Below are 57,671 nucleotides of genomic sequence, written 5' to 3'. Positions count from 1 at the left end.
CAAAGCAGGATTTGCCGCCCAAACCAAAGAAGCCGCCCCCGCAACTTTTGCAGTAGCTACCGAAGTCCCCGCCATCGTGCCCAAATCATTTCCCACAGTCGATAAACCGGGGTGTTCAGTCGTGCCGCCATCCGCCACAATATCCAAACCGCGGCCATAACTAGAATAGATCGATCGCCCGTTAATATCCCCAGCCCCAACCGTAAAAATATTATCAAATTCCTGAGAAGCCTGACCCAAAACCGACATCACACTGCCGTCGTTACCCGCCGCCACTACCAGCATTACCCCATTTTGCCGCGCATATTCGATCGCACTTCTTTCTGCTGGAGTCAACTCATAGCGCGTTTCCACACTCCCGTCAGCATTCTTCTGAGTCAAATCCAAACTGAGATTGGCGATCGCATTTTTCTGTCCAGAAGCCTTCGCAGCATCCACAAACTCTACCAAAGAATCCGCCCATCTCCCAGAATCGATCGCCCTTCCCACCCATTTCGGCGCTGTCTTATTAATCGCATCAATAATCCCCAACATAAAAGTACCGTGCTCGCTACCTTCCCCAGGCTTCAGCAACGGATTGTCATCCCCGCCCACATAATCGCGGCCCTTCTTAATATTCGCGTAATTCAAATAAGGACTATCCGCACTCACACCAGTATCAATCGACCCCAACAACGGCTGATCAGCAAAAGGAGAATCTAGCAATTGACGGATTGCATTCGGATTGTTAGGATTCGGCGAATGCGGATCGACAGGAATTACAGCAACCGGCAAAGTCTCAAACGCACCGCCCGGATTGTAAGGAGTTTGAGTGGCAATCCCATCATGGTACAGACCCAGCGGGTCAAAATCAATCAGCGGCGGTAAATTGTTAGTTGGTGCTCCATTCGGGTCGATCGGGCAAACACCGCTATCAGCCAAGAAATTAGGTAAATCTAAATCAGACAGCGACCAAGAACCCAATAACTGATGCAGCGCGTCGAAATCTTGCAGCCAACCCCCAACACCCGCACTCGGAGTCACAATTGTTTCTAATCTAAAACTTTTCGGTCGTTTCCGACTCTTTGTTTTACTTGAATCCCCAAAACCTTGAGCCTCTTTGCGTTTTTTGCCACCAAAATTTAGCCAGCCCATAACTTTTGCACCCTGATTAATATGAATTCGATCGCAAGAACTTAATTAAATGCCTTCAGACATTCAACCAAAATCCTTTGTTGACAAGGATTTTTCAATAATCGTCAAAAATTTCTGTTTATTTGAGAATTTACGCAAAATTAACAAAATTTCTGAATTGGCGATCGCTTTACATCTGCCGCGCTTTGCTAACGGTCAGGCGGGCGATCGGACCAACACTTTGTTAATGCGTAATTTATATGATTTTTTGCTTCTTCACACGGTTATCATACACCCAAGTTCTATGTGCGATCGTAAAGTTTCGGTAAAGTTTTTGGGATAGCAATCCCCGCCTGAACCCGAAACATCCGCTACACTAGGTTTGCCACGCAATGACAGATAAAAAATGCGTAACTCCTAAAATAATTAGAATTTACACTTGCTTTTTTTCTAATTTATGATAATATGAACACCAAGGTGAAATTTGGATTAAAGTCTAAAGCCCAAACAAATATCACTAAAGCTTCTTCACAAAATACTTCAATACTTCCATGCTTCCTTAAAACAGGGGCAAATTTCGCCTTGAAACTTTCCGTTTCCAGAAAAACTTAGGGCGGCTCGAAAATCTCAAAAACCCAGCGGAGAAAACATACAAACACAATTGGGCGATCGATTCTAAACAACTCAATAAAAACACCCACTTTAAGTTAAAACTCTTGTCCCCCCCTTAAGAAGGGGGGCTAGGGGGGATCGAGTTTCGGCCTAAAATGCGTAATTCCTAAATTAGTGAAAACTCTTGTCCCCCCCTTAAGAAGGGGGCTAGGGGGGATCGAGTTTCGGCCTAAAACCCACTGTCTCTCTGCTTGATCCGAAAGTCTAGATCCCCCTAAATCCCCCTTAAGAAGGGGAGTAGGGGTTGACTTTGAGTTGATTCTCTTGTCCCCCCCTTATTAAGGGGGGCTAGGGGGGATCAGAATCTCCGCCTAAAAACGAGTAACTCCTATTCAATTAAATCGAAACTTTGTCAGCCAAAGTGACAATCTACCATGCAACTCAAATCAGCGGTGCAATGGATACCTCATCCCGACGGTCATTGGATACTTCGCAATCCCGAAGACATTACCTGTATTCAAGTTGACGACTTTGACAAACAGGTAATTGTGCAATTAAGCCAACAGCCAATAACTAATATTCTCGCTGAATACAACCTCGATTTAGAAGACGTGCAAAATCTCTTGAAAGACTTAGCACAAGCAGGAATGCTAGAAGGAACCAAGCCGCCGAAAGCTAAATTCAACCTGCTATCCTTCACAATTCCCCTAGTCAATCCCGATGTTTGGCTATCGCGGCACATCGACAAATTCCGCTGGATTTGGACGTGGGAATTTGGCTTTTTTCTGTGCGCTTTCATCGCTTCCTCTGTAGCTGTGTGGTTGGCTTCCTCTGCCGAAGTCGCAGCCTCACATCAGCAGTTGTGGATAGCGGGAAAAAATGAGAATATTTTCAAATTTGTATTGCTGACAATGCTGGTAATAGCTTTGCACGAACTCGGCCACGCTTTCACGCTAAAACACTACGGCGGTATTGTTAAAGAAATTGGATTATTGTTTATGTGTTTCATCCCTGGATGTTACACAGATACAACCGACCAATACAGTTTAGTCCGGCGGAAACAGCGAGTTTTAGTAGTAGCCGCAGGAGTATTTATCCAAGTAACAATTTGGGCATTGGCTGTTTGGATGTGGCTGTTTTCTCAGTCAAATCCGGTTTGGCATCAAATTAGTTATTTGTTGATGGTGGCGGCCTTGCTGACAGTTGCAATTAATTTGAATCCGTTGAATAGATTTGACGGTTATTATTTATTAGTTGCTGGAACTGGCATTAACAATCTGCGACAAAGGTCGTTTGATTTTTATGTGGACTTGTTGCGGAGGGAGGAGATTGAGGAAGCAGCAGAAACGCAATGGGTTTTGGCAGCTTACGCGCCTTTGAGTATACTTTATACTGTTTGGGTTTTGAGTTATTTAGCATCCTTGCTGGGTAATTTGGTTTTGCGGGTTTGGAGTTTTTAACCGCAGATTAATCACAGGCGGGACGCCCGTGCCACGATTAACCTAACGGGCGAGACGCCCGTGCCACAAAATGCAACTTTATTATTGTAGGAGTTTATCGAAATGAATGTTTTTCAAAAGTGGGGAATTGTTAGCGGAAGTTTGAGTTTTGCAGTTGTCAGTCAATGTTTTTCTGCACAAGCGGCAACTCTTACTCAAACTTACACTGTGAATTTGGGTTCGCAGCCGTTAAATAGCAGCACGAATGTAGTTTTGCCCAAGTTTAATTCGCTGTTAGGAACGCTATTAAGGGCTTATGTTACGGTTAAATCTACTGTTAACAATACTGTTAGCATTACTCCTTTAACGGGAGATTTTATGGGGACGGCGGCGACTAATGCAAGTATTGCTGTGAATATTCCGCTGTTGAAAGTTGACCCTAATTTGACTTTGAGTGTGTTAGCAAGTCCGCCGGAAACGAAGATTGCTAGTGGCGGTACGGGAAGTGTTAGCGGTTCGGCTTCTGGTACTGTGTCGAAGAGTTATGATTTGCCGCAGTTTTTAAGTGCTTTAACTGGCTGCGATGGTGATACTTTTACGGCTGGCGTGGCGACAACTGGTTTGACTCAAATTCTGGGGAGTCCGGCTAGAGGTAGTTTTGGGGGTAAGGTTGTGGCTAACACTACAGTTAGTGCAATTTATGAGTATGAACCTGTACCGGAACCGATGACTGCTGTTGGTACGTTTGTGGCTGCGGGAATGGGTTTGTGGTGGAAGAGAAGGGCGGCAAAAAAGGTGTAATACTAATTAGGAGATTAACTGGTTCCTAGGCTCTGCCTGGGAACCGATATCCAGAGGCTCTGCCTCGTCGATTGGGGAGAAAAAGAGGAGGCAGAGCCTCCGGGAATGCGTCCCCAGGCAGAGCCTGGGAACGAGCAACTTAAAACTTGCTTAAAGCGATCGATAAACGCGATAGTTAATTTCAGGGAAAATATTATCAATCTCCTCAACCTTCTCCAACCAACCCGAATCAACTTTCCCTTCTTTCACTTCATCGTAAAGCTTGTGAAAGCGCATTAAGTGCGATCGAGTGCGCCGCACTGCATAGGGAACCATCGTCCCTGTACGCATGATAAACGCCCAGTCAGAAGATTGAGCTAGCAGCACTTCCCGCGCCGCTTGGTTCAAAGCCCGCCACTGCAACTCATCTGCAGGTTCCATGCTTCCCAACTCAATCATCCGTTCCGCTGCTTTGTGCAAGTGCGGGTAAATCCAAGCATTGGTATCGTTGAGCCAATATTCGTGGAAACCCCGGAAACCCCAGCTAGACTGAGACGGGCGGCACACTTGCTGAGTCGGATTTCCCCGCAAATAATCGGCTAAGTGCGTCATATCGTAGGTATTTTGGTCGTACCAACTCTTGCGGAACAGGTAATCTAAGAACCAAGGCCCTTCGTACCACCAGTGACCGAAAAGTTCGGCGTCGTAAGGCGAAACAATAATCGGCGGACGCTGCATAATGCCGTTGAGGTGTTCGACTTGGCGTTCGCGGTTAAAAGCAAAATTGCTGGCGTGTTCCGCTGCTTTTTCCCTTGCCCAGTAAGGATCGTACAACTGTTTATCGCCTAAACCCAATCCGCGACCGGTGATTTTGTGATATTTAATCCCGGTATTTTTCCGCTGGCCGTTGGGCATGATGTAGGGCTTAATGTAATCGTAGTCAGCTTCCCAGCCCAAATCTTTGTAGAATTCGCGGTATTCGGCGGCGCCGGGATAGCCGACTTCGGAAGACCAAACCTGCTGCGAGGATTCGTGATCCCGGCCGAAGGCTGCGACTCCGCATTCGGTGAAAATTGGGGCGTAGCTGCCGTAGCGGGGACGCGGGCGGGCGTAGAGGATGCCGTGACCGTCTGTGAGAAAGTAGCGGAGGCCTGCGTCGGCTAACATCCGCTCTAAGCCTTCATAGTAGGCGCATTCGGGCAGCCAAATGCCTTTTGGTCGGCGGCCGAAGTTTGCTTCGTAGTTGTCGCAAGCTACTTGAATTTGTGCCCAAACTGCTTCGGGGTACATTTTCATCAACGGTAGGTAGCCGTGGGTGGCACCGCAGGTGATGATTTCGAGGTTGTTGGTATCTTGGTGTTCTTTGAAGGCTTTGACTAAATCTCGATCGTACTTTTCCCAAAAGTTGCGGACTTGAGAGAAGTGAGCGGCGTAATGTTCTGCTAAATACCGGAGGTGACCGTTGCCGCTATTGTGTTCGATTTCGAGATCCGCTAATTCTTCGAGTTTAGCCAAGTGGTCGTCGAAGCGGTCTTGCAGCAAGGGGTCGCGCAGCATTGCCACCAAGGGCGGCGTCATGCTCATGGTAATTTTAAAGTCGATGCCGTCGCGCTTGAGCCCTTCAAAGACTTGCAGCAGGGGAATATAGGTTTCCGCGATCGCCTCAAACAGCCATTCTTCTTCTAAAACGTAGTCGCTTTCGGGGTGGCGAACAAAGGGCAAGTGGGCGTGGAGAACGAGGGCGAGGTAGCCAATAGTCATAATGATTTGGATGCCGTAGTTATTAACTGACGCCTGTTAGGGACAGCTTTAAAATATTTTAAGATTTTATGCTGAAACGGGACTCACAAAATGCCGTGTTTTTTTAATGACCTTTCTCTAACAAACTAAATGTCAGCAAATTCTGATTTTCTGCTTGCTGTCGGATTAAGGCTGCTGCTGTTTGAGAGTCTACTGCCTTTGAGAAAAAGAATCCCTGGGCGTACTCACATTTTAACCCTTTTAGTATAGATAGTTGCGATGCTTCTTCGACTCCTTCGGCTACTACATCCATGCCTAAATTGTGGGACAAAGTAACGATCGACCGCACAATTTCTGTCGGGTCAATCCCTCCTTTACTGAAATCGAACTCACCTCCCATCCTGCTAACAAAAGAGCGGTCTATTTTTAAGGTATTGGTGGGGAAGCGGTGCAGGTAGGAGAGCGAGGAATAGCCGGTGCCGAAGTCGTCAATGCACAAGTCTATGTTTCGGGTTCTGAGCTGCACCAGCATTGCTGTTACTGATTCGGAATTTTCTATAAGTACGCTTTCGGTAATTTCTAGTTTTAAACTGCTGCCGTCGAGGTGAGTTTCTGCGAGGACTCGATCGATGTATTCGATTAAATCTGGCTGAGAAAACTGTTTGACAGAAATGTTGACGCTAACGCTCAACGGGGGGTGGCTGGGAAATAGCTGCTGCCACTGGCGGATTTGGTGGCAAGCTGTGCGAAGTACCCAGCGGCCCAGGGGTACGATCAAGCCGGTTTCTTCGGCGATGGTGATAAATTCGCCGGGGGAAACTAAGCCTCGTTCTGGATGCTGCCAGCGCACTAGGGCCTCAAAACTGGTAATTGTGTTAGTGGCGATCGACACGATCGGCTGGTAGTGAATAATAAACTGGGGCGCTGCGGATAAGGGAGGTAAGGCTGATTCGGGGGATGGGGGAAAGTCTTCTTCTGTGGCGGGTTCTCTAATTGATTCGATCGCCCGCCGCAGGTCGTTTTCGAGCTGCAACAGTCGCAAAGCGTGGGCGTGCATGGAACTGTTGAAAACTTCGTGTCGGGCTCTGCCAAGTTCTTTGGCGCGGTACATTGCTGTGTCGGCGTCGCGCAGCAGGGTTGTCGGTTCCAGGTATTCGCCAGAGCTCAAAGCTATGCCGATGCTGGCGGTGATAAATACTTCGTGTCCGTCTAGAAGGAGAGGGGAGGTGATTTTCTTTTGCAGTCGGTTGACAATGCTGCTAGCTTCATTGATGCCCTCGATGTCTTCTAGCAACAGCACAAACTCGTCTCCTCCGATGCGGGCTACTGTATCTCCGGGCCTCAGACAAGCTTCCAGACGCCGCGCGATCGATACTAGCAATTGATCGCCGATGGCGTGGCCGAGGGAATCGTTGACTACTTTAAATCTATCTAAATCGAGAAACAGCACGGCAAACGAGTAGTCTTTGCGCCGTTTTGCCAGCCTCAGAGCGTGTTCGAGCCGATCGGTAAATAGCGATCTGTTGGGCAATCCGGTGAGGGCGTCGTGAAAAGCATCGTGCAGCAGTTGTTCTTCGGCGAGTTTGCGCTGAGTGATGTCGTGACAGTTAATCACGATTCCCTCGACTGCGGGATCGTAGAGCAAGTTGGTGGCTACAGCTTCTACATAACACCAGGAACCGTTGCGGTGGCGGACTCGGTACTCAACTGGGCACTGGCTTCTTTTGGGGTTTTCAATGGCTTTGTGGAGGGTTTCGGTGATCGTAGCGCTGTCGTCGGGGTGAACTATTTCTAAGGCGCTGCGGCCGATCGCCTGGTGGGGCGCGTACCCTAAAATTCGCTTAACCGAAGGGCTGATGTAGCGGAAGATTCCTTCGGCGTCGAGAATGATCGTGATGTCTGTGGCGTTTTCAATCAGCGAGCGAAATCGCTGTTCGCTTTGGCGCAGGGCTGATTCTGCTTGTTTGCGATCGCTGATGTCGAGGGCTACTCCGTCTATAATTACGTCGCCGTTTTCGTTTTTGGAAAATTTAGCGCTGTCTTGCACCCACTTGACCTCCCCGGATCTCAGAACGATGCGGTACTGGCGATCGCACGGCAAAAGACTCGCTCTCGATGCTGCTACGCGGCTGTCAGACGAGCTTTTGTCCTCTGGATGGATGATTTCGGTCAAGAGTTCTGGGTGCGAAATCACTTCTTCGGCCCCGAACCCAGTAACTTCGCGCACGCCCGGACTGATGTAGGGCAGGGAGATTGTGCCATCTGGATGCAGCACAGTGCGGTAGACTGAGCCGGGAATGTTGGCTGCCATTGTGGCTAGCTGCTGCTGGATGCCACAGACTGCTGCTTCGGCGCGCTTGCGTTCTGCGAGTTCGGTTTGGGCTTGTTGGTAGAGTTCGGCTTGGTGGATCGCGATCGCGCACTGATCGGATATGGCTTTGACTAGCGATAGTTCTTCTGTAGTCCAAGAGCGGGCCCGATCGCACTGGTAGAGGCAAATTCCTCCCAAAAATGATTGCTGGTATAGCAGCGGTGCGATCGCGATCGAGTGAAACCCTAAAAATTGCGCTGATGCTTGCAGTTCCGGGTTCAGAGTGGATAACTCGGCGAGGGCGATCGTTTCTCCGCGGGCGAGGGAGAAGCGATAGTGTTGGGCAAAGTCGCAATTTAGACCGATCGCCCGTTCTCTGTCGGCTGCCTTTAAGCTCATGTAGCGAATCCCGATCTTGCCCTCAGCATCTGGCTGCAATATCGCGCAGCCGCTGATTTCGAGAGCTTCGTGCAGTTGATCTGCGGTGGTTTGCAGCACTTCGTCGAGTACAAGGGTGAAGCGCATGGCTTGAACGATGCGGTTGACTATCGCTTCACGAGTCGCTTGCCGCTGAATTTGGGCGATCGCTTCTTGTTGCTGGCGTCGCATTTTGTATTCTTGGAGCGATCGTTCTAAGACTGTTGGCAACCTAAACAGCCGCCCTTTTAAGACGTAATCTGTCATTCCCGCTTTGATGCACTCAACTGCCGCTTCTTCTCCCAAACTTCCCGTTACTAAAATCAAGGGTATGTCTTGCCCTAATTCCTGCATTAATTTCAACACTTCTAAACCGTTGAAGCCGGGGAGGCGATAATCTGAGAGTACAGCATCGTACTGGCAATTTTCGAGCAGTTTTCTGCACTCTGTTGCTGTTTCTGCCGTGTCGCACTTAAAATTTACCCCTCCCGATTCTAAGGCGAGCACTATTAATTCCATATCTTCTGCCATGTCTTCGATAATCAACAAGTTTAATGTTGATTCCGCTACCATTTTTAGTAGATAGTTGGTTTCATTTATATCTAACATAAGGTATTGGGGATGTTTTCAATTGGTTATTTGTGTTTTTGCTAGTAATTTTTTAGACTTAGTTTTGTTATTAATTTTATCTCGATATTTTTAGCAAAATTAATTATATACTCTACTCGCAAGACCTTTATTTAGCACCTGCAGTCGAGGGCTGACGAACCGATTGGGGAGCACCCCAATTTTTAAAAGAGCATTTTTTAGGAGTACGAGCATCTTGCACAGCCCCGCCTATATCTTTCGCTTCCATCCCTAACAGTGAACACTCCTGTCACACCAAAATTCGGATGCTCTCACCGATTGTGACTTATTTAAGTCTATAAGAGTTTTAAATTTTTCATTTAAAACTCTTATAGACTTAACTTATGAATCTATATTACCGTTTGAGATTGTTTGCCCTAGTTTAAAGTAAAAGGTGGCTCCTTGACTAGGTAGGCTTTCGGCCCAAACCGTACCGCCGTGGCGGTGAATAATCCGCTGGACGATCGCCAAACCGATGCCCGTACCTTCAAATTCTCTCTGGGAGTGCAGCCTCTGAAAGGCTCCAAACAGGCGATCGGCATATTCCATCGGAAAACCCACCCCGTTATCCTTGACAAAAATCGTCCCATCCGGTAAACCCTCAATAACTATTGTAGCCGGAGTGCGTCCGCGGCTGAACTTGACGGCGTTGCTAATCAAGTTGCTGAACACCTGTTGCAGCAAGGTTGAATCTCCCATTACTGTCGGCAAATCTCCGACGGCAAATTCAACACTGTGGGGAGTTTGGGCCGGATCTGCGACTGTTGGTGGTTTAGTCAATTTAATCGCATTTTGTACCAAACGGCTCAGATCGATCGGAATTTGCCTCAACTCGGTGCGAGTCACCCGCGACAGGGCGAGCAAACCGTCAATCAACAGGCTCATTTTTTGGCTGCTGTCTTCAATTACTTCCATATAGTGAACTATTTTGCGATCGCTCAAAGCCTCAGTTAATTCTAGCCGCTGTTTCAACGCTTCTACAAAACCTGAAATGTGTCGCAAAGGTGCGCGCAAGTCGTGGGAAACTGAGTAAGAAAAAGATTCTAATTCCTGATTGGCAGCTTCTAATTGCTCTGTGCGTTCTGACAAAGCTTGTTTTGTCTCTACCAACTCAGTGATATCGCGAGAAGTGCCAATTAAAGCATAAACCTCGCCGTCGAGATTTCTGAGGGGAATTTTAAAAGTATCGTAGTAACTGGTCTCGCCAGCAATTACAAATTTATCCTGCAAGTGCAGAGTTTCCCCTGTTTCAAATACCTGCGAATTTTCCCTAGAAAATTTTGCGGCTATTTCTGGGGAGAAACATTCAAAAATAGTTTTGCCCTGCATCTCTTTTCTGCTATTTAATCCAGCAGTTTTGGCAACAGATTGGTTGACAAAAGACAGTCGCATATTATCGCTATCTACCACAAAAATGTGATCGGGCAAAGCATCAAAAAAAATCTCTAATTCTGCAGTACGTTGCGCGACTTGAGCTTCTAAAGTTTCGTTGAGTTCTTTGAGCTCAAATTCTACTCGTTTGCGTTCGGTGATATCTTGACCAATGCCGATACAACTGCCGTCTGAAAGACGAACATTTGCCCAAGAAGTGTCGATAATTCGCCCGTCTTTAACTTTTGTTTTGAAGTCGCTCCACTTCTCATTTGCTGCTTTTATTTCATCCAAAACATATTGACGGTATTCTGGCTGCGGATAAAATTCTGCCAAGATATCACGGTTTTTGATTTCTGCCAAACTCCAGCCTAGCACTTGTTCCCAGTGGCGGTTCACCCAGTTTATTTGACCATTTTTGTCTAATAATGCGAGCATAATCGGCACGTTGTCGAAGATTGTTTGCAGCAGTTCTTTTTGCTGTTTTAATGATTCTTCGGCTTGTTTGCGATCGCTGATGTCGAGTACGGAACCGATAATTTGCCTCATTTGTCCGTCTGGCGTTCTTTTGAAAACTTTAGAGCGAGCGTGCACCCAGCGCCATTCCCCATTTTTGTGTTTGATTCTGTAGTCTCTGTCATCGGTTTCATAGGGATTCCTACTGTGTTTTAGTCGCTCCATACCTGTAATTAGCTTTAACAGATCATCGGGATGAACTAAGTTGGCTACAGCGTCTGTACCCAAATCTTGCAATTCTTGGGGAGTGTATCCCAGCATAGCTGTGACAGATTCATTTGCATAAATATTTTGGTTTTTTACTGCATCGTAAATGTAGAGAAAATTAGGTATAGTTGTAACAATACTCTCTAAAAGTTGCTGATGTTTTTGCAGTTCCAATTCTGCCTGCTTGCGCTCGCTCAAGTCCAGCACAAAACTGACGCCTAATTGCTTCGTTCCTTCTAAAAATGTGCTGCCCAGCAGCACCGGAACGCGGCTACCATCGGAGCATATAAATTCTTTTTCAAAGGGAACAACCGTATTTCTAGCCTTCAGTTCGGCAACTTTTTCTGTATCTAAACCCACGTATTCAGGTGGTGTCATTTCTTGCCAGTTAACTTTTCCGGCAAGCAGCTCGTCCCGTGTATAATTTACCGTGTTTAAAAAAGCCGCGTTCGCATCTGTAATGTGGCCGTCAAGATCCCAAAAAATTAAGCCGATAATATTAGAATCTACTATGGCTTTAAATTTGGATTCGCTTTGTCGCAACTGATCTTCGACTTGTTTGAGTTCTGTGATGTCGCGGGAGATGGATAAAACTGTTTCTACTGAATTGTCTTCAGCAAACTCGGGAATGACTCGACAGTGGTAATATTTTATGCCTTCGGAAGTGGGCAAGTCAAATTCTATGGTTTCTTGTTTGCCGCTACCAAAAACTTTCATAAAAGCCTCATCCCACAGGCTGCACAGGTGCGGAGGCATTCCTGATTCTTGGTTGGTTTTGCCAATCAATTTTTCGGCGTGTTTTCCAATTGTTGATTCTACTGCTGGGTTGATGTAAAGGAGGCAGAGTTTGCGATCGAACCGGGCGATAATATCGGTCGCATTTTCGGCGATGGCGCTGAAAGCTTGTTCGCGCCTATGCAGTTCTTCTTGAGCGCGGTGGAAATCGGTTATGTCTCTGGCAAAAGAGAGAATTGAAACTACTCTTCCCGATTCATCGATTAGTGCGGAATTGTACCATTCACAGTAAATTACTGAGCCATCTTTTGTATAGTTGCGGTTGCGGCAAATGTTGCGGGGTTCTCTGCTGTGTAATAGTTGATTTGTGACGGCACACACTTCCTCGAAGTCTTCTTGATGAACTATTGACCATTCGTGCCAGTATTTGCCGATTACTTCTGCTGCACTCCAGCCAAATATTTTTTCTGCCATTGGCGACCACTGCACTACCCGAAATTCTTTGTCCCACTCTACAACGGCCATTGGTGAGTTTTCTAGGTGAAATTCCCGCCGCGAGTTGGCTTTTTTTATTTGAGTTTGAAGTTGCTGCCGGAGTTGCTTCGCCCTGGCGAAGCGATCGCTAATTTCCTGTGTGTTTGCTGAGCCAGTGTTGGCAATGTGAGCAATGGTTTCTGCTGTTTGTTTTTCGAGTTCGTTCCAAGCGAGTTCGAGGGCTAATTCCGCCTGCTCTAGCTCAGTGATGCTGTTCTGAAACAGTCTGGCACTTTTAACTGGAATTTCACGCATAGTTTTGACACTTAGGCAAGTGTTACTTTGAGAATTCAAAATTAAAGCTTAAAAATTCAAAATATGTAATTTCCTGTTAAATTATACATTTTAAATTTTTAGTCGGTGCGTGGAGCCGATCGTTGGAGACGAGCGGCGTTATTCAAGACCAATAGGCTTGGGTTAATCCCGATCGCCTTGGCGCCCCCCTGGTTGTTGGGGGGACAAAAACTTACTCTTGCGTCGCCCAACAACCAGGGGGATGCTGCAAGGGATCTCGCCGGGAATAAAGCGTTTTAACCCAAGCGTATTGTATTAAATACTGCCAGTAAAAGGATTTGGGGTGTAGATCGATCGGCAATTGTAGTCGATCGATCTAAAACTCTCCTGGGTAAGGGAATGGTGCGGGCAGGAGCAGGCGCTAAGTATATTTTTGCACAGAGTTGTTGTTTGGGGGGCGATCCAAAGGAGATCGACGTGGCTGCAGCCTTGGGTCGATCGCCAATCTGTAGCAGGGCGTTGCGTATGCAGAGCCCCATTTGTCTCAACTAAACACGCTTGCTCAAAGTCCGTCAGGGGTTTAAACCTGCCGAAATCAGGGTTTGACACGCTTGTTGACACCAATGAAACCGCCCCTACCTACAAATACTCTCCCATCAGTTTGGTCAATAAAAAGCTAAAATAAAATCTAAAGTTATTCAGTCTTTTAAATTGCTTATGACTGCTGCTGCACCCTCTTCGATAAAAAACCAAACTCAGTACGAAGCCATTATCGGCCTCGAAACTCATTGTCAATTAAGTACGAATACTAAAATTTTCTCCAGTTCTTCTACAGAATTTGGCAATGCCCCAAATACTAACATTGACCCAATTTGTATGGGAATGCCGGGAGTTTTGCCCGTATTAAATCAAAAAGTGCTGGAGTATGCGGTGAAAGCAGGGCTGGCTCTCAACTGCGAAATCGCACCTTACAGTAAGTTTGACCGCAAGCAATATTTCTATCCCGATTTACCGAAAAATTATCAAATTTCTCAGTTCGATTTGCCGATCGCTACTAACGGTTGGCTAGAAATTGAACTCGTGGATGAGACGGGAAATTCTACTAGAAAAAAAATCGGGATCACTCGCTTGCACATGGAGGAAGATGCCGGAAAATTGGTTCACGGCGGTAGCGATCGGCTCAGCGGTTCAACTTATTCAATGGTGGATTACAACCGCGCCGGTGTGCCTCTAATCGAAATTGTTTCGGAACCAGATTTGCGATCGGGCGCGGAAGCTGCCGAATACGGTCAAGAATTGCGCCGGATCGTGCGCTACATCGGTGTTGGCGACGGGAATATGCAAGAAGGTTCACTCCGGTGCGACGTGAATATTTCGGTGCGCCCCGTTGGCCAAAAAGAGTTCGGCACGAAGGTGGAAATTAAAAATATGAACTCTTTTAATGCGATCGAACGGGCGATCGATTATGAGATCGAGCGGCAAATTCAAGCTGTGGAAAATGGCGAAACCATCATCCAAGAAACCAGGCTGTGGGATGAAAACAAGCAGTGTACTTTCAGTATGCGGGTGAAGGAAGGTGCGAGCGATTATCGGTATTTCCCGGAACCGGATTTGCCTCCGATCAAAGTTTCGACTGAGCAATTGCAGGATTGGCAAGCTCAACTGCCAGAATTGCCGGCAATGAAGCGCCATCGCTACGAAACTGAGCTTGGTCTTTCTCCCTACGACGCGCGGGTGCTGACTGACGACAAAGCGGTGGCGGAGTATTTTGAAAAATCGATCGCCGCCGGTGCTGTGGCTAAACAAGCTGCCAATTGGGTGATGGGCGATATTACTGCTTATCTGAAAAATGAAAAACTGGCGATCGCAGAAATTCCTTTCCAACCGCAGGATTTAGCCGAACTGCTGGGGCTAATTGAGGCCGGTACGATCAGTGGCAAAATCGCTAAGGATATTTTGCCGGAGTTGCTGGCAAATGGTGGTTCGCCTCAAAAGTTTGTTGAAAGCAAGGGTTTGATTCAAATTTCGGATACTGGGGCGATCGATCGAGCGATCGATGCGGTGTTAGCCGCCAATCCCAAGGAGCTCGAACAGTACCGAGCCGGTAAAACTAAGCTGCTGGGCTTTTTTGTCGGCAAGGTGATGAAGGAAACGGGCGGCCGGGCCGATCCCAAACTGACCAATGAGCTGCTGGCGGCGAAGCTTAACGCCCCAGGTTAAGCATTCGTTAAGGGGGTCGTGTAGCGGATACAGTGGCGGGCGATCGGTTTTTCCTGAGCTCGCCCTTCTGGCGGGATCGTAACTTTATAATTAATCTACATTTCTTTACAACATCTTCACGTTTGGGGGTGACACCCCTCATCCCGATAGTGTTATATTGTGTTATGTAGATGCACCCTGATGGCAGAGAGAGTTACTTAGGTAGCTCTCTCTTTTTTTTGTCTTTTTTTTGTACGGACGTGAAAATACGGATGGGGGGAGAGGGGGATGGGCCATACTGAAATCTTGCACCATTCTCAATCAGCTTTTTATGAACAGGCAAGATGCCTGTTCCACAAAGAGTGAATTTTCTCGTGGAACAGGCATCTTGCCTGTTAAGCGCAAGATGCCTGTTCCACAAAGAGTGAATTTTCTCGTGGAACAGGCATCTTGCCTGTTAAGCGAGAATGGTGCAATATCTCAGTTAATATCAGCTTTAGTTATTAACTAATTTGGACAGTATGAGCGAACAAGCTAGCGAGCTAATCAAGCAGGGGATTTCGCAATATCAGGCGCGTCAATTTGAGGCGGCGCTGGATTCTTGGCAGGAAGCGCTGGGGCTGTATCGCTCAATGGACGATAAGCGCCGATCGGGTGCGGCGCTGGGTAATATGGGTGTAGCTTACGAAGCGCTCTTGAATTATGCTCAGGCGATCGACTGCTACCAGCAACATTTGATGTTAGCGCGGGAAATTGGCGATCGCCGGGGCGAGGCAAATGCTTTGGGAAATTTGGGCAATGCTTGCTGTGCTCTTGAGGATTTTTCTGGTGCTATTGATTACCAGCAGCAGCGTTTGGCGATCGCGCGGGATACTGGCGACGGGCGCTCTGAATTGGAAACTTTGGGCAATTTGGCGCTAGCTTACGATGCTAAGGGAGATTTGCCTGGTGCGATCGAATGCTATCACCAGCAGTTGTCGATCGCGCGCACCAGCAAGGACGATCGCATTGAGCGCAATGCTCTCAAGTATTTGAAGATCGGCTACAAGTATTTAGCAGATTATGACAAGGCTAACCAGTACCGACAGGAGCAATTGGCGATCGTCCGGGAACTGTTTTTAACTGATAAAAATAAGAGTTTTGTACAACTTGCAGAAACAGTTGGTTTGAATCCGATTGAGGATTTTGCTGGGGCTAATTTAAGCGGTTTTGACTTGCACTACGCTGATTTTAACGGTGCAGATTTGCGCGAAACCAACCTCCGAGGCGCAGACTTGACTTTGGCCGATCTCAGCGGTGCTTTGCTGAGCGCTGCTATTTTAATTGATGCTAATTTGTGCAATGCTAATTTGCGGGATGCTGAACTCAGCAGCGCCAATTTGAGCGGTGCTGATTTGCGGACAAAGCTGCCCAGGGCGAATTTGAGCGGTGCAAATTTAACAAACGCTAATTTGAGCAGTGCTTATTTACCAAATGCGATTTTAGTAAATGCAAATTTGACAAATACTGATTTCAAGAATGCTGATTTAAGTGGTGTTAATTTGAGTGGTGCGAATTTAAACGGTGCTGATTTGAGCCGCGCTGATTTGAAAAATACGGTGGTTGAAAATGCGAACTTTTCTGGTTGTCTGGGAATTTCGGAAGCCCTGAAGGTTGAATTGAGGGCACGGGGCGGGATTTTTGAGTAGAATGGGAAATGTTGGTAATTGTAAAGGGTAAGAAAAGCTATGACTGCCGTAACTGCAAAACGATTCTCGATCGCCGAATATCACCGTTTGGGAGAACTGGGATTTTTCGCCCCCGATGAGCGAGTTGAATTGATTCGCGGAGAAATTATCAAAATGGCTGCAAAAGGTACGTTTCACTCTGTTTGTAATTCGCTATTGCTTAAAAAATTGTACCCACTGCTGGAAGAACGAGCGATCGTGCGCGGTCAAGAGCCGATTATTTTGTCGGCTGATAGCGAACCAGAGCCTGATGTTGTTATTGCTCGCAATCGTTCTGATAATTATTTATCTTCTCACCCGGAGCCTGCTGATATTTTGCTGGTAATTGAGGTTTCCGATTCTACTTTGAAATACGACAGGAGAACCAAGTTATCTCTCTATGCTGAATCGGAAATTTCTGATTATTGGATATTTAATTTGGTAGATATTCAACTGGAAATGCACAGCGAACCTTATCAAAAACAAAGAGGTGGTTTCGATTATCGAGTCAAACGAGTGGTTTTGCCGAATGAGGTTGTGGTAATTCCAGGTTTCCCAGATTTGTCTCTCGATTTATCTGCGGTATTTCCCGCGCAGAGTGGTGACTAAATATTCTGGCTCGATAGCACATATTTTAACTCAGTAATTAAAGAGCGATCGAGCTTTTTTCGATGATATAATCTAAAAGTGCAAAGAAATGATATTATGTCCGGTCGATTACCCCTAATAGGGTAGGGGCGGGTTCACGAAAAATATCTGCCAATAATTGACAATCTCAAAAACCCGCCCTTTTAATCGCTATCATCCAAAACAATTTGGTTTCTGACCCCCGATTTATTCGCGGGAGAAATCTAAAATCTAAAATCTAAAATCTAAAATCAGATGACTGCTCAAACTCTCTCCCCGCCGGAACAAATTGTCGAGCTATCGGGTATCAGTTGGCAAACCTACGAAAATTTGCTTGCCGAAATCGGCGATCGGCAAATTCGACTGACATATAATCGTGGCAATCTGGAAATTATGGTACCTTCTCCAGAACACGAACGCTTCAAACAAGTATTGGGTCGATTTGTTGAAACCTTAGCGGAAGAATTAGAGGTGAGAATTGAACCTCTTGGATCTACCACATTTAAACGTCCTGAACTTAGCGGTGTAGAACCGGATGAATGTTTTTACATTCAGAATATTAGTGCAGTTAAAGGCAAAAAAAGAATCGATCTGACTCAAGATCCGCCGCCGGATTTAGTGGTGGAAATTGATATTACCAGCCGTTCGGAAAATACCTTGCAGGTTTATGCGGATCTGGGAGTGGCGGAAGTTTGGATTTATAATGGTTCGCGACTCAGAATCAACAGATTAGAAAATGGAGAATACGTTGAGGGCGATATCAGTTTAGCATTTCCCAGCTTACCGATATTAGAGATTGTCAGATTTTTGGAACAAGCAGAAACAATGGATTATTTGGAATTAGTAAAAGCATTTCGGAATTGGGTAAAAAGCCAAATTCAGCAAAACCAATGACTTGAAGATAAAATTAAAGAAAATTTACAATTTTAACAAAAAAAAAGCTGTGTTGTGATAAAATAGAGATGATAAACTAATTTAAATATCAATTACCGGCTGGTAGTGCCAGCAATTCTACCCGATATGCGATCGCTAGAGTCTCACAACAAATACCCAGATTGCTTGTGGATGCAATTTGAAGCAATTCCAGTTCCATCGGTTGCACCCCAAACCCAGCAGCTCGACATTCACTTGAGCCTGAATTTTAACGAGCATTGGGAACCCCTGCTAGGTGGTCGCGTCAAATTTGGTCTGCAAGGCGGGACGCTCAAACTCTATCTAGAAAACTGCGAAATACCCGTAGCCTCACGTCAGTTAGTCGGTTCTTTCAAGCTTTTGCCAATAGAAGAAACCCTGCCAATTCCAAGCAGTACAGAAAATTTAGTAACCGAAAGTCAGCGGGAAGTTCCGGGGGGCGAGGATTTGGAAAAAATTAAGGAGACAGAGAGCATATTTTGTCACGTTTCCACAATCAGCGATGATACAACCCCAGCTTGGATTTTTGCAGTGGAACAGGGCAAATCAGTATTAAAAGGTTTGCTAAAAAGCGCTAAGCTGGGAGAAATTACTGCCAAAGAATTTCGGATGGCAGCGGCTTTTGAAGTGGCTAAAGAAGATATTAATCTCACAGATGCGGAGGGTTTGTGGCCGCACGAGATCACGCCAAATCAACATTCGGTTTTAGAAAGAATCCTGACTATATACCTGCAAGCAAATAAACTCCAACCTGCCCTCAGTTGGGCGCTATTGTCCTACAATTTGCCTCCGGTTGAACCGCGCGAAGGGGAAATTGTGCCGGAAGCTGAATCCCAATTGCAGGAAATGGTCGATCGCATTATTTCCGCTGAAACCGACAACTTTGTAGAGTTGGCAAAAATCGCCAATCTCAATCCAGCACTAGATTTCGCGGGTAGCAGCTTGCGCGGAACTACTTTAAGTGCAGTGGATTTTAGCAGCGCAAATCTCGATCGGGCAAATTTCCGGGGTGCAACCTTAAACGATGCCGATTTCAGCGACGCCAACCTGCAAAATGCCAAATTCGGCGGTGCAGATTTGAGTGGGGCTTTCTTAGGAAATGCTGATTTAAGCGGTGCAGATTTGCACAAAGCAAGTCTAGCTTTAGCTAACCTCAGCGGTGCTAATTTGAGCGGCGCAAATCTGCTGGAAGTGAACTTAACAAATACTAATTTCAGCGGTGCGAATGTCGAGTCAGCCAGATTCGGGAACAATTCAGGAATCGATGAGGAGATACAGGTGAATCTACAGCAGCGAGGCGCGATTTTTGAGGAGGTTGAGGCACAGTAAAGTATTTGCTTACTTTTGCTCATGTATGCTACTATTGGCTACAGGGCTTATGTACCACTCAGAAAAGCAGTCGAATTTCTGGGCTTGCATCCACACACCCTAAGAAGATATGCAGACTCCGGGAAAATCAAAAGCATCAAAAATGAAGCAGGGCAAAGACTCTACGATGTCGAGTCCTACCAGCGCGGTGCAGCTAGAACTACCGTTGTTTGCTACTGTCGCGTCAGTTCACCCAAGCAGCGAGACGACCTCGCTCGACAAGTTGACGACCTGCGACAGCAATACCCCGACGCCGAAATCATCCAAGATATCGGGTCGGGACTCAACTTTAAGCGAAAAGGACTGCAAGCCTTACTGGTCAGATTTATGCGCGGCGAACAGCTCACGGTTGTTGTTGCCTGTCGCGACAGATTGTGCAGGTTCGGATTTGAACTATTCGAGTTCATGGCACAGCAAAACGGTGGACAAATCGTGGTTCTTGACCGAACTGTTCACTGCCTTTGAACCGAACTCACAAGCGATCTTCTCGCCATCCTTCACGTCTTCAGTTGCAGAATGCACTCCCGGCGAAGTTACAGCAAGAATATCAAGGAAGATCCGTCTATTCCTAAATCCTGAACAAAAAGCTTTAATCAAGCAGTGGTTTGGAGTGAGTCGTTTTGTCTACAACACGACCATCAAATACCTCCAAGAACCAGGCACAAAAGCTAACTGGATGACGCTCAAAACGGGAATACTTAACAGTTTGCCAGAATGGGCAAAACCTGTACCTTTCCAGATCAAATCGATTGCTATCAAAGATGCTTGCTCAGCAGTTAAGGCGGCTAAGCAGGGTTTCAAAAAAGATGGCCAACTCCGCAAATGCAAATTTCGCAGTAGAAAAGACACAAAACAGTCTATCTATGTGCCAAAAGCATCTATAAAAGACTGCGGTGTCTACCATTCCATTTTAGGTAAGTGTCAGTTAACAGAATCTTTGCCTGAAAATTTTAGTGATGGAAGGTTGACTCTCGCTTACGGGGAATACTACCTAGTTGTTTCTGAAGAAGTGCAACAAACCAAGACCGATAAACAAGGTCGGCTAGTTGCCTTAGACCCCGGTGTCCGCACGTTCATGACGTTTTTCTCTGAAGATTCCTATGGCTGGCTCGGCAATGATTCTAATTTGTACATCCAGAAATTGTGTTTTCGGTTAGACAAGTTGGTATCGAAAATATCTAAAGCCCCCAGTCGGCAAAAAAGAAGATTCAAAAAAGCAGCCAGCAGGCTTCGTTGCAAAATTAAGAATTTGGTCAGAGAGTTGCATCACAAAGTAGCTAAGTTTTTAGTTGATCGTTTTGATGTAATCTTGCTGCCTAGGTTCGAGACTTCTCAAATGGTGTCCAAGTCGCGCCGTAAGTTGAGAAACAAAACGGTGAGACAAATGTTGACTCTCAGCCATTACGAATTTAAAAATTTTCTCAAGTGGATAGCTTGGGAAAATTCAAAACTCGTGATTGACTGCAACGAAGCTTACACTTCTAAAACGGTGTCGTGGACGGGTGAAATTGTCAAGAATTTAGGTGGAGCTAGAACTATTAAGTCCGCAGCCACCGGATTGAAGATGGATAGGGATCTAAATGGTGCTCGCGGGATTTTTCTGCGGGCATTGGTTGACACGCCTTTGTTGAGAGATTCTCTCAACTTATATGTTTGTTAGCATTTGTTAGCAAAAAAGTGTCGGTTTAGTCGGTAAGTGCGAAAGCCTTTTTATTCATCCGCCTCCATTGTGGCACGGGCGTTACGCCTGTGCGATGGAATTTCACCTTTAAACTATCGATTGAAGCAGCAACTCTATGAATTTAGAGGTAAACTCTTAAAAATCCTGCATCTGCCACACCAGGGAGTTTCAATCATGCCATCCCAAAATCTCTGCCACTTTTCCCGGCAGGGTGGTGACTTCAAATGGTTTGCGAATTACCCCAGCAACGTCCATTTTGGCAAATTCAGCCATATCGCTTGACATAACTCTTGCTGTCAGCAGAATCACTGGAATCGATCGAGTAATCGGATCGGATTGGAGGATCTCGTACACAGCAAACCCATCCATTCCAGGCATTGATATATCCAGCAAAATAGCATTAGGTCGTTCTGTTTGTAGGATTTGTAAACATTCTTGTCCTGATTCGGCCACCAGCGTGTTCCATCCCGCGAGGTCTTCCAGGCACAACTGTATCAGTTCGCGGAGGTGTTCTTGGTCGTCAACGATGAGAATTTGCTTCCCTTTCATCTTGTTTTCGGGCAGGAGACTGCCATCATAATTAGCTAATTGCAAAGTGTTCATTTTATTTGGGTTGATTAAAAATCAATCTTTCGGTTGTCAATTGGGTGTCAAATACCCATCTTTAAGCAATCGCTCAAAGATGTGTATTTGAGAGTTGAATCCGAACTTCGGATTGCTCAACTCTCAACTCTTTAGCAATCTGAAGTATTAAACCATCCTGGTCTATTTCAGCCGCATAGATTTCAGGATGTACGCGGTGGGGCAACGGAATGAGACTTTGAAATCCACTAGGAAGGAAATAACCTTCTACTACAGCCGATTCGGTAGGTTGACCTTGGATTAAAACAGTTTCTGGAGTGATTTGGAGATTCAATTTGACAAGATGAATGTCAGAGATGTGAACTTTAACGATAAGTGTCGCATCCTTTTCTTGAACTTTAATGCCTGCGATCGGTGTTTCCTCTGTATGAGCAATCCCAAGTGTGGATTGCTGACAACCAGTGGGCAAACCGGAAAATGAATCTGCGAGATCCTGATTTATATCATTCAAAACCTGAAAAGCATTCATCGAGTCTCCTCCTAATGCAAAGAACTGTTAGCTGAATAACAGGAGACTAAATAGCAACGGTAAGGAATTGGTAAAGATTCCGTTCTTGTTACAAAAATTTACAAAACTGGTAAAATTTATTCATTCCATCCCAAAATCTCTGCTACTTCTTCCGTCAAAGTGATGGGTTGGATGGGTTTGGCAATTACCCCAGCTACCGCCATTTGGGCAAATTTAGCCCGATCGCTGGGCAAAACTTTCGCTGTCAGCAGAATCACTGGAATCGATCGGGTAATCGGATCGGATTGGAGAATCTCGTACACAGCAAACCCATCCATTCCCGGCATAGATACATCCAGCAAAATAGCATTGGGTTGTTCTGTTTGCAGTATTTGTAAACATTCCTCTCCCGATCGTGCCCCCACTGTTTTCCATCCGCCTAAATCTTCTAAGCAGGCTTGCACAAGTTCCCGAAGGTGTTCTTCATCGTCAACAACTAGAATTTGTCTGTGTGTCATCGGATTTGGGATTGCAGATTTTGGATTTGGGATGGATGCTACAGATGAATCTAAGCGTTATTCAACTGTGGCTAAGGGTAGGGTGAAGCAAAATGTGCTGCCTTCACCTAAGATACTTTCGGCCCAGATTTTGCCACCATGCCGCTCCACTATACTGCGACAGATTGCTAAACCTAAACCTGTGCCTCCTTTTTCGCGGGAGTCGGAGGCATCGACTTGCTGAAATCGCCCAAAAATTAGTTCTAGTTTATCTGCAGGAATGCCTCGCCCGCGATCGCTAACTTGGAACAGCACAAAGTCTGTCTGGTTTTCGGCACTCAGATGAATTGTGGAATCGGCAGGTGAGAATTTAATCGCATTACTGAGCAAATTTGTTAAGGTTTGGACGATCGCATCTCCTGTTGCCCAGACTTCTGCATCCGTGGGGGTAACGATTAATGATATCTGCTGTTGAGTAGCGATCGCCTGAGTGCTATCTACCGCTTGCTGCATCAAATCGGCAGCTTTGCAAACGGTTTTTTCCACAATTGCCCGCCCGGAGTCTAGGCGCTCCAAATCTAAAATATCATTAACCAGGTTCACTAAACGATTGGTATCGAGGAGGGCGATTTCAATCATGCGTCTAGATTTTTCCGGCTTTTTATCATAAACCCCACTTTTTATTAGTCCCAAGGACATTTGAATTCCTGTCAAAGGAGTGCGAAGTTCATGGCTGACAATGCCAATGAACTCATTTTTAATGTGTTCGAGCTTTTGTCGTTCGGTAATATCTTCCCCAATGCTGATAGTTCCAATGATGTTTCCCTCTGAATCTTGCAGCATGGTATTGTTCCAAGCAATGAACCGTTCTTCACCAGATTTGGTCAAGATAAAATTTTGATAATAAGGATGAAATTTATGGGCTAAAACTTCCGAAAAAACAATTTTAACTGATTCTTGAAGAGAACCGGGTAAGAAGTTTTCAAACCAATTTTTTCCGATAACTTCTAGGTTAGTATATCCCGTAATTTTTAAGAAGAAAGGATTGACATAATTGACATTTGCCTCTATATCAAGTCCGACAACAATCAACTGCACGTTATCCAAGAGCGATCGCCAGCGTCGTTCGGCTTCTCGGATCGTGGCTTCGGCTTGCTGACGTTCTTGCAGTTCGACCTGAAGTTGTCGGTAGAGTTTAGATTGCTGAATGGCGATCGACAATTGGCTGGCAATCTGTTCAAGTAATTCTATTTCCCACGATTGCCATTGACGAGGTGCCGTATTTTGGTAAATAGCTAACAAACCCCAGAGATTTTCTCTCAAAAATATCGGAAAAACTGCATAACTTTTTGCTTGCAATTGTTCCACTAGCTCGATATGACATGGTTGAATTTCAGCGCAGTAAATATTATTAACCACAAAACTTTCATTATTTCGGAATCGACCGCCGTGAGTTTCTTGCAGATAGGTATCTGCACAATTTTTTTGAAGATCGCTTCCTATCAGTTGTACCCAATCCTCACCAACTGACTCCACAACAAAATCACCACTCCAATCAGGATTAAAGCGGTAAATGGCAGTGCGATCGGTTTGTAATGTCTGCCTGATTTCAGTAACAGCAGTATTTAGAACCGCATTCAGATCCAAAGATTGGCGAATCCCTTGAGTAATCCTCCAGAGCAAATTTTCCTTTCGGGATTTCTGTAGTAAGGCTGCTTCCGCCTCTTGTCGAACTTCTTCGAGGTGCTTCGCTACGGTAATATCTTGATGAACGGCCACCAGAACATCGCCATAGTCGGAATGATTGAATGCAGAGCAAGTTGCACTACACCAAAATGGAGTCCCATCTTTCTTGACATTCTGAACTTCATAACTAAATTCACCCCTTTGTAAAACAGCAGATCGAATGGCTTGATTTACATCTTCAGGGCTGACCGATTCGGTGGCATAGTTGAGAATCGAAACGTGGTGACCGTTGAGTTCGCCAGAGTCATAGCCAAACATCTGCTCAAATTTAGGATTGGCATAGACAATAACTGCATTATCTGTTCTTACTAAACAAATTCCTTCCGCCATGTTGCGGGTAATGACAGCCTGAAGCTCCAGCATTTGTTCGGCTTGTTTAAGTTTAGTCAGATCGCGCAGAATAACGATTATCCCGACAATATTTTCGCCTGTATCACGTAAAGGTGTATAAGTAACGCTCAAAAATTGCCTGACTAAATTGGGAGAAGTAAACCAGTTTTCATACTGAATTGTTTCGCCATCCAAACATCTGTCTAACCGAGGTTTTATCATATTATCGAACACATCTGCATCCAGGATATTCCTAACATAATTTCCGATAACTTCGCTTTCAGATTTGTTGCACCAAGTCAAATAAGCTTGATTGACTATTTGATAAATATAGTTGCGATCCATCAACACAATCCCATCTGTTGTATTGAAGACGATGCGTTCATATTGGCGGAATGCTTCTTCAGTCCGTTTGCGATCGGTGATATCAAATACGCTAGAACGACTCATCATGAAGTTACCTGCTTCATCATAAATTGCTGTAGCATTTAAGTTGAACCACATGGGTGTTCCGTTTTTCTTCAACATCTGAAACTCTACATTCTCGATCCAGCCTTGTTTTTTAAATAAGGGAAAGTTTTGATGAAAAATATTTTTACTTTCAAGTGTCATTAAATCAACATATTTAGTTTTGTATACAATTTCATCGCTGGTATAGCCTAACCACTTCAGTTCCGTATCATTAATCATAATTATTGTTCCTGCAGCATCTAGGGAATGATAGCCACAGGGAGCATTATTATAGAGGTCTTCAACTTGATTGATATATTGTTGGCAGCTATGGTTGACTTCAGTGAGTTCTGCCGTCCGTTCTATGACTCGTTGTTCGAGTTCAGTATGGAGTTGTTGTAGGGCAATTTCTGCTTGTTGGCGCTCTCTCACTTCCGTTTGTACTTGCTCAAATAAATCAGCTTGCTGAATGGCAATTCCAGCTTGAGTTGCTAGCTGTCCCATGAGTTCAATTTCTGATGCTTGCCATTCGCGAGGTGCTGCACAGTGATGGGCAATCAATAATCCCCAAAGTTCTTCTCCCTTAAGGATAGGAATAACCAGGTTAGCTCTAACTTGAAAATTGGCCAGGAAGTCCGGGTGACAAGTATCAATTCCGGCAGTATAAATATCTGATTTAGATGTGAATAAGCCTTGTTTGAAGGATTCGATATAGCTTTCAACCAAGCAAGGCTCCTGTATCTGAGTGGATAAGATTGGTGTCCATTCTGAACCAACTGACTCTACGACCACTTTTGGGCTCCAGTCGGGAGCAAATTGGAAGATAATTACGCGATCGCATTGCAGAATGTTTCTGAGATCCGTTACCGTAGTGTTGAGAATATCTTCTAGTTTGAGGGATTCGGAGAGAGAAAGTGCTGTTTTAGCCAGGATTTGCTGTGGCTGTTCTTGCCCTTTCCCATAATTTTCATCAGTATGTTCTATCATCGATCTACTTAATTAATTAAATTTTTTAGATTGAGGCAGAAACTGGGTTTTTAGCCCTCGTGCGTAAGTTCTATTTAAGTATTTGAGGACTTACGCAATCATCCCAGGTATGGGGGCAACCACGGGGGGTTTGCCCCTACAAAACACTATATATTCAGGCTATGCGTAAGTCCTATATTTCTCGGTTTAAGTAAAGGACGACTGCGCCTGATTCGGCTGAGTACCCGCGTGACTAATTCAGGCCCTAGTACCGGCTTGGTAATAAAATCATCGGCTCCCGCTGCAAAGGCTTGTTGCAGAGATTCTGGCTCGGTATGGGCTGTCACCACCAAAATCGGTAAATTTTCCCATTGGATATCTTGTCGAACGACTTGACACAATTCTAAGCCGGTGACGATCGGCATTTCTAGATCCAGCACTATTAAATCGGGCTCTGTGCTAATTAACACATCCCAAAATTGCTGTGGTTCTTTGAGGGTTGTCACCTCAATTCCCCAAGGAGTCAGTAACGCTGATAATGTAACCAGGATCACAGGGTCATCATCTACGATTAAGACTTTGGCTTCAGAAGTTTTGGGACTGGGTAAAACACGGGAAATCGCTCGAAAAATTTGCTCGGTGGTTGCAGGTTTGTGGAGAAATTGCTTAGCACCTAAGCGCGATACAGCTAAGCGATCGGGAAGACTATCTCGTCCGGTAAAGACAATTATAGGCAGGTTAGGCGATCGCTCGGTCAGTTCTCGCAGTAGCGTCAATCCATCTTCCTCTGTCTCTGCAAAACTTAAATCTAGTAACATCACATCGGGCATTGACAGAGCAAGATGCGATCGGGCTGCAGTAATATTCGGCGCAATTTTCATCCGAAATCCCCAAGCTTCGGATTCTACTTTCAATCGCTCCGTTAATGCAGCATCATCATCAACTACCAAAACCCGATAGTTAAAAATTGCAATATTAGAAACTGGTACAGCCGTTGATCTAATAGGTGTTTTGGTTAATTCCTGCTGTAATCCTGTCACCAATTCCGAGAAGCGAGTAATTTCCTCAGCAGTCAAAGAGCGATCGTTTATGAGCAAATTTTCTGCATAGCGTGCAAATTTCGAGCCTTCGGGATAACCAAAAGACCCCAGAGAGCCGACCAATTTATGAGCTTCATGTTTTGCCACTTGCTGTAATTCAGTTTCTAACTTTCCTGCTAATAAATCAGTTTTTGCCTGCTCCAATACAGAAATTTGTTGGTTGAAGCTTCCCCGAAACCGCTCTAAAACTTTGTCGCTCTCAGACTTATCTACCCCACGAGATTGATGTTTGTGAGTGCGATCGCTCCCAGGATTATTTGAACAAGACGACGCAGATTGGGGGTAAGGTTTCAGTCGATAGCCCATGCCATAAACTGTTTCGATGATTTCTTCAGTTAAGCCACCTGCCTTCAGTTTCTTTCTGAGATCCTTAATATGAGTGATAATGGCGCGATCTGTTGGTGCGTCATCAAATCCCCACAGACGATCCAAAATAGCATTGCGACTAAAGATGCGATCGGGATTCCGCAGTAATAATTCCAGCAGATTATATTCTGTGGGTGTCAGTGAAATTATTTCTTCGCAAAATGTCACTCTACCAGACTCTAAATCTAAACAAAGTTCTCCCCAAGTCAATGTATTAGCCGCTGAATTCGGAGTATAACCTCCTGGGGAAAGTGCTTTACTGCGTCGCAACAAAGTTCGGATTCTTGCCAGTAATACTTCCGTAGCAAAAGGCTTGCTGATGTAATCATCGGCTCCCGCATCGAAAAGAGCCACCACCTCCGCATCTGAATCCTTTGCCGTCATTAACAGGATCGGTTTGCAGTAGCCTTGCGATCGCAATTGCCGACATAGACTAATTCCATCGAGTTTGGGAACCTGCACGTCTAACACAATTAGATCGTACTCAATTGCTGCTGCCAACTCTAGGCCAACTTGTCCGTCATTTGCCCGATCAAAGCCGTAATGATTTGCTTCCAACACATTTGCCAGTGTTGCACTCAGCCCTCCATCGTCCTCTACGAGCAGAATTTTTATCGGAGACTTCTTCATTTTGGCTGTGCGGTTAAATTGCCATGCGATCGACGCGCTTTAATGTCAGGCCGAAGCGTGGCTTTTCACTAAATAACTGCTACTTATTACTACTCCTTTTATCTTACCATTTTTGCAGTCCCATCGCCTCAAAATTGCTGTCACTTCTGCAGTTTATACCAATTTAATGTGAAGTTGCACATATCTCGATCCCCCTCGCATACCCCCTACTCCCCCTGATTGTTGGGGAGTAGGGGTTGACTTTGAGAAGAATCTTGTCCCACCCTATGTAGGGGCGGGCACGGGGAGTAGGGGTCGCACCGCCCCTACAAAGGGGGGATCGAGATATGTGCAGCCTCATACAAAATTGGTATTAGATAAAACCGATCGCCCCTTCCTTCATCTGCGTCCATCCGCGTTTATCCGCCTGCATCTGCAGTTCAAAAAAAGCGTGAAGCGAAGCTATCCCGAAGGGAATCGCCCCAAAAAGAGCGATCGCCCTCCCAAACAAATTATCCTTCATCCTCCGACTTTACAGCAGGAGGACGCCCAGAAATCACAATAAATCCCACAGACTCAAGAGTCATGTGCGGGCGGCGAATACCAGCTAAAACCGCTTGACTCAACAAACTTTCGGTATTGATTTCATCAGCCAAAACCGATTCTAAAAGTTGTTCGGATTTAGAAAGTCGATTCAAGCGCAATTGCAATTGATTTACCCGGTTTTCGAGTTGGATAGCAGCAGTGACAGCAGATCGATCGCACATTTCCACAAAAGCCGATCGCCCGCGCAGCAATTCCTCCGATACCACCCGTCCCTTTTGACAAAAATCATCCCATTCTAGCGGATCGACAAAACTGTCAATCAGCGACGTGCGATTTTTCGACAAATTATAATCCCGATTCGGCCCGCCTTTCCCCTTATAAGCCCGCTGCAAAATCGCTAGAATTTCTGCATCTTCCACCAGAGACATTTGCTCACTGCGAGCATCTACAAACACAGTTTCAAAAATTGGGAGAAACAGAGCATCAGCGCGGCGCTGCAAAGCTTTTAAGTTGTAATTTTCGATATTTTGTGCTTGCAAAACTTGCTGGGCCGGCTGCACATCAGTCTGGATTGAATAATTAAACTGAAAGCCGAACCACTCCTTCCCAGGCGCAGCATCCCAACTTTCATCATGCCGCCACATGGCAAAAGCTTGACCGCGATCGTCCCAGCGAATATAAGAGCTAATTGCATCGATCAATCCCTCACCAATGCGGTAAAGAGCCACATCCGCATTCTGATAAGCAATACGGCGATTGTAACTACCATATTGCTGGCAATAAGGAACCAATCTGGTCATCAAATCCTTCGAGGGAATTAACGTTTTTTGAGTAGGTTTATAGCGCATCAACCCCGATACACTCGGATGTTCAATTTGTTTGAAGTGAAGAGCTTGACACAACCAACCTTCAGTAGCCCGCTGCATTTCTTTATGCTTAGCATCGCAGTTATCGAGAGATTCAAAATACTGAGATGCGCTGTCATCAAGAGTATCAATTTCATCGAGAACGTACTGTTCGTCAATTTTGATTTTCTCTTGTTCGATTTCAGTTTTAATCGCTTCAATTTCGCTGGATAAGCCCTTGCCTCCCTCAGCAAACAACTTTTCTTCTAGTTTGAGAAGTTTTTCCTCAGCATAAAACTGAAGGCTGGCAATAGATTTGTTGAAGATATCAAACCCATCTTTTAAAACTTGAAACCAAGCTTCGTGGGGACTCTCCGGCAAATCCGGGCCTGCAAACAAACAAAATTGCACTCCCATTTTGCTGCCAATGCGATCGACTCTGCCAAGTCTTTGTTCTAACTGGTTGGGAAACCACGGCAAATCGAAGTGAACTAACCAATCTGTCAATTGCAGATTTACCCCTGCTTCTGCCGATCGATCGCACACTAAGATAAAACAATGGGGTTCAGTCTTAAACCGCTTGAGACTAGCCTCAACATCATCAGCCGATTTGCTGGTGTCATGGCTGGCGATCGCATTTTTACCAAAGATTTTAGCTAAATTTTCCGCAATCTCTTGACAAGTTGCAGTAAAACTGGTAAAAATCACAATTTTGGGGAAACGTTCGCCGGGAATCGGCCGTTTAATTTGCTGTTGAATTCTCGACAGCAAATCGCGAGGCTTGCTGTGATACTCGCGCGGAACCTTCAAAGCAACTGCGAGAAATCGGAGAACCGCGATTCGTAACAAACTCAGTCGATCGAGTCCTTCCTGGGGCTTTTCCAGGGTATTGAGCAAGGTTTCCAGCATTTCCCTTTCTTCGGGAAACAGCGCCGTTTTGGTCAAAATTGCCGTGTCATTTTGTCCAAATTCGCGATCGAGCTCAGGAGTCGATTTTTTCTGCAAACGAGCTTTGACAACCCGTTCTAAAACATTCAGCCAAGTACCAGAAGCGCGGAAAAATAGCAGAAAAATTCTCTGATATTCGCTCGACTTGGGAGCGACTGTGCGCCATTTATCGAGTACGCTTTGAATTTCCGACCACTGTTCATCATTCAGATCGTACTCAGTTTTGGGGACAGAATCTCGATCGAAAATCACATCTTCAACCGCATCCCGGCGGTTGCGAAGGATGCGACGATGCAGGCGGTAGGTATCTCTAACGTGAGTACGAATAGCTTGGACAAGGCGAGCCTGTTCTGCGGTTTCTTTAGTTTTCAAACAACTTTCTAACTCTGTTGCTAATCCGATTAAATAATCATCTTTGGCAAAAATAGTGCGAAGTTGAGCGAGTTTTGTTTGCAAAACTGCAGGCTTAGCATTTTCTCTAAAATCTAGCAAAGCGCGGCCGATTTCTTGACGGTTTTGCACCTGTTCTTTGAAGCTTTCCAGGTCATCAAGACGGTAAGTTGTGGGCTCTAGCAAGTGCAGCATCGTTAGAAAATCTTGCTCGTGGCCGATAACTGGCGTTGCAGATAATAACAATACATTTTTGCTTTTCTGAGCTAGTTTCTGACAAAGTTCAAAGGACTGCTGCTGAGTACGATCGCTCGAATGTGCCATTGCTGCCACATCATGGGCTTCATCCACAATCAGAAAATCTAGATTAGCATTGCGGCTAATTTGATTGATGTCGCTAACAGCAGCAAGCTGCACTCTGTCAGCAAAATGAGACAAATAGAATTTATTTTCCAACTCCTGCCGCCACTGTTCGAGCAAGTATTTCGGAACGAGTACCACAGCGCGTCCGTTGGGTTCATCTAGCAGAAATTGGCGGAGAATTGTCCCGGCTTCTACTGTTTTTCCGAGTCCTGGTTCATCTGCCAATAAATAGCGCACGATTGGGTCTTCTAGGACGCGCCGGACGACTTCAACTTGGTGCGGATAGAGGTCTATATTAGCAGAAATTAAACCCGTCATGCCGCGGCTGACGGCCCGCTGTTCGATCGCAGATTGAACAAATGCCAATCGGCGATCGTGAAAATACGGCGTTTCTTGGCCTTTGACTGCTAAAATGTCGATCGGATCGGCGATCGGGATATTGCAGCGAACGTACAGTTCGGTTTCGACAGCTTGCAAACTTTGGCTGTCGGGGAGGTCAATTTCGTATTCTAATTTATCTTCATCCCAGTCGTAAACTCGCCCGATAATCCATCTTTCCTGAGTTGTACTCCAGAGGTAGCAGCGGGTTTGGCGCTGAAGTCTGGCTTCTTGCAGCAAACCCAAGGGTACAGTTTTGCGGATGCGGTTTTTTACTGAGCAAAAATATTCAACTACGGCATCGGTACGCGATACCTCGACAACTTTTCCGACTCCCAAATCGTTTCTGGGCGATCGAACTAATGAACCAACATCAATCATAATTACAACCTGACAATACTTACTAGATTACAATCAATCCTTTCCAGTTAAAAATTTTAGCAAAATGCGATTTTTGCCTGCGTCATTTTTCTAGTCAAATGACAGCAAATCTTGTATTCTGAAAAAAATAAGTTTAGCATGGTAACTCACATTTTGCACCATTCTGAAGAACGGGCAAGATGCCCGTTCCACAAAAGATAAATTTTATTGTGGAACAGGCATCTTGCCTGTTCCTAAAAGGCTAGTTGAGAATGGTGCAAGATATAAGTTAAAACTCACATCTTGCACCATTCTCAAGAACGGGCTCTTCGGCCCGTTCCACAAAAGATAAATTTTCTTGTGGAACAGGCATCTTGCCTGTTCCTAAAAGGCTACCATTTTCTGTCCCAAGAAAACGTAGTGAAACAATCTCAAACCCTTGATTCAACGCCCTTGAGTGCGTAAGTCCTGAATAACTAATTCCGAGGAAGGAAAAATAACGCCTAGATTACCGGATTCCCATTTCGGATATTTCTGCATAACACTGGTATAAATTTCAGACTCTGTAAACCCTGCTAACCAAGCTTGTAGCGGAGGCCAAGGCTGTTCGTTAAACCAAGCTGGATCGGTATGAGCGAATTGACGAACAAAAGGTGCGATCGCCATATCAGCCAATGCTATATTGTTACCAAACAAATATTTACTCGCGCTTAACTGTGAGTTGAGTTTTTCCAGGAATAAAGAACCTTCATACCGATGTACTTGGGCATCAACACCGGGATAACGATCCGGGTACTTATAACGGTCAAGATGATATTTAAACCTATCATCAAATAGAGCAATTAGTTCCAGCATTTCTGTAACAGAACCTTGCTGTGGCATCAACCATTTTTCAGGATCATGTTGTTTCAATGCCCATAACATGATATCGATACTTTGATCCAGTACACGCCCATCAACATCAATCAATATTGGTACTGTACCTTTGGGAGATACCTCCAACATCTCTGGTGGTTTGTCTCGCAAAACAACTTCCCGCAACTCACACACCCGATTGCTAACCATCAAGGCCAAGCGCGCGCGCATAGCATAGGGACAGCGGCGAAACGAATACAAAATCGGGTATGTTGCTGACATATAATATTGATTCCCGTTGCACCGGAATAATTGTTGACTGTTGACGGTTTACTGTTGACTGTAAATCAAAAAAATGAAAATTTCGCTAATATTTGTTAGCAGCTTGATTCAACTTGATCAGGACGATGAAGCGGGGATTTGATATCATTCCGATGCAGCCGGAATTGATATAATTAGTCGATCGCGCGATCGGGTTTTTCGGGTCAAAAACCCGGTTTCTTTCGATATTTCTCGTCGTCAAACAAGATTTTTCCGAGAAACCGGGTTTCTTTGAACTTAGTGAATAATACTATTAGTCGCAGGCTTCATCTACTTTTTCCTTCCCATCGTAGCGCGCGCCTATATGTACTTGGTTGCGACGCTTAGCAAGCTCAATCTGACGTTGACGTTCATATAAAGCTTGTTTTTTGGTTTCAGTTTTGGAGTCATGACAATGAGGACAACTCACACCAAGTACAAATAATTCAGAAGCCTTATCTTCCTGACTAATCGGGTGACGACAACCGCGACAAAGTTCATAGTTACCAGGCTTTAAATCCTGACCAACAGAAACCCGTTCATCAAAGACAAAACATTCACCTTCCCAACGACTTTCTGCTTCCGGCACCGTTTCCAAATATTTTAAAATTCCGCCTTCGAGATGATAGACTTCCTCAAAACCTTGACTACGCAAAAAAGCAGTCGATTTCTCGCAGCGAATACCACCGGTGCAAAACATTGCCACCTTGGGTTTATTGCGTAAAGCAGTTTCCCGCAGCACCCATTCAGGTAACTCAGAAAAGCTTTTTGTTTTTGGATTAATAGCGCCTTCAAAAGTACCCATAGATACCTCGAAATCGTTACGCACATCAACCACGACAACATCGGGATCGTCAAGCAGCTTATTCCACTCATCAGGCTTAACATATTTGCCCGCCATGAGGCGGGGATTAATGTCCGGTACTCCCATCGTGACTATTTCGCGCTTCAAGCGTATTTTCAGGCGGTAAAAAGGTGCTTTTTCCGAGAAAGATTCCTTGTGTACCAGATCCGCAAAACGCGGGTCACTACGCAAGAATGCCAGCACTGCGTGTACGCCCTCGGATGAGCCGGCAATAGTGCCATTAATGCCTTCTTGGGCCAGCAAGATAGTGCCTTTAACGTTGTTGTTGTTGCAACAATCGAGTAGCGGTGCTTTCAGCTCAGCAAAATCAGGTAGTTCAACGAACTTATATAAAGCAGCGGTTAAGAAAGAAGGCATAGATTGAATTGATAGCACTAATTAATTTTCATACTTCTATGAAAATTCAGTCAAAGCGGACGGTGGGACTCGAACCCACGACGTTCAGCATGGGAAGCTGACATTCTACCACTGAATTACGCCCGCGCTTAGGGTTTTTTAGCTGTTTTTACTTTGTAGCAATTACGCTCAAAAACGACTATAAAACATTATACACCTATTTTCTGATTTGGATCAGGCGATTTTGAGTGTAACAGGACTTAGGCACTCCGACCAAAGAAACCGGGTTTTTTACCAAATCTAGCGGTTTCAACAAAGTATTTTCGTAAAAAACCCGGTTTCTGAGCCCCATGCGTAAGTCCTGTGTCCATTTTGCGTGGGCCCGATCGCCCATCCACCGCACAAAAAAAGTCCTGCACCAAAGGCAGGACTTAATCTAACTTAAATTTCTTAGTCTCAAGCGAGAGGGACTTCGTTTGACAAGAAGCGGTTTCAACCGCCGATCGATCGAGGGGAATCGAACTTTGCCGTTAGACGAAGCGCAAAGAGTTGCTGTCAATAGCCAGGAAAGAAACTGATTGGACGATCGCAATCAATTCATCCGCGCCATTCGTCTTCTTGAAAATAGCGGTTCCAGCAGGCAATCCTTGGGGAGACTCACCTAACTGATAAGTGCTAGGAGCACCTTGAAGTTGGAGGATATCTTCGATCGGGTTGAAACCGACAATCAAAGCGTAGTCGCCTGCGCCAGTGCCGGTATCGTTGCCATCGTTGTAATAGAACTTGGTGGCATCTCCCAGCAAGAAAGTATCATTGCCTTCAGCGCCAATCAGGGTATCGATTTCGCCTAGCCCAGGATTAGCAGCAGTGTAGTCAACACCAACGAAGATGTCGTTACCTTTTGTGCTGTAGAGGAAATCGTTGCCGCTACCGCCAAACAACACATCATTATTTTCACCGCCGTACAGAGTATCGCTACCCTCGTCGCCGAGTAAAGTATTGTTGCCGAGTTCGCCTGCGAGGACATCGTTACCAGCGCCGCCAAATATCAAATCGTCAGCTTTGCCACCTAATGCGGTATCTGCACCGTCGCCGCCGACAAGGGTGTCGTTGCCGAGGTTGCCAAACAAGAGGTCGTTGCCAGCATCGCCGAATACACCGTCATCACCTTTGCCGCCAAATAGGATGTCGTCGCCGCCATTGCCTCCCACGGTGTCGTTGCCCTGGTTGCCATACAAGATATTGTTAGCTTCGCTGCCAACGATCGCGTCGTTGCCGCTGGTGCCGAGAATCTGTGGCAATTCGCTTGGTGCCGGCCGGTTGGTGAATGTGAGTGCGATCGGAAGTGCGATCGTCTGAGCTGGCGCGGGAGTGAAAACGGGTGTGGGTGTGGTAGCCGGTGTGGGCGTCGTAACCGGTGTGGGTGTCGGTGTGGGTGGCAGCGGTGGGAGTGCAACCGGTGTTGGCGCGGCGGGTGTCGGCGCCGTGGGTGTTGGCGCTGTGGGTGTTGGCGCTGTGGGTGTTGGCGCCGTGGGTGTTGGCGCCGTAGGTGTTGGCGCCGTGGGTTCCGCAGTCGCCTCTGGTAAATTAGCCGCGAGAATCTCCGTACCAGCGAGATTGCCGACAGTTTCGATAAAGCCAACACCTTCGACAGTCGCCGATGCACCGAAGAAGTCGGAAATTACAATGTCATCCGTAGCCCTGACTACACCGTCTTTATTGATGTCGATCGCTAAACTCGTGCCTTGGCGGGCCAAGCCTGTATTTCCCGATGACAGCGACAGTGACAGGGTAGGGCTGGTACTGACATTACCGTTAAAATCAACAAAGTCTAGGCGATCGATGCCGCCTGTATCCTGAATCGAAATTTGATTTGTTCCCTGATCCTGTCGGATTTGATAAAGATCGTTACCTGCACCGCCTCGCATCACACTGCCATTGCCAGAGTTGGTATAGAGCGTATCATCGCCAGCACCCCCTTCCAAGGTGCTACCATTACTACCACTGAGATAGTCATTGCCATCTCCTCCTAAGATGAGGCTCTGGAAGCTGCCAAGGAGGCTGTCATTACCCGCACCGCCATCCAAATTGAAGCCGTTTACCAGCGTGTCATCTCCATCGCCACCAGCCAGACTGTCTTTGCCAGCGAAACCTCCATCCAGAAAGTCGTTGCCGATACCTCCATCCAGGGTGTCATCGACATTGCCGCCAAGAAGGCTGTCATTTCCGCCACCGCCACTGAGGCTGTTGTTTCCTCCACCGCCCAGCAAGCTGTCGTTGCCATCTAAGCCACTGATGGTGTCATTGCCCTCAAGCCCTGAGATGTTGTCATTAGCCGCAGTGCCGGTGAGGTTATCGTTGCCTGCTGTTCCCGTTATGCCACTGGTTCCGGGTGCTATCGTAGCCTCAGTCAGATTAGCCGCGAGAATCGCAGTACCAGAGAGGTTGCCCACAGTTTCGATGAAGCCAGCACCTTCGACAGTCGCCGATGCACCGAAGAAGTCTAAAATCACCACCTCCTCTCCAGCCCTGACTATCCCGTCTTGATTGATGTCAATCACTAAATTAGTGCCTTGTCGGGTCAAGCCTGTATTTCCCGATGACAACGACAGGGATAGGGCAGGGCTGGTACTGATATTACCGTTGAAGTCAACAAAATCTAGGCGATCGATGCCACCTGTATCCTGAATTTGAAGTGGAATCTTCCCGTTATCCGGCATGAGATAGCGATCGTTACCTATACCGCCTCGCAACACAGAGCTAAATCCGGCATTGAGCGTATCATCGCCAGCACCGCCTTCTAAGGTGCTTTGACTACCACGGAGAAAGTCATTGCCGTCTCCCCCTAAGAGGAGGCTTGGGAAGTTAGCAAGGAGACTGTCATTACCCGCACCACCATCCAAAGTTGAAGAGGCGTCATTGCTGCCTTGGAGCGTGTCATCTCCATCGCCACCAATCAAACTATCCTTGCCACTGAAACCTCCATTCAAAAAGTCATTGCCGACACCCCCATCCAAGGTGTCATTGCCGTCATCACCAAGCAGGCTGTCATTGCCCCCACCTCCACTGAGGCTGTCGTTTCCTGCACCACCAAACAAGGTATCGTTGCCATCTAAGCCAGCGATGGTGTCATTACCGTCAAGCAGTGTAATGTTGTCATTGCCGACAGTGCCTGTGAGGTTATCGTCACCGGGAGTACCAGTGATTGCATTGGTTCCGGGTGCAGCCGTAGCCTCAGTGAGATTAGCAGCGAGAATTGCCGCACCAGTGAGGTTGCCCACATTTTCGATAAAGCCCACACCTTCGACAGTCGCCGATGCACCGAAGAAGTCGGAAATTACAATGTCATCAGTAGTCCTGACGATCCCATCTTTGTTGATGTCAATCTGTAAATTAGTGCCTTGTCGAGTCAAGCCTATATTTCCCGATGACAATGACAACGACAGGGACTGGGTAGGACTGGTACTGATATCGATGCCAAAATCATCAACAAAGTCTAGGCGATCGATGCCACCTGTATCCTGAATTTGCAGTTGATTCTGGCTAAAATCCCGCAGGAGATAGCGATCGTTACCTGCACCACCTCGCAACACATTGCCATTGTTAAATCCGGCGAGGGTATCATCGCCAGCACCCCCTTCTAAGGTGCTACCACTGAGATAGTCATTGCCGTCTCCACCTAAGACAAGGCTCTGGAAGCTACCAAAGAGGCGGTCATTGCCCGCACCGCCATCCAAATTTAAGCCGCCTTGCAGCGAGTCATCTCCATCGCCACCAGCCAGACTACTTTTACCAAAACCTCCATTCAGAAAGTCATTGCCTATACCCCCATCCAGGGTGTTATCGCCCTCACCGCCAAGGAGGGAGTCATTGCCCCCACCCCCACTGAGGTTGTCGTTTCCTGCACCGCCTAGCAAGGTGTCGTTGCCCTCTAAGCCAGCAATGGTGTCATTGCCCTCAAGCCCTGAGATGTTGTCATTCTCAGGCCCGCCGATAAGATTGTCATTTGTCAATGTACCAGTCAATACTGCCAATGTCTTTTTCCTGCTTAATGTAAACAGGCGAGGGCTAATTTTACTTAGCTACTACGCCCTAATTATCTATCAGTGCTTTTTCCCAAAAATTATGCGAATTTTCCAAAAAACTTTTTTTTGCACAATTTGTTTCATTGGCGACAAAAGATGCTATGATTTATAGCCTCTGTTCACCACAAAATAACGAGACTTACAGCACTTTGAGATAAAACCCGCCACAAAGAGGGTAAACTTGAAAGATGTAAAAAAAGCAAATTATTTAGAGATAGCTGCATATTCTATTGACTTACTACAGAAGATACTAAGTGCGTGGCCAAACAAAGAAGGCACACAAAGAGACTTAGCAAAACGATTTAAAGTCAGTCGATCGCTCATAGGTGACTTTTTGCCTCGGTATTGAGAGACGGCCCAGATAGCTGCCATGACTCTCTTGAGGGGAGCGGCGCTCGAAGCTTAAAAGTAAAGAGGAAGAATTGTTAAAGATAATAGTGACAGAGCACTCGTGATATATATGCGAGAAATTCACTTTTGAAATAAAAGAGCGCCAAGGCATAGAGGTAAGGAATGAGAATTAAATAACTTCCACTCTTGAAAGTGGGATGGGCGTCTCGCCCGTCCAAAAAGGACGGGCGGGACGCCCATCCCACAATAACAATTAAAATTGTAAGTTATTTAATTCGCGATCCTAAGTATATCAAGTTTGTCCCGCACTTTTAACCTCTTAAAATTAAGGCGTAAAAAAAACTTTAGTAGCGACTCAGCCTTGCTACAGAAATTGTACAAAAATTGCGCTATGAATGAAAGCGTTGGCTAGATACTATACACATCAAAAACCACGTATTTATTGATGAAACAGTGGCAGCGATCGCACAACCGAGCTATGATACTGTGGCGGAGCAAAATGTCATCGCCTCGCTTCCTAACATTGACAAAGAGTTAGCGGCTTGGGATCGCACATTCCGATCGTGCGATCGAACTGCGTCATTTTTAAAAGCGCCGCCAAAGCTTCCGCAGTTTGAGTTTGCAGCCATCCCATCGCCACGAACCGCACCATAAACTCCCCATCGTTCACTTTTCTCACCAACATCGGTAGAATCGCCCTTTCTCACAGCCCTTACCCCCGGCAGCCTGTCTTGAGAATCCGAACTTTGCAGCGCTGCTGGGATTTCCCTAATTTCTATCAGCCAAGTAAAATATATTTTTGTTACTTTTCTTTAAGCTTTTAGCAATTATTGCCGGATTTTGGGAAGATAAAAAAAAGTTCACTTATTAGATTGTGTCTGCAAATTAACAGCCTCCAACTTCAACACCAGAATAATTTCAGAAAGTAATTGCTGAATTTGAGCAATATTGGCAACCGCTAATCGACGATACTCTGGAAATCACTAAAAAGGTAAAAATGCCTCAACAAGCAGTGATGAAGCAGTTAGAAAATAATCCAGAGATAGTTTACATCCACGGGGCGCTAGCGACTTTGCGTGAAGCGAAGCTATCCCCCTCTTAATCGCTACAACCTGCCTAAAAACGAGATTAATTGCGCTTCTGTAGAGGGTTTTTTTAAGTTTTTATACTTAATTGTACGATTTGATTTCCCCGAAAATTCTCCCTAGCCCAACTGCTTCATCAAGGTGGACAAGATTCTGCTTTGAAGTTTCTTGATGAGTTGGCGGATTTAGGGGAACTGGACTCTATCGAAAATCTTCAGAGAATTGCTACGATCGCAGAATGTGAAAAATTTACTTTTTATCAACTTTCAAGAGTACAATTAGTATAATTCATGAGGAATTTAAACCTTCATAATTGTCCCATTTGATGCAGTATGGCTCTCAATAATAATAATAATAATAATAATAATAATAATAATAATAATTTGAAAATCGCTCGATCGCACGCGCAGACTGCGCCTCAATATATCCGCAGGTATATGGCTAATCCTTCCTTTTAGGATACTTAATCATATATAATAAAAATAAAAACCTACCATAATACTTACTTAAAAAATATAAACTCGGTATAAAAAATGACTGAAAAAAAGAATTCCAAGAAATCTCCACCTAAAGCTGGTATTAAAGCTCGCAAGCAGCAAAACAATCAAAACGACTTATTTCCTGTAGTCGCAATAGGAGCCTCTGCAGGTGGATTGGAAGCCTTTATGGAATTACTGAGCCATTTGCCGATCGATACTGGCATGGCGTTTGTAATAATTCAGCATATGTTGCCGAGTCAGGGAAGTGTGTTGAGTGTGATTCTGGCTCGATCGACCCAGATGCCCGTCCATGAGGTGACAGATGGGATGCTAATAGCACCGAATCAGGTGTACGTCATCCCCCCGAATTTCAGCATGACTATCGATCGAGGGGTGCTGAAGCTAACGCCTCGCGGCAGAGGACGCGGGGTATTTATGTCCGTCGATACTTTTCTGTTTTCCCTCGCCGAAGAACGGGGGGACAAAGCCATCGGCGTCATTTTGTCCGGGGGCGACAGCGATGGTGCCCAAGGGTTAAAAGCGATTAAGGCCGCCGGCGGTATTACTTTTGCCCAATGTGAAGAATCGGCACAAGTCAGCAGTATGCCGAATACTGCGGTGGCTACGGGTCAGGTAGACTTTATCTTGACACCGGAAAAAATTGCCCAGAAAATATCAGAGATCGGCCGTCATCCCTACATTGCAGAGTGGCCTGCGACAGAATCGACTATCAGCGAAGATGCGATCGCAAATAAAGATGCGATCGCCACGATCTACAGTTTGCTGCGGGCGGCTACAGGAGTTGACTTTACTAACTACAAGCAAACCACCTTGAAGCGGCGGATACATCGGCGGATGTTACTCTACAAGCTCGAACGCATTGAAAATTATGCCGAATATCTCCAAAACACCCCAACAGAAGTAACCGCGCTGTATCACGATGTCTTAATTCATGTCACCAGCTTTTTCCGCGATCCCGAAACCTTTGATGCCTTAAGCAGCAATGTTTTTCCCGCAATTGTCCAAGATAAATCGCCGAAAACACCGATCCGAATTTGGATTGCCGGCTGTTCCACGGGTGAAGAAGCTTACTCGATCGCCATTTGCTTGCTAGAGTTTTTAGCAGCTCGATCTACTAACCTGCCGATTCAGATTTATGCCACAGACATCAGCGAAAGTGCGATCGCGATCGCCCGCAGTGGCTTTTATACCCAGGCCCAAGTCGCGGATATTTCACCTGAACGCCTAAATCGCTTCTTTGTCCAAGTCGAGGGCGGATACCAAATCGCTAAGCCCGTGCGGGAAATCTGCGTCTTTGCTAGACAAAACCTGATCGCCGATCCGCCCTTTTCCCGGATGGATTTGATTACCTGTCGGAACGTGCTGATCTATCTGGGACCCCCGTTGCAGAAAAAACTGCTGCCAATGTTCCACTATGGGCTTCGGCCCGCAGGCTTTTTGCTGTTAGGCACTTCGGAAACGGTGGGAGACTTTTCAGAATTCTTTGCGCTATTCGACAAAAAGAACAAAATTTATACTAAAAAACAGTTGTCGCATTGGCTCAGCATGGATTTAAATGCTAACAACTATCCTCTGACACCCCTCAACCCTCCACCGCTGCAGACAGAAAAGCTGGACGAAATCGAAATGGAGAAACAGGCCGATCGCATTGTTTTGAATCACTATGCCCCTGTCGGGGTCGTGATTAACACAGCCAGCGAGATTGTGCAATTTCGAGGACAGACGAATGCCTACCTAGAACCGGCCCCCGGTAGGGCGAGCTTTAGCCTGCTGAGAATGGCAAAAGAAGGATTGCGTGTGGAACTGCGAACTGCAATTCAACAAGCCTCACAGCAGAAGCAGCCGATCGCACGGGCAGGCTTGCAAGTTAAAGAGGGCCAGATCATTCGGCAGATCAGAATTAATGTGATTCCATTCCAAGCCGGCGCTGTGGTAAAAGACTATTTTTTAGTGTTATTTCAAGAGGAGTCCCCGATATCTGTAATGCCTGCTGCTGATACTGACGATAGTAGAGTCAACTCCGATCCTTCACCCTGTGAAAGTCAGGAGATTGCAAGGCTGCTACAGGAACTGAAAACCACAAAAGAACATCTTGGAGCGATCGTCCAAGAACATCAAGCAGCTAATCAAGATTTGAGAGCCGCCAACGAAGAGATTTTGTCAAGCAACGAAGAGTTGCAAAGCATGAATGAGGAACTCGAAACGGCGAAAGAAGAAATTCAGGCAACCAATGAAGAACTCAACACAATTAATGACGAATTGCAGCGGCGCAATGTTGAATCAACTCAGGTAAGCAACGATTTAGAAAATCTCTTGACCAGCATCAATATTCCGATCCTGATGCTGGGAGGCGACCTGCGAATCCGCCGGTTTACTCCCGCAATCGAACGCATCTTCAACTTGATTTCTACCGATGTTGGGAGGTCTTTGAGCGACATCACTCACAAGTTGATAGTACCGGACTTAGAGCAATGGATTTTAGACGTGATCCGCACGCTGAATTTGAAAGTTCAGGAGGTTCAAGATCGAGACGGTCGTTGGTACGATCTGCATATTCGACCTTATCGGACGATCGACCACAAGATTGATGGGGCTGTGGTGATGTTGGTGGATATCAACGAGCTCAAACTCAGCGCCCAGCAGTTGACGGAAGCGAAAAATTACGCCGAAACGATCGTAGAAACCGTGCGGGAACCATTGCTAGTGTTAGATCTCGACCTGCGGGCAATAACTGCCAATCGTTCTTTCTACGATACGTTTCAGGTGATGCCGAGCCAAACTGAGCAGCGCTCATTGTTCGATCTGGGTAATGGACAGTGGAATATTCCCCAGTTGCGATCGCTCCTCAAAGAAATTCTGGCAGGCAGTCCCCAGTTTAAAGATTTTGAAGTCGAGCATGACTTTGAGCAGATCGGGCATAAAATAATGCAGCTCAATGCCCGCAAAATGCCTCCGATCGGGGATACACAGATGATCCTGTTGGCGATCGAGGATATCACGCAGCAAAAACAGTTAGAGACAGAACGCAGCCTTCGGATGCAAGAACAATCGGCTCGTGTGACTGCTGAGGAGGCCAACCGCATCAAAGATGAGTTTTTGTCCGTCCTCTCTCACGAACTGCGGACGCCGCTCAATGCGATGATTGGCTGGGCACAGTTGCTGCGCCTGAAAAAATTTGACGAGGCTAAAACCAACGAGGCGCTAAAAACGATCGAGCGCGCCGCCAAAGCACAAAACCAACTCATCGATGACATCTTAGACGTTTCCCGGATTACCACCGGCCAATTTCGGCTTAATGCTTCTGAAATTGAGCTCAATCCACTGGTTGAAAATGCGATCGCGGTAATTGGTTTCGCAGCAGAAGCCAAAAATATTCAACTTGAATCCAGGCTAAGTCCTTTACAACCAAAGATTTTGGGCGATCCAACTCGCTTACAACAAGTGGTGTGGAATCTACTTTCAAACGCGATTAAATTCACCCCAGCCGAAGGCAGAATTGACATCGCATTAGACTACATTGATGGCATGGCTCAAATCCAAGTTACCGATACTGGTAAAGGCATTGACCCTGATTTTCTCCCCTATGTGTTCGATCGCTTCCGTCAGGCGGATAGTAGTTTCTCTCGCAGAGACTCAGGATTAGGGCTAGGATTGTCGATCGTCCGTCATTTAGTAGAACTCCACGGCGGTACTGTTAGTGCAACAAGTTCGGGTGAGGGACAAGGGGCAACGTTTACCGTGAGGTTGCCGCTACGAGCAGATATGCCATGATAGTTAGACGCTAATATTTACCAAAGACATAATTGATATGAATTCCGGTTACACCGTCCGTGATTGTTGACTGTTGACTGTGCTTTATATTATGCAATCCCCGTAGACGTGCGTAATCGAAATATTGGCAGTGGTTATCGGGGTTCATCAGCGTTTATCTGCCTTCATCTGCGGTCAAAAAAGGCAATAATCTCTAAATAACCCTAACTCTAAATAACCCTAACCCATAACTATTTACCAACCTTAACCTCAGCGCCATCCTTCAGAAAACCAGTCCCAGTAACAACCACCCGATCGCCCGCCTTCAAACCTTTTTTAACCACCACCTTAGCAGCAGTCAAATCGCCCACAGCACCCCCGGAAATTTCCCCAAGTTCCACCGGTTGAGCCTGCACCTTGTTTTCGCCCACAAGTTTGTAAACCATAGAACTGCCATCAGATTGCGGTACAATAGCTTTAGCAGGCACTTTCAAACCTTGAGCCGTTGTCGTCGAAATGGATGCGCGCAAAAACATTCCCGATCGCAAAAACTCACTTGTCGGCAAATCAATCTTCACCGTAGCTTGCCGATTTTGCGGGTCAACTACCGGCGAAATCTCTCGCACAGTTCCTGACAACTTAATCCGCTTGTCAGAATCCGAAGTAATTTGGACTGCTGTTCCCGGTTGCACTTGCGAAATCTGAGTTTCCGGTACTTTCAATTGTAGTTCCAGCTTGTTGCCCCGAATAATCGAAAATAGTTTTTGACTTCCCGAAGAAACATCGCCAACTCGACCAATTCTTTCAGCCACAGTGCCACTATCCGGCGCTCGAACAATTGTTTGTTCTAGTTGAGTTTGTAACTGTTTGACTTGTGCATCATTACTGCGGACAGTTGCTGCGTTATTTCCCACATTTGCTCTGGCACTACTGACACTCGCTCCGGCCGTATTCACTTTAGCACGAGCGCTGGCGAGAGCCGCTCTAGCCGTACTGATATTAGCTTCAGCAGTAGCTACTTTAGCAATAGAAGATTGCACTTCTTCCGCTGCTTTATTCTGTTCTTGCAAAGCTGTATTCAAGTCAGCTTTAGCTTTGTTCAAATCTTGAACAGCAGTCTGTCGCTCTGTCTTTCGCCTTTCCAAATCTTGCTGACTAATTACTCCCTGAGTCGCCAAATCTTGGGTGCGATTTACTTCTCTTTGAGCCTGATCTAATTTAGCCTGAGCGGAGGCAATGCCGGCTTTAGCTTGAGTGACACCGGCTTTAGCTTGTTCCACACCAGCCCTTGCCTGCCCCACGCCTGTTTTGGCTTGCGCTGCGTCAGCGATGGCTTTTTCTACGCCTGCTTGGGCTTGAGCCACGCCTGCTTGGGCTTCTTGTTGGGCTGACTCGGCTTGCTGTACCTGAGCTTGGGCTTGCTCTACCGTAGAATTAGCCGATTGTACTCCCGCAAGCGCTTCGGCAATTTGCGATCGTAGCACCGAATCGTCCAAAACCGCCATCGTCTGACCTTTTTCTACCACATCCCCTTCATTCACCAACACCTGCTTAATTTGCAAACCGTTGGCTTGTGGCAGCACCGGTAGCAAGTCATAGGCTGCCACGGTGCCCGTCGCTTGTAGAGTTTCACCCACCTGGGCAGATTCCACAGGCGCGACTGTCACCGTCGGAGCAATCGCCTGCTGAGTTGCCGAGGGAATTGGAGCAGCAGGCGGCGAACTCTGATTGCCCCCAGTCAATTTTACTGCTAGCAACGTTGCAGCCACGCCAATCCCTGCGCCCGCCAACAAGGCAGGCCACCTGATTTCTTTGCTGGGCCCAAATTCAGTTACTTCTGGTTCCCAAACTTGTTCCGCCTCGATTTCTGGAACTTCCAGCGCAACTTCTCGTTCATCATCCTCACCGGAGAATTGCCAGCGAGATTTGTCTGAGACTTCACTTTCAGCTACATCCACTGCTGAGTTCCTTTCGCGCCCGCTCTCCACGGGGGGAAGGGGTTGCTTTTCTTCGGCTTCTGAAAAAACTTGATTAGTCACGGTAGTTCCTCTCGCCAGTATGAGCCTGTGCTTTTGATATTGTAAAGAAAGATTACGATAATATTTACTTTATTTTAGCGGAGGGCCTCTGGATTAACGCTTCCTCCTTTTGGGTGAGTGTGGCGCCGTTTCACCCTAGAATGGCGATTTTGATTAAATTTGATCAAAGTTTGTGCGATCGACATTTAATTTGATCGGTCTCTGGGGCATACTGAATATTAGCGTGATTCCCGATCGTGGGGTCGATCGGGCTGGCCTTGTCTGTCCCGAAGCGGTTTTGCCGTCACCAGCTTATCAATACTGAGAGCATTTAGTCTAATCTTGAACTGATTATTGCTAATCTATACTCTAATGTGTTTCTCGTAGAACCCGACAAATCGGGTCAGGAAATTGTACCAGTTTAATTGACAAAAATCACAATGAATAGCGTCTTTTCTCCCGTCCAACAGTTTCTAATTACTTGGCTACTAATGCTAGTGACGGGATGGTTTACCCTGACTGCTGTCAGTTATGTTGGGGAACTGGTCAGCATTTTAGTAACAGCGGGACTCATTGCATTTTTATTAAATTATGCAGTAAAAAGACTGCAAGTATTTTTGCCTCGGGGAGTAGCGGCGGGGCTGGTTTATTTAACAGCAGGTGTGGTAGTAATAGTAATCGGTTTAACTATTGTGCCGCCCGTGTTCAGCCAAGCGAGACAGTTGGGGGTGAGGTTCCCGGATTTGCTGGAGTCGGGGCGACTGCAGCTAGCTGAATTTCAAGCCTGGAGTGCCGAGCGCAATTTGCCGTTTAACGTGCAAATATTGGAGCAGCAGTTATCAGCGAAAGTGCAGGAACAAGTGCAGGCGCTCGCAGGTACGAGTTTAGGCTTAGTTGTCGGTACTGTTAACTGGTTTTTGGACTTGATTTTTATTGTGGTGATTTCCTTTTATATGCTCCTAGACGGGCAAAGAGTTTGGCAGGGTTTGACCAGTATTTTTTCCCCAGACATTCGCTATGTTTTAACAGAGACTTTGCAGCGAAACCTCCAGCGATTTGTATCGGGACAGTTATTGCTGGGACTATTGATGGCCATCTCGTTGACTCTGGCTTTTTGGTGGCTGCAAGTTCCGTTTTTTCTGTTGTTTGCCGTGTTTATAGGATTGACGGAAATAATTCCGTTTATTGGAGCAACTTTGGGAATTGGCACTGTTAGTATAATTGTAGCCTTTATTGATTGGTGGCTGGCGCTGCAAGTGTTGGTAGTCGCGATCGGTCTCCAGCAAATCAAGGATAATTTAGTAGCTCCCCGAATCATGGGCAATCTCACCGGATTGAGCCCGGTAATTATTTTCACAGCTTTGCTGTTAGGAGGTAGAGTGGGAGGATTGTTGGGAGTTATCCTGGCAATTCCGCTCACTGGGGTTGTAAAAAGTATAGTAGAAATTGTACTCAATCCCAAATTGCCACCCCAAACAGGCTCGTTTTTCTACAATCCTTTTAGCGGCGAGGAATTGGGGAAAATACCAGAAGATGAAACTAGAATAATCTTGGTCGCAGATGAACAAAAGTAGTCTAATTGTTGTAGTAAGTAATTCAGTTATGAAATTTTTTATTCTTCACTAATTAATTTTTGGCTGCTGAGTTCATCAATAAAAAACTAAAGTCTCTACAAATAACTTTAAGCACTTTAGTCTTGATTACTAACCAACTTAAAATCTCAAACCTAAAAACTTATGAACTGGTGGCAAAATCTTAGAAAAAATCCTCTAGCTCGGTTAGGAGCCGTGCTACTGTTAATTTTTTACACAGTCGCACTTTTTGCCGAATTTGTGGCACCTTACGACCCCTACGACTCTCAATTAGACGGTTCATTATTGCCGCCGACTCAGATTTATTTAACCACCCAAGACGGGCGATTTATCGGGCCCCACGTTTATCCGACAACTCAGGGCCCAGTGGATGCGAATACCGGCGCTCGCGAGGTAATTGTAGACTGGCGAAAACCCTCTGCTGTCGGTTTGTTTGTCAAAGGTTCTCCCTATAATTTTTTAGGAGTTTTGCCATTAGATAGGCATCTTTTTGGCACTACAGGAGAAGGTCAAATTAACATTTTAGGCACGGATGAACAAGCGCGCGATCAATTCAGCCGCTTAGTACACGGCAGCAGAATTAGCCTCAGCATCGGTTTAGTTGGCATAGCAATTTCTTTTCCATTGGGATTGTTAATCGGAGGCATATCTGGTTATTTCGGCAGTTGGATTGATAGTATTTTAATGCGTTTCGCAGAAGTATTAATGACGATTCCCGGTCTTTATTTATTAGTAGCGCTAGCAGCAGTTTTGCCGCCGGGATTGACAAGTGCTCAGCGATTTATATTGATTGTGCTGATTACTTCATTTATCAGTTGGGCGGGTTTGGCGCGGGTAATTCGCGGTCAGGTACTGTCAATTAAACAACGAGAATTTGTGCAAGCGGCGCGGGCAATGGGCGCCAATCCAATTTATATTATTGTCCGCCACGTGTTGCCACAAACTGCTACTTATGTAATTATTTCTGCTACTTTGGCGGTTCCGGGTTTTATTGTGGCGGAGTCGGTTTTGAGTTTAATTGGCTTGGGAATTCAACAGCCCGATCCTTCTTGGGGAAATTTACTATCCCTCTCTACTAATGCTTCAATTTTAGTATTGCAGCCTTGGTTGGTTTGGCCTCCGGCGATACTGATTATTTTGACTGTTTTGGCGTTTAATTTATTGGGGGATGGGTTGCGGGATGCTCTCGATCCGAGAAGCATTCAAAGGTAATGGGTACTGGGTAATTGGTAATTGGGAATTGGTAATTGGAAATTCAAAGATTTGTCGGGGCGGGTTCACCCAAATTTATATCATCAATTCCCAGAACTAAAAAACCCGCCTTCACCCATCGCAGATACTCAAAAAATTGTTCCGCAATCAGGGTTAATTGGTTTGGTGGGGGCGGGTTTATGAATATTTTGGATGTGAACCAAAGATTGTTGGTGAACCCGCCCCTACGAGATTTGGTAATAGAAGTATAGCTCAAAAATACCCAGATTAGTTAAGGATTAACAGGTAAGCGGATGGTAAAAGTAGAACCCACACCCTCCTGACTTTTTACGGAAATATTGCCACCCATCATTATGCAAAAACGCTGGCTGATTGCTAGTCCCAAAGCGGTGCCACCGTACTTGCGCGTGGTAGAAGCGTCTGCTTGGGTAAAGGGTTGGAAAATGTGCTGCAACTGTGGGGTACAATTTTCTTAAAGTATATACCTGCAATTTGCGGTAAACTTTTTTCAGTAATCTACTAATTATTCAAGTCCGATCGTGAAATTAGAATTTGCCTTAGCTCAATATACTGATGCTCTCGCTCACCTAAAATTGGCAAAGTCTGAACCCTCAGAAATAGCCATTCTCCATATTTTAGTTACTCGCGATGCCATCAAAGAAGCACTCAGCGAGAAAACCCAGCTTTCTGTGGAAAGTTTGGCTAAACTACTCGAATTGGACAACTTCCTGAAACAACAAGCCAATGCGATCGCCCGAGGAGCAAAATTAGCAGAATGGCGAGCTACATTTCACCCCTCCCCAGAAGCTTGGTGGTGGTTCCTCGAACCGACTTCCCACGAGGAAGTTTCCCCCTCAAATCGCTTAGATTGGTTGTTCAACGGGCTGACAATCGCTGGATTGGCAGGGGTAGCGGCTTATATGACAACTTTCGCTCAACTCTTTGCCACGGGAGGAATCAGCTTCGCTGAGAGCTTTGGTCTGCTCGGACAAGGAGGGTTGCTTCTGACGGTAATCCACACCTTGCAGGACACAGGACAAGAACAGATTAAAAATATCCTCAAAAAACTCAATATTGCTCCGCAGTTTCACAGTCAAGCAACCTTGGGTATTACCGCAATGTTATTGTTGGCTTCTGTGGGAGTCTATAACTCTTTGCCTCGGATTGGGGACTGGAACTATCGAGAAGGAAAAAAACTCTACGAAAGAGGTTTACTGGAAAAAGCTAAAGGGAAATACGAGCAAGCGGCCAAAATAAACCCCAATAATTGGGAGATTCCAATTGCCTTGGGACAAATCTACGAATCTTTAGGATCTATAGATTTAGCGAGGAAGGAATATGAAAAAGTGTTAAACCTAGGGGAGGCTCGCGCCTTTAATAACTTAGGTCGCGTTTATATTAGTAAAGACGATAGAGTTACCGCTGAAACTTTACTGCGGATGGGAGTACAACGGGTGAGGAAAGAAGATGCTCAACTCAATTATGAACTGCATCTAAACTTGGGCTGGATACTGCTCAAACAAAAACAGTATCAAGCGGCTGAAAAAGAACTTCGACAAGCAGTTGCTATTGACCAAGCAATTGAAGGAAAACAGCTCGGTGGAGGGATGGCTTATTGCTTGCTAGAAGATGTTCTGGAAGAAAAAAAAGATACAAAAGAGGCATCCCGCTGGAGAAAAATGTGTTTGGAGAGTGCTCGTCCCGAAACGCTTGAGCAGTATAAATGGTTTATTGAAACTGGAAAACAAGATTTCGCCGATCAGATAGATACTACGGGAGTGGTGAATGGAGAATCTAACCCAAGTACACAGCCGTAATGAGTAAGATAAAAGTAAAAAATCAAACCTAAACACAAGGTTATGTTTACTTTTCGTTTCCCTAGTTGGTTTGTATTCCCCTTTTTTTAGGGAAACTTCTTTTGTAAGGTGCGCCAGCATTCTTTTTTTCTGAAATTGAATGCTGCGTGTGCCATCCACCCTAATTTTGCAGATTAACTGGCAACCAGATCGTAAAAGTAGAACCAACACCCTCCTGACTTTTTACGGAAATATTGCCGCCCATCATTAGACAAAAACGTTGGCTGATTGCTAGTCCCAAACCGGTGCCGCCGTACTTGCGCGTGGTGGAAGCGTCTGCTTGGGTAAAGGGTTGGAAAATGTGCTGCAACTGGTCGGGAGTCATCCCAATTCCTGTATCTGTACAATTAATAACTAAAAATTCTTTACTAGCAATTGAAGATTGAGAAATTGTGGCAGGTTCCGCAGTGTTTTCTTGTTTTGCTTCGCTGCTGTCGCCCGCGATTTTTTCTCGGCTGGCTGTGAGGGTAATTGTACCGTTTTGAGTGAATTTGGCGGCATTGCTCAGCAAATTTAATAAAATCTGCTGCACTTTGGTAATGTCACCGTGCATCGTGCCGATATTAGTAATTTTGTGCAAGTTGAGAGTGTTGCCGTTCTTTTCAATTAGCGGCGCGGCGGTGGATGCTACTTCTTCAATCAAGGCGGCGATGTTGAAGGTTTCTAAGTAAAGATCCATGCGGCCGGCTTCGATTTTAGAAATGTCGAGAATGTCGTTAATTAGCGATAGCAAGTGTCTGCCGGAAGTGCGAATTTTGTCTAAATCTGGGGTGAGTTCATCGTAGCCCAATTCTGCGGTTTCTTCTTGGAGCATTTCGCTGTAGCCGATGATGGCATTCAGAGGTGTTCGCAGTTCGTGGCTCATGTTTGCCAAAAATGCGCTTTTTGCGGTGGAAGCGGCTTCGGCTGCTTCTAGGGCGAGTTGCAAGGCGGATTCAAAGACTTTTCGATCGCTAATATCCTCGACGCTGCCTTCATAGTAGAGTACCTGGCCGTTGGCGTCACACACTGCACGCGCGCTTTCGGAAATCCAAATTACCTTGCCGTCAACGCGGTAAACTTGTGACTCAAACCCCGAAACTTCTCCGAATTCTTCCATCACCCGCATAAACTTGTCGCCCTGCTGAGGATTGACGTAAGCTTGCTGTTTGATGTTGGTGAGATTTGATGTCAATTCTTCGGGATTGGCGTAGCCATAGATGCGGGCTAAAGCTGGATTTACGCTCAAGAAGTGGCCTTCGGGGGTTCTTTGAAAAATGCCTTCGACGGCATTTTCAAAGATGCTACGATATTTTTGTTCTGCTTGACGCAAAGCGCTTTGTGTACGATCGCGCTCGCTGGCTTCGATCGCCAATGATACCAAATCTGCGAGGGAAGCAGCAAAATTTTGTTCTTCTAATGTCCAGTTACGAGGAGTTCCCACTTGTTCGATACAGATGACTCCGACTGTTTGTCCTCCCAGCCGCACGGGCGCATCTAAGGTTGATGTAGTACCCACTTGTGAAAAGTAAGATTCCACAAATTCTCTGGTTCTCACATCTGAGAGAGCGTCATCGGCTGCGATCGTCCGGTGTTCTTCCAAAGCTTTAAAATAAGCTGGATAGTCTGCTGCTGCGAGTTCGGCACCTTGGGAATGCTGCGGGTTGCTGCGGCTAAATTGGTCGAGACAGTGCAGTTTCGAGCGGCTTTCATCGTACAACCAAGCTCCGGCTCGTTCTGCATCTAGGGTATGAGTAGCTGCTTCGGTAATTTGCCTAAAAGCTACTTGCAAATCGCCTCGATACAGCGCTTTATTTCTTGCCAATTCTACCAAAACCGTATTTTGTTTGAGCAATTGTTTTTGCCTGTGGCGTCGCGCCGATTCGGCTCGCTTCTGTTCGGTAATGTCGCGAGCTACCACAATGACGGATTCTTCGGAAAGGGGTGAAATGCTGGCGGCAAAACAAACTTCGCGGTCGTCAATGGTTAAATTGTACTCGATACTGACAGTTTGTTGAGTATCTAAAGCTGTTCGGATGTGGTTGAGAAAATTGTTGGCTGTAGCTTGCGGAAACACCTCTGTGAGTCTTTTGCCTACTAATTCTTCGATTGGTTTGTAGAGCAGAGAAAGATTTGTGGGGGCGATTTTTAAATAGCGACCGCTGGCGTCGAGAACTATAATTAATTCACTCATGGCTGCAAACAAAGCCCGCAATTCTGCTTCGGCGGCTTCGAGTTCTGCCGTCCGCTCTGCTACTCGCTGTTCTAAACTAGAGTTGGTTTGTTCTAGAGCAACAAAAGACGATCGCAATTGTCTAGCCATTTGATTGAAAGACTGAGCTAGGAGATCGATTTCTTTGACTCCTTGAACTTCGACTTCGCCGTTTAATTCTGCGGAAGTGAAGTCGGATGACTCAGACATTTTTGTTAAAGCTTTGGAAGCTTGCAACAATCGGGTAATCGGTGTGACAACCCAGCGAGAGGTAAATATTCCGAGAACGATCGCCAGTACCAAGGCAAAAAAGCACAATAAGATAGTTGTGCGAGTGTTGGCGTTAATTTGCTCCATAAAGTCTGCTTCCGGGATTGCGACTACAATCAGCCAATCGAGGCCGCGGCCGTCTTGCAGGGGAGCAACGGTAATGAATTGACGTTTGCCGTCTATCTCGAAGGTAAACTGTCCTTTGCTGTCAATTTGTTCAAAACTACCAAATCGTTGTTGTAAGTATGTGGAAGCCGATCGAATTAGCAAATTTTTGCTCCTAGTCGCCAACAGCCGTTCTTGTCCGTCTTGGCCGGTGACAAAAGGCAATTCGTCTGTGGAACTGGCGACTATTTTCCCGCTGCGTTCGATCGCAAAAACTTGTCCTGACGGGCTAATTTTGATGCTTTTGAGAAAATCGCTGATTTGAGAAAGAGTCAAGTCAATAGCCAATACCCCCTGCAGGTTTCCTGTTTCATTGTAAATAGGCATCACCGGCGTAATCCCCAGAACTGGCGAGGCTGCGAAGGGGTAGATGGGAGACCAAGTGGCTTTTCCTGACTGTTTGGCAGCTTTGTACCACGGTCTAGTACGGGGGTCATAGGGGACGATTTGGATTAGCTCAGTGCGATTTCCTTGGCTATCTAGGCGATAAATTTCGCGGTTTGGAGCGGTTGATTCGTCTCTGATGTATACTAAGTGTTCTGCTTCTCGCTTGAGCAAGACGAATCTGCCCTGTTCGTCGCCATAGTAAATGGTTGTATTTCGATCGCTCAGCTTGGTCTGGTTCCACAAATAGCGCTCTAAGTTGGGCAAGTCTTCCGGGTCTAAGTTGCCAGAGGCGATCGCAGCAGTATTCATTTGTAGAAATAAATGAGATACATCCCCAAAACTGCGGAAATTTTCTTTGGTTCTGGCTGCGACTTCCAAGCTTAACCTAGTAGCAAGGTCATTGACGGCTTTCTGGCCGTTGCGAAACGAAAGCCATCCAGTCACGCCGACTGCTACGGAGATTTGTACCACCAGCGGTATCAACAAGACTAGGCTTAGTGACATCTTGGGCGAGCTTTTCATCACACAACTGCTCAGACTTTTCAATAACATAAATATTGTGACACCTACCGGGTTTGTGTATCGTTTGTCGCTTAAACTCAAATGTTGCACCATTCTCAATAAGCTTTTTATGAACAGGCTTTCCGGCCTGTTCCACAAAGAGTGAATTTTCTGGTGGAACAGGCTTTTCGGTCTGTTAAGCGAGAATGGTACAATATCTCAGTTAAAATCACCCTCGATATAAGTTACAACGTTGTACACACATAGTGAAGTGCAGTTACCGACTGCTCAAAACGGGGCTGAGGTTTCCACCGCTACTCTAAAAACTTGTAATATTAATCATGCCACTACTTGTCTGAATGTGGCGATCGCTCTGCAGACTCCCGATAAAAAAGTCACACGCCGTAAAAAATGCAACTTTATGCCCGTGTTCCCCATCCTGGTTGTCATCAGTCATTGCCAATTATTCAATTTTTTAATCTAAACTTTTTAATCTAAAATAAGCTCACTTTTTGCGGGTGGGAATTCTCTTCCTTACGCCCGGTTAATAAAAATTTTATTTTCATTTTTTCTACAGTCCCAGGAAAAATGTAAATTCTGTGACAATCTGGTGTTAAAAAATTTGCTATTAATAAGATAAGCCGCCAAAATCCAGATCGACTACAAAGAGGATAATTGAAGCATCTGCATTTCATCAACGCCAGCAAAGTAAAGCGTTTTTAGCTTTTTTGGACGATCGACATTTGGGCAAAATAATACTTCTGGAGGATGACATGAACTATACATTTGAAATCCTGGGCGTATCTCCAACTTTAACATTTTTTAACCAGCAGCAGGAATTGCTGCAACAACAGCAGCCGTCCGGTGTAGAATACTTGGCAAACCGAAAGTGCACTCTCGATGCGTTTGTGGCATCCGTAGAGACAGTTTCTCCTCAGCAAGGCTGGGATGTCGATCGAGTTGTAGACACCGTGATTAGTTTCTGGATGAACAACTCTGATAGCATCCAGTATTGGAGACACAGGCTGCAGGATGCCGGCAGCGAAAACTTGTTAGTAGCCAGAGTAGGCGATATCAAGTCTTTGCAAGCTGCATTTGAATCACTGCTGGGCGAATAGGAAAATCGCCAATTGCGAAAAAGTCGATCGACTTTTTCGCTAAAACTGAGATATTGCACCATTCTCAATCATCCTTTCAGGCCGTTGCTCTGAGCAACGGCCCACAATAAAATTTATCTGTTGTGGAACAGGCATCTTGCCTGTTCTTGAGAATAGTGCAAGATGTAAGTAACATCCACTCAACTGTCTCTTTCCAATTTCCAATTGGCAATTCCCAAATATTATGTCTCGTTCCAAAGCCCTACAATCTTATATTTTTCTCCGCTTGCTTCTGGCACCGCTAATGTTGTGGACAATCACCACAGCAGTATTTTTGCTCTTGCGGGCTACTCCGGGCGACCCCATAGATGCCATTCTCGGCTCACGAGCTCCCGCAGCCGCCAAAGAAGCAATGCGAACCCAACTCGGCCTCGACGCACCCCTGTGGGAGCAATATTTAAAATACATGAAAGACTTATTCAGTCTGAACTTGGGAACCTCAATCACCACTCGCGGACAAACCGTGTGGCAAATTATCGGAGACTATTTCCCCGCTACAGTGGAATTAGCAGTTTGTAGCATGGCCATAGCTTTAATTGTCGGCATCAGTATCGGTTCCCTGGCAGCATCCCGCCCCAACACTATTTTCGATGCTGCAGGCCGTTTGTTTGGCATTATCACTTACTCGCTGCCGGCTTTTTGGGCTGGTATGGTTTTGCAATTGATTTTCGCAGTGCAGTTGGGCTGGTTTCCCTTGGGAACTCGCTTTCCTGTCACATTCCCCGCTCCCGAAGGCTACACAGGACTATACACTATTGACAGTCTCCTGAGCGCTAACCCTGGTCAGTTTCTCACATCTTTGCATTATTTGGCTCTTCCGAGTTTGACGTTGGGGATTCTTTTGAGCGGCATTTTCGAGCGGATTGTCAGAGTGAATCTCAAGCAAACTTTGCAAGCAGATTATGTCGAAGCAGCTAGAGCTAGAGGCATTCCCGAATTCCAGATTTTATGGGCTCACGCTCTGAAAAATGCACTAATTCCGGTGATTACTGTCTTAGGATTGACTTTTGCGGCACTGTTGGGCGGTGCTATTTTAACAGAGGTTACTTTTTCTTGGCCGGGGTTGGCAAATCGCCTTTACGAAGCGATTAGCTTGCGGGATTATCCAACTGTTCAAGGTATTGTGGTGTTTTTTGCGGCAATTGTTGTAATTGCCAGCATTGTAATTGATATTTTGAATGCTTACGTTGACCCGCGAATTAGGTACTAAAAATATCAAGAAAGAAGGGCAACGGAGGTGCGACTGTTGCACTAAGCCTTTTTCTACCTGTACTTTCTGTCTGCGCGAGATGTTTCAGCCAGTGGTGGCCCTGTGGAAGCAGTTGTCAAAAAGATCGATCGGCTTTTAGAGTGACGACACTTGGCAATTTATGGGCAATACTGGAGAAAATAAAATTATACATTTGAGGAAACGCTGATGAGATTATTGCGAACAATCGCCGCTCTATCGGCTGCCTTGACCCCATTGATGGCTGAAGCTGCCTTTAGCCGTCCCATGCCGGGAACAGCCGATTTTCCCAGAGCCTCAAACCCCCAAGTAAATGTGCCGGTTTGCTTCATCGAAACTCCAGGCGGCACAACTTTTGATTTAGTCAGCTTGTGCGGCAGCAACGCTGCTCCCCAAAACACTAATCCGGTTGCGGGCAATGCTCCTGCAAATAACCCCAATGCAGGCACTCCGCCTCCTCCCCCGAACCCCAACGCCATCACCATCGATGGTGTCGGCACGCCGATAACTACTCCTGCAGGCACGGCAAATCCCAACAATCAGAATAATCAGAATCCGGGAACAGCGCCGAATACCAATCAGAATAATCAGAATCCGGGAACAGCGCCGAATACCAATCCGAATAATCTCAATCCGGGAACAGCGCCGAATACCAATCCGAATAATCTCAATCCGGGAACAGCGCCGAATACCAATCCGAATAATCTCAATCCGGGAACAGCGCCGAATACCAATCCGAATAATCTCAATCCGGGAACAGCGCCGAATACCAATCCGAATAATCTCAATCCGGGAACAGCGCCGAATACCAATCCGAATAATCTCAATCCGGGAACAGCGCCGAATACCAATCC

General features: G+C 45.9%; 39 protein-coding genes, 1 tRNA gene and 1 pseudogene (1 of these 41 running past the window's edge). 19 read left to right on the top strand and 22 right to left on the bottom strand.

The window, feature by feature from the left end:
• Positions 1-1,134, bottom strand: partial view of a S8 family serine peptidase gene (locus QUB20_RS04470; RefSeq protein ID WP_333244025.1) — the 5' end (the start) only. 4,440 nt of this gene lie to the left of the window's left edge; only the first 1,134 of its 5,574 coding nucleotides appear in the window; its start codon is at positions 1,132-1,134; its stop codon lies off the left edge, out of view.
• Positions 1,135-1,183: 49 nt separating this feature from the next.
• Between QUB20_RS04470 and QUB20_RS04465 the strand changes: the two genes are divergently transcribed.
• The 3 genes from QUB20_RS04465 (at position 1,184) to QUB20_RS04455 (ending at position 3,965) form a co-directional block, all read left to right on the top strand.
• Positions 1,184-1,456: a hypothetical protein gene (locus QUB20_RS04465; RefSeq protein ID WP_333244023.1), complete on the top strand. Its 273-nt coding sequence runs from the start codon at positions 1,184-1,186 to the stop codon at positions 1,454-1,456.
• Between the two features lie 703 nt (positions 1,457-2,159).
• On the top strand, positions 2,160-3,185 hold the full coding sequence (locus QUB20_RS04460; protein WP_333244020.1) for a site-2 protease family protein: 1,026 nt from the start codon (positions 2,160-2,162) through the stop codon (positions 3,183-3,185).
• Positions 3,186-3,287: 102 nt separating this feature from the next.
• A complete protein-coding gene (locus QUB20_RS04455) occupies positions 3,288-3,965 on the top strand; it encodes a PEP-CTERM sorting domain-containing protein (RefSeq protein WP_333244017.1) in 678 nt (225 codons plus the stop codon).
• 150 nt (positions 3,966-4,115) lie between these two features.
• Here QUB20_RS04455 and QUB20_RS04450 read toward each other — a convergent pair whose 3' ends face one another.
• The 3 genes from QUB20_RS04450 to QUB20_RS04440 form a co-directional block, all read right to left on the bottom strand.
• On the bottom strand, positions 4,116-5,705 hold the full coding sequence (locus QUB20_RS04450) for a glycoside hydrolase family 57 protein (RefSeq protein ID WP_015175045.1): 1,590 nt from the start codon (positions 5,703-5,705) through the stop codon (positions 4,116-4,118).
• A gap of 103 nt (positions 5,706-5,808) precedes the next feature.
• Entirely contained in the window at positions 5,809-9,021 is a 3,213-nt protein-coding gene (locus QUB20_RS04445) for an EAL domain-containing protein (protein ID WP_333244013.1), read from the bottom strand.
• 360 nt (positions 9,022-9,381) lie between these two features.
• On the bottom strand, positions 9,382-12,657 hold the full coding sequence (locus tag QUB20_RS04440) for a PAS domain S-box protein (RefSeq protein WP_333244011.1): 3,276 nt from the start codon (positions 12,655-12,657) through the stop codon (positions 9,382-9,384).
• 696 nt (positions 12,658-13,353) lie between these two features.
• Here QUB20_RS04440 and gatB point away from each other — a divergent pair.
• On the top strand, positions 13,354-14,856 hold the full coding sequence (gatB, locus tag QUB20_RS04435) for an Asp-tRNA(Asn)/Glu-tRNA(Gln) amidotransferase subunit GatB (RefSeq protein WP_333244008.1): 1,503 nt from the start codon (positions 13,354-13,356) through the stop codon (positions 14,854-14,856).
• 193 nt (positions 14,857-15,049) lie between these two features.
• Here gatB and QUB20_RS04430 read toward each other — a convergent pair whose 3' ends face one another.
• Positions 15,050-15,178 (bottom strand): hypothetical protein, encoded by a 129-nt coding sequence (locus QUB20_RS04430; RefSeq protein ID WP_333291191.1) that lies wholly within the window; start codon positions 15,176-15,178, stop codon positions 15,050-15,052.
• 45 nt (positions 15,179-15,223) lie between these two features.
• On the opposite strand from QUB20_RS04430, the gene QUB20_RS04425 reads away from it, so the two are divergent.
• From QUB20_RS04425 to QUB20_RS04395, 7 genes are all read left to right on the top strand, one after another.
• Complete coding sequence (locus QUB20_RS04425; RefSeq protein WP_333291189.1) at positions 15,224-15,346, top strand: hypothetical protein; 123 nt, start codon at positions 15,224-15,226, stop codon at positions 15,344-15,346.
• Between the two features lie 10 nt (positions 15,347-15,356).
• Positions 15,357-16,523: a pentapeptide repeat-containing protein gene (locus QUB20_RS04420; protein ID WP_333244005.1), complete on the top strand. Its 1,167-nt coding sequence runs from the start codon at positions 15,357-15,359 to the stop codon at positions 16,521-16,523.
• Between the two features lie 39 nt (positions 16,524-16,562).
• A complete protein-coding gene (locus QUB20_RS04415; protein WP_333055642.1) occupies positions 16,563-17,150 on the top strand; it encodes a Uma2 family endonuclease in 588 nt (195 codons plus the stop codon).
• Between the two features lie 273 nt (positions 17,151-17,423).
• A complete protein-coding gene (locus QUB20_RS04410; protein ID WP_333244002.1) occupies positions 17,424-18,062 on the top strand; it encodes a Uma2 family endonuclease in 639 nt (212 codons plus the stop codon).
• Between the two features lie 105 nt (positions 18,063-18,167).
• On the top strand, positions 18,168-19,409 hold the full coding sequence (locus tag QUB20_RS04405) for a pentapeptide repeat-containing protein (protein WP_333243999.1): 1,242 nt from the start codon (positions 18,168-18,170) through the stop codon (positions 19,407-19,409).
• A 21-nt stretch (positions 19,410-19,430) separates the two neighbouring features.
• Positions 19,431-19,913 (top strand): IS607 family transposase, encoded by a 483-nt coding sequence (locus tag QUB20_RS04400; RefSeq protein ID WP_333243996.1) that lies wholly within the window; start codon positions 19,431-19,433, stop codon positions 19,911-19,913.
• Positions 19,888-21,108: a transposase gene (locus QUB20_RS04395; RefSeq protein ID WP_333243993.1), complete on the top strand. Its 1,221-nt coding sequence runs from the start codon at positions 19,888-19,890 to the stop codon at positions 21,106-21,108. The genes QUB20_RS04400 and QUB20_RS04395 overlap by 26 nt, the downstream gene beginning before the upstream one ends.
• Positions 21,109-21,297: 189 nt before the next feature.
• On the opposite strand, the gene QUB20_RS04390 is transcribed toward QUB20_RS04395, so the two are convergent.
• The 13 genes from QUB20_RS04390 to QUB20_RS04330 form a co-directional block, all read right to left on the bottom strand.
• Entirely contained in the window at positions 21,298-21,678 is a 381-nt protein-coding gene (locus QUB20_RS04390; RefSeq protein ID WP_333244148.1) for a response regulator, read from the bottom strand.
• A gap of 127 nt (positions 21,679-21,805) precedes the next feature.
• Complete coding sequence (locus tag QUB20_RS04385; RefSeq protein ID WP_333243990.1) at positions 21,806-22,240, bottom strand: hypothetical protein; 435 nt, start codon at positions 22,238-22,240, stop codon at positions 21,806-21,808.
• Positions 22,241-22,356: 116 nt separating this feature from the next.
• The gene (locus tag QUB20_RS04380; RefSeq protein WP_333055646.1) at positions 22,357-22,737 is read right to left on the bottom strand and encodes a response regulator; all 381 of its coding nucleotides are present in this window, start codon (positions 22,735-22,737) and stop codon (positions 22,357-22,359) included.
• Between the two features lie 57 nt (positions 22,738-22,794).
• Positions 22,795-26,229, bottom strand: coding sequence for a PAS domain S-box protein (locus QUB20_RS04375; RefSeq protein WP_333243987.1), 3,435 nt, complete (start codon positions 26,227-26,229; stop codon positions 22,795-22,797).
• A 146-nt stretch (positions 26,230-26,375) separates the two neighbouring features.
• Entirely contained in the window at positions 26,376-28,304 is a 1,929-nt protein-coding gene (locus QUB20_RS04370) for a response regulator (RefSeq protein ID WP_333243984.1), read from the bottom strand.
• Positions 28,305-28,656: 352 nt separating this feature from the next.
• Positions 28,657-28,806 carry a hypothetical protein gene (locus QUB20_RS04365; protein WP_333055649.1) on the bottom strand — a complete coding sequence of 50 codons (150 nt, stop codon included), beginning with the start codon at positions 28,804-28,806 and terminating at the stop codon, positions 28,657-28,659.
• On the bottom strand, positions 28,796-32,134 hold the full coding sequence (gene dpdE, locus QUB20_RS04360; protein WP_333243981.1) for a protein DpdE: 3,339 nt from the start codon (positions 32,132-32,134) through the stop codon (positions 28,796-28,798). Before dpdE ends, QUB20_RS04365 begins: the two co-directional genes overlap by 11 nt.
• A 423-nt stretch (positions 32,135-32,557) precedes the next feature.
• Entirely contained in the window at positions 32,558-33,250 is a 693-nt protein-coding gene (locus QUB20_RS04355; RefSeq protein WP_333243979.1) for a glutathione S-transferase, read from the bottom strand.
• 85 nt (positions 33,251-33,335) lie between these two features.
• The gene (locus QUB20_RS04350; RefSeq protein ID WP_333243976.1) at positions 33,336-33,491 is read right to left on the bottom strand and encodes a hypothetical protein; all 156 of its coding nucleotides are present in this window, start codon (positions 33,489-33,491) and stop codon (positions 33,336-33,338) included.
• Positions 33,492-33,542: 51 nt separating this feature from the next.
• A complete protein-coding gene (gene trhO, locus QUB20_RS04345; RefSeq protein ID WP_333244145.1) occupies positions 33,543-34,490 on the bottom strand; it encodes an oxygen-dependent tRNA uridine(34) hydroxylase TrhO in 948 nt (315 codons plus the stop codon).
• 54 nt (positions 34,491-34,544) lie between these two features.
• Positions 34,545-34,616, bottom strand: a tRNA-Gly gene (locus QUB20_RS04340).
• Between the two features lie 383 nt (positions 34,617-34,999).
• The gene (locus tag QUB20_RS04335) at positions 35,000-38,503 is read right to left on the bottom strand and encodes a calcium-binding protein (protein ID WP_333243973.1); all 3,504 of its coding nucleotides are present in this window, start codon (positions 38,501-38,503) and stop codon (positions 35,000-35,002) included.
• A 919-nt stretch (positions 38,504-39,422) separates the two neighbouring features.
• On the bottom strand, positions 39,423-39,590 hold the full coding sequence (locus tag QUB20_RS04330; protein ID WP_333244442.1) for a hypothetical protein: 168 nt from the start codon (positions 39,588-39,590) through the stop codon (positions 39,423-39,425).
• Positions 39,591-40,523: 933 nt separating this feature from the next.
• Here QUB20_RS04330 and QUB20_RS04325 point away from each other — a divergent pair.
• Positions 40,524-44,261 (top strand): chemotaxis protein CheB, encoded by a 3,738-nt coding sequence (locus tag QUB20_RS04325; RefSeq protein WP_333244439.1) that lies wholly within the window; start codon positions 40,524-40,526, stop codon positions 44,259-44,261.
• A gap of 230 nt (positions 44,262-44,491) precedes the next feature.
• Here QUB20_RS04325 and QUB20_RS04320 read toward each other — a convergent pair whose 3' ends face one another.
• Positions 44,492-46,279 (bottom strand): efflux RND transporter periplasmic adaptor subunit, encoded by a 1,788-nt coding sequence (locus QUB20_RS04320; RefSeq protein ID WP_333244436.1) that lies wholly within the window; start codon positions 46,277-46,279, stop codon positions 44,492-44,494.
• A 172-nt stretch (positions 46,280-46,451) separates the two neighbouring features.
• Here QUB20_RS04320 and QUB20_RS04315 point away from each other — a divergent pair, with 172 nt between their 5' ends.
• The 3 genes from QUB20_RS04315 (at position 46,452) to QUB20_RS04305 (ending at position 49,062) form a co-directional block, all read left to right on the top strand.
• The gene (locus QUB20_RS04315) at positions 46,452-46,583 is read left to right on the top strand and encodes a hypothetical protein (RefSeq protein WP_333239487.1); all 132 of its coding nucleotides are present in this window, start codon (positions 46,452-46,454) and stop codon (positions 46,581-46,583) included.
• Positions 46,584-46,698: 115 nt separating this feature from the next.
• Entirely contained in the window at positions 46,699-47,832 is a 1,134-nt protein-coding gene (locus QUB20_RS04310; RefSeq protein WP_333055658.1) for an AI-2E family transporter, read from the top strand.
• A gap of 162 nt (positions 47,833-47,994) precedes the next feature.
• Positions 47,995-49,062, top strand: a complete 1,068-nt coding sequence (locus tag QUB20_RS04305) for an ABC transporter permease (RefSeq protein WP_333244433.1) — start codon at positions 47,995-47,997, stop codon at positions 49,060-49,062.
• Positions 49,063-49,333: 271 nt separating this feature from the next.
• Here the strand turns inward: QUB20_RS04305 and QUB20_RS04300 are convergent.
• Positions 49,334-49,519, bottom strand: a pseudogene (locus QUB20_RS04300) (ATP-binding protein); the annotation flags it as partial.
• A gap of 82 nt (positions 49,520-49,601) precedes the next feature.
• Between QUB20_RS04300 and QUB20_RS04295 the strand changes: the two are divergent.
• The gene (locus QUB20_RS04295) at positions 49,602-50,879 is read left to right on the top strand and encodes a tetratricopeptide repeat protein (RefSeq protein WP_333244427.1); all 1,278 of its coding nucleotides are present in this window, start codon (positions 49,602-49,604) and stop codon (positions 50,877-50,879) included.
• A gap of 160 nt (positions 50,880-51,039) precedes the next feature.
• Here QUB20_RS04295 and QUB20_RS04290 read toward each other — a convergent pair whose 3' ends face one another.
• Together QUB20_RS04290 and QUB20_RS04285 are read right to left on the bottom strand one after the other, a co-directional pair.
• Complete coding sequence (locus QUB20_RS04290) at positions 51,040-54,453, bottom strand: PAS domain S-box protein (RefSeq protein ID WP_333244424.1); 3,414 nt, start codon at positions 54,451-54,453, stop codon at positions 51,040-51,042.
• Between the two features lie 298 nt (positions 54,454-54,751).
• Positions 54,752-54,889, bottom strand: coding sequence for a hypothetical protein (locus QUB20_RS04285; protein ID WP_333291186.1), 138 nt, complete (start codon positions 54,887-54,889; stop codon positions 54,752-54,754).
• A 316-nt stretch (positions 54,890-55,205) separates the two neighbouring features.
• On the opposite strand from QUB20_RS04285, the gene QUB20_RS04280 reads away from it, so the two are divergent.
• From QUB20_RS04280 to QUB20_RS04270, 3 genes are all read left to right on the top strand, one after another.
• Positions 55,206-55,550 carry a hypothetical protein gene (locus QUB20_RS04280; RefSeq protein WP_333055663.1) on the top strand — a complete coding sequence of 115 codons (345 nt, stop codon included), beginning with the start codon at positions 55,206-55,208 and terminating at the stop codon, positions 55,548-55,550.
• A 223-nt stretch (positions 55,551-55,773) separates the two neighbouring features.
• Positions 55,774-56,799 carry an ABC transporter permease gene (locus QUB20_RS04275; RefSeq protein WP_333244421.1) on the top strand — a complete coding sequence of 342 codons (1,026 nt, stop codon included), beginning with the start codon at positions 55,774-55,776 and terminating at the stop codon, positions 56,797-56,799.
• A 207-nt stretch (positions 56,800-57,006) separates the two neighbouring features.
• Positions 57,007-57,671, top strand: a 665-nt coding sequence (locus QUB20_RS04270; protein WP_333291184.1) for a hypothetical protein, incomplete at its 3' end; no start/stop codon positions are given.

It is taken from the genome of Microcoleus sp. B4-C2, assembly GCF_036705265.1.
GTDB lineage: Bacteria > Cyanobacteriota > Cyanobacteriia > Cyanobacteriales > Microcoleaceae > Microcoleus.
The sequence above is the reverse complement of the archived record's forward strand: the minus strand, read 5'-3'. Positions and strand labels throughout refer to the sequence as shown.

What these genes read in the sequence shown, in the direction of transcription:
- QUB20_RS04465 (WP_333244023.1), top strand. Translation starts at nt 1,184, where the DNA reads ATGCCTTCAGACATTCAACCAAAATCCTTTGTTGACAAGGATTTTTCA.
- QUB20_RS04310 (WP_333055658.1), top strand. Translation starts at nt 46,699, where the DNA reads ATGAATAGCGTCTTTTCTCCCGTCCAACAGTTTCTAATTACTTGGCTA.
- QUB20_RS04380 (WP_333055646.1), bottom strand. Translation starts at nt 22,737, where the DNA reads ATGACACACAGACAAATTCTAGTTGTTGACGATGAAGAACACCTTCGG.
- QUB20_RS04400 (WP_333243996.1), top strand. Translation starts at nt 19,431, where the DNA reads ATGTATGCTACTATTGGCTACAGGGCTTATGTACCACTCAGAAAAGCA.
- QUB20_RS04385 (WP_333243990.1), bottom strand. Translation starts at nt 22,240, where the DNA reads ATGAATGCTTTTCAGGTTTTGAATGATATAAATCAGGATCTCGCAGAT.
- QUB20_RS04280 (WP_333055663.1), top strand. Translation starts at nt 55,206, where the DNA reads ATGAACTATACATTTGAAATCCTGGGCGTATCTCCAACTTTAACATTT.
- QUB20_RS04355 (WP_333243979.1), bottom strand. Translation starts at nt 33,250, where the DNA reads ATGTCAGCAACATACCCGATTTTGTATTCGTTTCGCCGCTGTCCCTAT.
- trhO (WP_333244145.1), bottom strand. Translation starts at nt 34,490, where the DNA reads ATGCCTTCTTTCTTAACCGCTGCTTTATATAAGTTCGTTGAACTACCT.
- QUB20_RS04440 (WP_333244011.1), bottom strand. Translation starts at nt 12,657, where the DNA reads ATGCGTGAAATTCCAGTTAAAAGTGCCAGACTGTTTCAGAACAGCATC.
- QUB20_RS04390 (WP_333244148.1), bottom strand. Translation starts at nt 21,678, where the DNA reads ATGAAAGGGAAGCAAATTCTCATCGTTGACGACCAAGAACACCTCCGC.
- QUB20_RS04365 (WP_333055649.1), bottom strand. Translation starts at nt 28,806, where the DNA reads ATGAAGGATAATTTGTTTGGGAGGGCGATCGCTCTTTTTGGGGCGATT.
- QUB20_RS04455 (WP_333244017.1), top strand. Translation starts at nt 3,288, where the DNA reads ATGAATGTTTTTCAAAAGTGGGGAATTGTTAGCGGAAGTTTGAGTTTT.
- QUB20_RS04415 (WP_333055642.1), top strand. Translation starts at nt 16,563, where the DNA reads ATGACTGCCGTAACTGCAAAACGATTCTCGATCGCCGAATATCACCGT.
- QUB20_RS04325 (WP_333244439.1), top strand. Translation starts at nt 40,524, where the DNA reads ATGACTGAAAAAAAGAATTCCAAGAAATCTCCACCTAAAGCTGGTATT.
- QUB20_RS04450 (WP_015175045.1), bottom strand. Translation starts at nt 5,705, where the DNA reads ATGACTATTGGCTACCTCGCCCTCGTTCTCCACGCCCACTTGCCCTTT.
- QUB20_RS04275 (WP_333244421.1), top strand. Translation starts at nt 55,774, where the DNA reads ATGTCTCGTTCCAAAGCCCTACAATCTTATATTTTTCTCCGCTTGCTT.
- QUB20_RS04290 (WP_333244424.1), bottom strand. Translation starts at nt 54,453, where the DNA reads ATGAAAAGCTCGCCCAAGATGTCACTAAGCCTAGTCTTGTTGATACCG.
- QUB20_RS04445 (WP_333244013.1), bottom strand. Translation starts at nt 9,021, where the DNA reads ATGTTAGATATAAATGAAACCAACTATCTACTAAAAATGGTAGCGGAA.
- gatB (WP_333244008.1), top strand. Translation starts at nt 13,354, where the DNA reads ATGACTGCTGCTGCACCCTCTTCGATAAAAAACCAAACTCAGTACGAA.
- QUB20_RS04375 (WP_333243987.1), bottom strand. Translation starts at nt 26,229, where the DNA reads ATGATAGAACATACTGATGAAAATTATGGGAAAGGGCAAGAACAGCCA.
- QUB20_RS04410 (WP_333244002.1), top strand. Translation starts at nt 17,424, where the DNA reads ATGACTGCTCAAACTCTCTCCCCGCCGGAACAAATTGTCGAGCTATCG.
- QUB20_RS04330 (WP_333244442.1), bottom strand. Translation starts at nt 39,590, where the DNA reads ATGTTGGTGAGAAAAGTGAACGATGGGGAGTTTATGGTGCGGTTCGTG.
- QUB20_RS04460 (WP_333244020.1), top strand. Translation starts at nt 2,160, where the DNA reads ATGCAACTCAAATCAGCGGTGCAATGGATACCTCATCCCGACGGTCAT.
- QUB20_RS04285 (WP_333291186.1), bottom strand. Translation starts at nt 54,889, where the DNA reads ATGACTGATGACAACCAGGATGGGGAACACGGGCATAAAGTTGCATTT.
- dpdE (WP_333243981.1), bottom strand. Translation starts at nt 32,134, where the DNA reads ATGATTGATGTTGGTTCATTAGTTCGATCGCCCAGAAACGATTTGGGA.
- QUB20_RS04370 (WP_333243984.1), bottom strand. Translation starts at nt 28,304, where the DNA reads ATGAAGAAGTCTCCGATAAAAATTCTGCTCGTAGAGGACGATGGAGGG.
- QUB20_RS04420 (WP_333244005.1), top strand. Translation starts at nt 15,357, where the DNA reads ATGAGCGAACAAGCTAGCGAGCTAATCAAGCAGGGGATTTCGCAATAT.
- QUB20_RS04305 (WP_333244433.1), top strand. Translation starts at nt 47,995, where the DNA reads ATGAACTGGTGGCAAAATCTTAGAAAAAATCCTCTAGCTCGGTTAGGA.